We start from the raw sequence: 57,671 nt of genomic DNA, 5'->3' as shown, positions 1-57,671 counted from the left end.
AATCAATAACAAAACCAGTTTCTTCGGGAAGCATGGTTTCTTTGGTACCACCAGAATCACCTGCAATGACTATTTTCCCACAAGATTGCGCTTCGACTAGTACCATGCCAAAGCCTTCAATGTCGTTCTCAATTGTGCGATTGGGTAAGATAAACAAATCACATTGCTGGTAGCAAGCAATCATGTTTTCGTCATTCAGACCACTCAAAAACTGCACTTTGTCTTCGAGCGCTAGTTTTTTGCAAAGTGCTGATAAGCTGCCTTTGCATTCTCCATCACCAATAATGGCATAGTGGACATTAGGAATGGTCGAGCGTAATAAACTTAGTGCTTCGATCATCTTGTCGTGGCCTTTCCGCGCCTGTAAGCGACCAACAGTCAGAATGACAAATTTATCATCCCACCCCATGCTTCTTCTAAATCCATGATCTGCACCTGCGGGTTTAAAAAGCTGGCTGTCTACACCCGGATGCAACACAGTTGTTTTTTCAGTCGAAGCGAAGCCAAGTGCTTGTGTAATCCTTTGACTATTATAACTGTTACATATTAACCGTGTCGCGTGCTTGCACACTTGTTTTACCAATAAACTGTGTTCTCGACTAACCGCAGCCGTTTCAACGTCTTCACCGTGAATATAACAAATATAGTCAATACCACTGAGTTTTTTTAATAGCCAAGCACTTACCCCTTCGTGGATGATGCGACCACAATGAATTTGCGTTATCTGCTGTTGTTTGGTAATTTTTCGCAAGCGCCTAATTGTAGAGTAATAAAACTTGATGCCATGGATACTTTTGAAGCCCCATTCCCAAGAACGCAGTGGCATTCGAATGAGCGTTAAGTTGTCGTGACTCAGTTCTTCACCTTCGTTGTAAGAACTTACTTCATCATCACTGACTACTGTAATCGAAAAGCCATTGTCTACCTCCAAACGGCTATAAAGCTCCCAAAACCAACGACCACTTCCCCCAGATTTTGGCGGAAAATTTTCAGTTAACACAAGAATATTTTCTTTTAATGGCATGAAGCATCTATTCCTGATAGTAGCTCGTTAGTCTCGTAAACAATGTAGAATTTCATAAGCTTATATACCGACGCAAGATAGGTCCGAGAAAATTCGCTACTGGCAGTGGTAAGCAGCGCCAAGCACTCGCGAGTTTATCGCGAGACGGCGAGCTTTTACTGGGTAATTCAATCAAGGCTTCTCCATTTCGAAAAGACTGCCATTGAAGCTTGATAGGTAAGCACCCCCATTGTTTTTTAAAGTTAAATGTACCTTCTCCCACGGTTGAACGACCAAAATCAAAAGTACTAATGCCTTGTTTTGTTGCTTGTGCGAGCACAGCCCAATAGAGCAACATATTTGGTGCTAATCTATTGTACTCATTCAAGGTAGAAGCCCATGGAATACTTGCCTTGTTACCCAAGGTCAAGACAAGACCTGCGCCGACTACCACATTCTCGGAATAGACTATGGCCATGTATGCATGACTGCCGTACTGAGAGATAACTTCTTTGTACCATTGCTTAGAATGGACGGGTGAACCTAGGGCCTTCATGTTTTTGGCAATAATTTCGTAAAAACTTTCGAGTTCTTGTGTTTTTATCGCACTTCCCATGACCACCTCATAGCGCAGCCCATTTTTTTCTGCTTTTCGAATTTGACTGCGCAACTTAGATTTAAATTGTTCCATCAGCGCTTCTTCTGATGAAGGCAAGTCGAGGAACATTCGTACTTTTTCACCCGATGTTACTTTCTTAAGATCCTTAACTTCACTCTCACTATTTCTGATTTCGAGTTCAGCAATTCCAAGATTTTCTGCAAAATTGAGCAGGTGTGTTTGTAATACAGAATAGACATCTTTGTTGTCTGCGATGATTCCGCCAATATCGCAGTACGGGAGGGCGCTAAGCAGTTTTTTGCCGCGCAAGCTACGCATATTAATTATCGCTAATACACCTACAATTTCATCTTCTTTTATGGCAGCAAAACGATAGCAGGTAAACCCATAGGCATTTTCGACAGCCACTCCCCACCCATAAAGATGGTAGGGGCTTGCGTTGGGTGCGGTGAGTATATATGTATCCCAGCGTTCTTGATTAATTAGCTTGCCAGTAATTATTTTTATTGTCATGTGGCGATAAATTTAGGGTTAGTTTTAAAATATATTTTAGCTTCAGAAGGTGTCATAAATACTAAGTTGTTTCGTTTGCTTAAGTGTTCGATGACATTTTTTATCCGTGTTGTGATCAGTTGATATGGATCGTCATGATCGACTACACCCGTTCCGCTTTGAATCAAGTTAGAGCTGTGTAAGTACATATGCACAATAGGTTGTTTACTAGTGTCTATAGCTTTACATAAACGGATCATGTTATCCGAAGAGGTGACTTCTGGGCTCATGTATATCTTTCTAAGGATACGGCTATGCCATAGAATGGCATTCGCTTTCAAATTTTGCATGAATGCAGAATCAAAAGCTTGGTATATGCGATTTGCCAAAGTAAAAGGTCGCCGGTTAAATCCAACCGTAACGGGCAGTTCCAAAATATTTCTCTGAGAGCCTGGTTTGAGTACATTTGCTACATCTGGCCAATAGGGTAAAACAGGACTACCTTGGCAAGAAAAGTACTCGTTTTGATAGAATGGATAAACACTGGAATCTACCGTGAAGCCTCTAGACCACAATAGTTGCATGATTTCTTCAGAGATTCCCCAGCGACCGGTTCTAAATGCTTTCGGTTGATAGCTAAATTTTTCTGCAAATAAAGAAAGCAAGGCATCCAGCTTTTCTGCTACCTGTTGTATTGGTAAGTTGACAACGTGTGAGTTTTCTTCATTCGGTTTTTGAAAATAAGGCGGGTTTGCCCAAGGGTGCAGATGTGCCCCGAGTTCACAAAAATTGTTTTTTATTGCCTGATGAAACTCACCTTCTGCAGGAATACCTTTCGCAGCGGCGTAGTCAACAAAGTAACAAGGTCTTATATTGAGTGTTTCACAAAATTTTTGAAATTTAGGCAGTATCGATAAATTTTCTACCGAAAAATTATCCTCTGGAAACGGACCGTCCCAATCCCATTCTTCTTCGGTATCCACACTAAGCACAAATAGTAAGTCAGTTTTGTTCATCATACTCAATGCTTGATTAATTTATTGAATAGAGCTAAGTATTCGTCTGCCATACGTTTAGCCGCGTAGTGTTCGTTGACATATTCTATTGCTTTGTTGCCATATTGCATTGCTAATCCAGGTTCGTCTAACAGTGCTTCCCAGTAACCACTTAATGTTTCTTTATCCCCAAGTTTAGCAAGAAGTCCAGTGCTTTGGTGCATAACAAGTTGATCAATACCCGGAATATCGTAAGCCGCGACCGGTGTGCCCATTGCACAGGCTTCCATTAAACAACGAGGAATGCCTTCGAGCGTCGAGGTCATGACAAATAAATCGAAACTGCGTAAATAGTCCAAACGGTCATCTCTATAGCCTAAAAAGTGAATGTCTTGCTTAGATGGTAGCGATTGTGCGTATTTTTCCAACTGTATGCGTTCATCGCCATCACCCAATAATACTAGTTCAATATCCTGTCGTGTAACACAGAGGTGGTTGAAAATATCAAGAATATCCTTGATATTTTTTCTACTTATCATTTGACCAATAAAACCGATGCGTTTTTTTGTTTTAGTGAGCTTTTTTGGTGCTTCACGCACCTTCTCTACCTCAGACAGATCTACCCCATTTTGGATGTACACTAAGTTTTGCGGTGAAACGCCGTATTTTTTTACATCTTCAAGAAGTTGCGGTGATAGAGGAACAACGCTATCAGCAAAACGCATTGCTTGACAGCCTAACCAAATAAACATGCGCAATTTAAAATCAGCCGCGTTTTCAAAACCATGTGGCGTCACCACTACGGGGATTTTCGCCTTTTTCGCCGCCATGACACCTAATATGTCAGACTTGTAGCCATGAGTATGGATAATATCAACGTTGTTTTGCTTAATATACGTGACTAACTTGTCTATGACACGTAAATCAAAGCGATTTTTCATCTCTAATTCAACAGTTTCGCCACACTCTGCTTTGAAGTGCTTCACAAGTTCTAAGTCTTGAGAGTTTTCTTCTAAGGTTACCGCTAGGGAATGTTTTGCGGAAGAGGGCGAGGTATTCTTACACAGCGCCAAGATCCATCTTTCTGCTCCGTAAAAACCTGTCGAGCAAATAAACTGTAAAATATGTGGCACTTGATTCATCTTCGATTTAGCCCTTATTCCCTGCTGAATTCATTTTTGCATGAGTCCTTTAATTGTTCCCCACGTCCGCGCGGGAAAATATACGCTATAAAACTTAAATACCGTTGCAATACTTGGATCTCCTTTCGTTAACGATGCCAAGCGGAAACTATACAAACATAGCAAGGTGACTGCACCTAGTACTGACAATATTGCAAGTGTGTAATGAGAAAACACAGTAAACAACAGCGCACATACCACACCAAGCGTAAATAATGGTGGTACGATAAAGCTAGGCCATTCTGACAAGGGGATTTTTCTACCTCGTATTGACGCTATATTGGATAGGCCTCGCCACACTTCTTTTTCGGCCATAGGTCTAAAAGCTTTATCCTCGCCAATATGAACATAGTGACTGTCAGCGCTATAGAACAAAATCCCTTGTTTGGATATAGTGTGGGTAAAAACGTAGTCCTCGCATGTTTCTAAATGCTCTGGAAATCCTCCAGATTTATGGAACGTAGATTTTTCTAACAACAAGTTACGACCCGGCAGAAAGGTTACTTCGCAATCGACATGTGCATTGCTGAGAGCCGTTCTAAGTTTTTCGAGCGGTGGTGCATTTGCGCTGTTTTTTTGTATCGCGCTAACGAGTTTAATTTTTCTATTCTCGCGCAGTTTCTTCAACATCGCCTGTAGCCAATTGTTGGCGAGCGAGACGTCTGCGTCTAAAAATGCGATATATTGCCCCTCGATGTTTTCAGCACCAATGTTGCGCTGCATCGAAATATTTTTATCTTGACTTACGTATACACAATTCAAACGATAGACCTTAGCAAATGAATGCACGGATTCCTGTAAGTGACTATTTTTTGTTACTACGTAGACTTCAATTTTATTCAAGTCAAAGTCTTGGTTTTGAATCGATTGTAAGGTTTCAATTAGCATTTCCTCACGTCCCATATGCGGGATCACAAAGCTAACGATTGTTTCATTTACGTTTTGCTCATTGACAATCTGTTTCATGGCTTACCCAGAAGTTTTTGTAACTTGGGAATACGAGTAAGCAGCAAGCGACGTTCTCGCACGATTGAGTAATTAGAGATAAAGCGCCTTATCCTCTGATAAAAAGTGGGGTATACGTGATGGATAACACCTTCTTCACTGGCTTTTTGCAAGTCAAGTCTATATTTTCCTGCTTGTATTAAGGCGATACCGCCGTAATTCTGCATGGTCAGCGCAAGTATGCGAGTATAACTTTGCTCATGGCTTTTCTCTAGTTTATTGCAAATCCATTGGTTTAAAGCTTGTGCTTTGAGAATGTACTTTTCCTTTTTTTCTCCCTCAGTCAGTAGGCTACCAATACAGAGTAGTTGCACTTTTCTGATGTCTTGTGCTGTCCAAGTGTCGTTAGGGTATTCGAGTATTTCTGCGCTATCCAAAGCCGGTTTCTCGTACAAATATATATAATCGATGTAGTGCATTAAGGCTGCAAAAGCTGACTGGCAGGCCATTCGCTCAAGTTTAAATGTCGCGATAATATGTATATATTTAGCCACTGATTGCAGAAAAACAGTGTAAAACCATGTGTTTTCGATATCGCTAAAGTTTCTTTTGGCTATATCGTCATTTTTATCAATAGTATTTAGTATTACTTTTTCGGCGTCGGCTAAATAACCGGTGTCTTGAGTTAACTCATAGGCGTCGAGCAATGTGTTTACGTAATTGCCTGTACCCCTGTCGAGTGGATATTTGTTGGTGACTGGATTGCGTACAATACCTGTTCCAAAACCTAATAGTAGTTTGCTAGTGAACGGGATAGTTAGCTGATTGGCATTTTTTAACTGTAAAAATTTTCCAAGTATCGTGCCATCGCCTTCGTAGATATAACGCATCCACTGTGCCATTTTGATAACCGTTTCGTAGGCGTACTCATCCCCTGTCAAAAAATAATACAAGCATAATCCAGAAGAGTAGCAGTGGTGTGAGCCTGGCCCACCGCCTCCGGCATGATCCATGTATACATTGGATGCTTGATGTTGTGAATAGGTACGATGGCTTGCCGTTTCTGCTTGTACGTAGTGATCAGTATGCCAAAACAAACCGTTGTTATACTCAGGCTTGTCGTTATCTGTACGGTATATATCAATGTTTATTGTATGATCGTAAAGATCGTCGGCTAGTTCTCGCCATTTCGGGTTGCCGCTAATCAACCATTGTTTGAGAAAACCAAGTAAGGGGTCGTATTGATTGTTGTAGTGCGAGACAAAAACGTCATCGCCTTGGTAGTTATCCGCCTCGTGATCTGCATAAAGATCACCAAAGTTTCGCCAACCGTACTCGTCGACGATTTCTCTTTTGGAAAAAAAACTACTATCGCCGTGTAAACCTAAATCCACCGTTTTTTGCAATACATCATTCGTTAAGCATGAACTAAACCAAGGAATCGATAAGGCTTTGTCTAAGCGCGCTGGGGGAATGCTAAACTCTGAAGCAGATGAAACTGCTTGAGAATTTTGCGCTAAGTCAATTTTGCTGTCAGCAAAACAAAAACGATAGTCGTGTGATTTGCTTTCACCTGGCTGAAGTTCAAGTGGAGACTTTGTTTCTGTGTTGCAGTGCTCCACTGTAAGTCGCCCATTTTTAAGACTTATGGTGTTGGGGAATTTCTGCCAAAAGTACTTTGGTTTGAGGCTTATGCCATGTTTCTCATTGACTAACTGTATTGTCGGTTGCGCGCGTTCAAGGAAGCTTTCTGATTCGTTTAATCTGAGTTTAGCGCCCTTGTAGTGTAGCTCTACTTCGTTTTCGCAAGTTTTATGTACGGCGCTTTGCCAATTTTTCCCGCCACTGCTGTGTTGCGTGAGAGTAAACTCGCTATCGTCAATAGGGATTATTTGGTCAGAATAGCAATTGCCATCTCGTAAATAACAGGAAGCTTTGTAGTCTGCAGGGAAATCTATTTCTAATGCCATTGAAGCAAGGAATAAACTGTTTTCATTTCCTAAATCCCATTTTCCTCCTTGCGCTACTTGAGCCTGAGTATTTTGCAGTTTTAGACGCAAATTCAGAATTTGTTGTTCCCAAAGTATGTCGTAACTTAGTGATATTTTGCCAATTATCTTCGACTCGTCTGATACGTTTGCGCTCTGTATGATTTGACAGGAATAGGGTGTCTCATTGCTTGAGAACTCAAGTTCATAAGTGGTGCTTACTTTGCCTATTTGAAGGGCTGCGTGAAAAGTACTTACAAGCTCTGCAGTTAAGTTTGCCGGTTGATATTCAAGCTTAAACAATTGAGATGTCTCGATATTGAGCTCGCCAGAAGGTAAACATACGCATAGCGAGTCTTCGTTTTCGATAACCCAATTATTCTTAATCTGTTTTTGTGCAGTGGTTTTTTTTCGTAAAAAAATATCAGTCGCATCTGCATTGTCTATATTGAAGTTGGCTTTTACCAACAACCAACGAATACTTTTGTCTTTCCAAAAGGACAAGGGGGTAGTGTAAGCAGATATTATTCGACCGAAATTGTCGATGAGCTCAAAGCGGTCAAGCGAATAAATCTCTCCGCAGGAAAAAGGCACACTGATACAGAGAGGTTCATTAATTAAAGGTGTGCTGTTGGGGCGCGTTAAAATATGAAGTGCACCATTAGAGTCTGACGTGGCTCGATTCACTTGTTATCCTTTGGTACGTCTCAATTTTTTAAGTATTGATTTAAGCCCAAACAGTATCTTGTTTACAGGGTGTGTGCTTGTCAGCTCGAGAGTATACATATAATAATGGTCGTTGCTCAATGATTCTTTGTAGCGCGCGTCGCCTGCCAGAAAGTCGTAATATTGGTATTTTTTGCCAACAAAATATTCAATCGCTAAAGCATGCATAACAAGCCCAGGTTTGAATTTATTGCTACCATCTGAATAATCTATGGCAGAAAGATAAAAATTTGCTGTTGGGTGTTTATTAATAAAATACAAATATCCCAAAATTTTTCTGCCAGCGGTGAAAGCAATGATTTCAGTTTCTAATTCTCGTTCTTTTTGCTCACACATGCGAGTGTGAAACTCCGTAAACTGAGGGTTGACAAAGCCGCTACCATATTGTGATTCCCCCCATTTTTGTATGTGTAACTTGGCGATATCATTTTTCAACGTTTTTGCTTTTTGCTCGTTGACAACCTTGAACTCAATTTGCCCATAATGCGTTTCTATGTATTTTTTTGCTCGGCGCAGTGTCGAGCGAGAATTTTTTGAGAGTGTTGACAAATAGTCCACTTCTTTTGACAACAAGGCCTCTAGCTTAACTCTAGCGCTCTTATGAATGATTTTGTCCCAAAGGAGTGCTTTATGATGGGACCAGTTAATATCTATTGTATGTGAGAGTACTACTTTATGAAAATTGGGGATGGTGATTAGTCGCTCCAAAAAAGCATGCCGGCATGCTATTTTATGCTGTTCGGCGCAGATAATATCGTTTTGTTCAATCCATACTTGATCACCAGCATGTTTGCCTGTTTGATTGAGGTAGTACACGTCACCCCACGCACTTTTCTGCTTCCCGATAAATGCTAGGCCAATAATATTTTTTTCCAAATAAAATAAGAGCATGAATGGCTTATAAGCAAGACTTTCTATCCAAGTAAGCTGCCACAGACTAGTAAGAAAAACACTGTTGTTTAGCGCATGACTGTTGATCTCATCCATATAGCTCCTTGCTTCTTCGAGCGAGTAAGCACACTTCAGCTCGGTACCTATTTTTCCTTTAGTATTCAGGAGATTACCTCTTTTGCACTTCAATTAAACTTACGGATATGTTTTCGGCGAAATAACCATGGGCATTTTATCTACATGGCTAAGTTCAAGGTGCCTTGCGTTGCATGGTTATCAACACGTTTCGGTTAAGCAATACTAGTGAGGCCATGTACTGCAAGCATATTCTTGTCCCCCTTAGAAAAACTTAAATATATCGAACACTCACTTAAAAACAATTATTTTTTGGGTTATGCTCATACAGTATCTGCCCTAACTTGGAATTCTTAAGTGCTGCGTTGCTACTGTAGACAACTAATATTTTATTCACTTTTATGTGTGTCCTTTATCACTGTTGGACATGATAATAAGTCCTCATTAGTTGATAAAATCAATATTGTTGAACGTTCTGTTGTCGGGGTAGGCATTCATACACCTTTGGAGGCTAGAAAACCTCAACTAATAGGGACAGGGTTTGTCGTAGGGGATGGGAGTTACGTGGTTACAAACTATCATGTGGTGTCTAAAGAACTATCCACCGACATTGTACAAAAGTATGTTGCTTTGGATGGCGAAGGAAGAGTCGTTAGAAGTCATTACCTAGAAATAATAGGAATTGATCCAGTCCATGATCTTGCGATTTTGCAATCCAAGTCAAAAATGACGCCGATTGAGTTAGCGCAACCAAACTTAAAAGAAGCCGGCACAGAAGTTTTCTTTACGGGGTTTCCACTGGGTGCAGTACTAGGTTTGTATCCAGCAACGCATGTTGGTTTAATAGCTGCAGTTGCACCAGATGTAAATCCATCAAAAAATGCAGATCAACTCACTTTGAACCTACTGTCGCGCTTAAAAAATCCGTTTTTGATCTATCAGTTAGATGCCACAGCCTATCCCGGAAATAGTGGTAGTCCAGTGTTTGATATGCATTCGTCTGAGGTCATTGCAGTGATCAATAAGGTGTTTGTTAGTGCGGGAAAAGAAGCGGCTATTACCAATCCGAGTGGCATTTCTTACGCTATACCGATTAAGCACGTATACGCACTCGCAAAAAAGCATGGTATTAAGTTATAATCTTAGAAAGTTAAATACTTCAGTACCTGCTTGTTGCGCTGAGAAAATTAATCGACTTGACTATTGGTGTCAGAAAATTTTCCAACTAGCAAATTCCTCTGGCATAAGTCATTGATTTTTAAGATGCATGCAGATGGTATAAATATTGCTTTGATAGCTGTGTAGATGGTTGAAGGACTACAGTGAGCGTTGCACCAGTTTCAGTGGTGCGCCAGTGGTTCACTTCAATGCATGAATTTGGATGCTAAAATGAATCAAGAAAAAGATGTAACTGACAAGATTGGCTCTACGAGGCGTACATTTTTGAAGCGCTCGGCTGCAGGGGCAACGCTTGCAACTATCCCAGCAAAATCTGTATGGGCAACGGGAATAACTAACTCTATCGTTGCTTCTGGTCATGGCTCAGATTTTGCCGGTGGTGTACCACTTAAATTACAAAGACCTTGGTACTGGCAAAACAGACAAGGCAGCATACAAGCTTCACTACTGGATAGTTCCTTTTCTACAGTATTTGGTGGTCAGCCCTTTGCTGATAACATGGGTACGGCGCTTAAAAAGCGTGGCACCGGTGAAGATTTAACGGTTAGGGACGTCATTGTAGGTATCGGGTCTGGGAATAACAATTGGGTGTATCGTGGCCCTGCTAACGTTAATGGGCTGTTGATCTCAGCGTATCTATCTGCAGTTTACACTGGTGTGCCGATGTTTGATGTCAATTTTCCAGTTGTGGGGCCAAATAAACCTTTTCAAATGAATGAGGTGTTGGCTATGAAGCTTTATCAAATGGCTCAACCCAATCCCCAGTTAATGGGTCAAGAGTTAGCCCAGTTACATGACAACCCAACAACGTTCAGACCATAAAATTAGGGTGACAGAGAGTTACACAATAAAACAAAGGGTGCTTATGCACCCTTTTTCAGATGATTCGGGTTTGACCTTTTTCGATCCGGTGAGCAATACCATTACTTCTGTCGCGTTAACACTAGCGCGTTTCCACCAAATATTAGACAAACAAACGCCCGTAAGTGAGCAAGAAAGTAAGTTATTATCAGAATTGCTCACTCAACAAATAATACAAGATTAAGAAACATTGAAATACGACTTTGTTTTAACGCTTCCGCCTTTTACCTTTGCCATTAAAAACAGCATAAAATTTGTCTATGACAATGCAAAACGTATTTATGCTGATGCTTTTGTGGATGCTAGTATTCATGATGATTTCATCGATTTTTCCGTTAGCATTACGGATGGTGGTGGGCTTAGAGGACTCGTTAAACCACAGGCACGTTTTTTTTGTGATGACAGAGAGCCATTTAAACCTTTGGACTTTAGTCAAGCTTATGCCTTGTTAGAGTGGGGAATGAATTGGGCTGTCGCGGCTCATGAGTTCAGTTATGTGATCATTCATAGCGCGGTGTTAGCGAAAGATGGCAAGGCGGTGCTTTTTCCTGCGCCGCCAGGTTCAGGTAAAAGCACACTTACGGCTTATTTGTCGCAGAATGGTTGGCGTTTGCTTTCTGACGAAATGGCCTTGATTACTCCACACACAAAAACCGTCACCCCTTTTGTACGACCTATCTGTTTAAAAAATAACAGTATCGACTTAGTAAAAAGCTGGTATCCAGAACAGCGTTTCTCCAGTATTGCACGCGACACACACAAAGGTGACGTTGTGCATATGGCACCAAGCAAACAAGCTTTAGCAGCCAATACCGAAACAGCTGAAATCGTGGGTGTTGTATTTCCAAATTATAAGCCCGAGACGCAACTGGATATTTATCAGTTAAATATGGTTGAGGCCTACATGCAGCTTGTTGATAATGCCTTTAATTTTATCGCCCTTGGCGAGCCTGCTTTCGATACCGTGACACAGCTAATAGAAAATACAAAGACTTTTGAAATTTTTTACAATGACTTGCAAGAGGTCAATGCGTTTTTGTTGGAGGATGTATTGACATGAACTCACTGACTTCAGAACACGTTATCCGTGCTTATCTTGATGTATCGTCCTTACTTGAGCTAAGTAAAAGCCAGTTAAGTCAACTTATCATAGTGATGCGTCAGCAAAAAATCTTAGCCCGAGTAGCGCATAGTTTAGTTGAGCAAGATCTCATTGACACTATCGAGCCTAGGGCGCAAAGGCATTTTCGTAATGCCTTGTTGATGTCAAACAAGCAGCAGTTGCAAGTATGGGAAGAAGCTGAGTTACTTGTGAGCCAGCTAGATGGCGTGAGCCCATTTTTAATATTTTTGAAAGGCGCGGCTTACTCCTTAAGTGCTAAATTAACCACCAACAAAGTGGCGGCCGGCAGAATTTACAGTGATATTGATGTCCTTGTAGATAGAGAGTCTTTAAAGTTGTGTGAGCAAACCTTAGCCATTAAAGGTTGGCTGGCGCAAGAAGTCACAGATTATGACGACAAGTACTACCGAAAATGGGCGCATGAAATCCCACCCATGAGTCATGGCAAGCGCGGTACAATTATCGATATTCATCACAATATTGTACCCTTGATTTCTAAAGTCGCTCCAAATGTTAATAAACTGCTTAATCACGCGGTCAACTTGGGTGATGGTATATGGGTTTTATCGCCGGCTGCGCAGTTTGTGCATTCAGCGATTCATTTGTTCAGGAACGAAGAGTTTGATTCGGCTTTCAGAGATTTAACTGATCTGCATATTATGCTTAAGGCTGGTGGTGCTGAATTTGAACAGGCGATCATAGAGGTTGCCGAAGAAATTGGATTCAGTAAAGAGGCCGCATTGGCATTTCACTTTGTTGCTGAACTCGATAGCAGTGCCGTCAATGCGAATGGCGCAGCATCGGCATTCATAAAAGCGAACCCGATTAGCTCTGTAGACAAATATATATTCTCGAGGGTACTCTTTCCTCAACACCCATTTTTAGAGGCATCACAAACACCGTTTCGTGGCTTTTTAGCGCTGTTACGTGGGCATTTGCAGAAAATGCCTTTGCATATATTAACGTATCATTTGTTTGTTAAATTATGCCGTTGGCTAGCGGAAAGCGTAGCAGGAAAACACATTTTCACTCCTCTAGACGAGAATCAAAAACGCTTTTAACATGCGGTAAAAAAGGGGCGCGTGCCCCTTTTTTATACATATCCAGTAAAGTAATTATTACGATTAGGTTCAGCTATTGCTTTTATGAAATGCGCGATTAATCAAATCGCGGATAAATGCTTTGTGAATCTTACTCGCGTTATCACCACGACGACTATTTACCATGTCTTTAATGCGTCTGAGCTCACTCACCGCTGTACCTTGTGTAATAAAGTCGTGTTGACTAGGCTTTTCTAAGCCGGACATGGCTAGAAGGCGGTTGAGGTACTCAATTTGCAAGTTTCTACGATAAGAATTAACTATGGACTTCGCGTCTTCTTTAAATATCCCGTCTGTTAAGTCGGATAACATGGCATCAACGCTGTATTCATTGCCGTACAAAGCGGTATCCGTCAATCGCATCGTCACGTTCGGGTGGAGCAGGTGATCCAATACGCGCTTTTGCGTGCCGAGTAGCATTTGATGGATTTTAGGTGATTCGTCGCGACCAAAACCGTCAAACCCTCTGCGCTGGCGTTGTAAATAGGCAAACATATTTTCCATTTCGGCCAAGGCATCTGGTGCAAAAAGCTCGTCATTGAGTAAAGTCATTGCACGTTTTTGATCTTCGGCAGGGACAGGTGTAAGAGGTTGGGTATACCCGTCTTGCCCCACGAAGGCTCTATTCAAATATACGCCACCAACGTAACGGCTAACAACCGACGACTGGCGAGATAGTTCGCTAAAGAGAATGTTCGCGCCCACGACTAAGTCATTGTGTGAACGACCATCGACTAACAACTTATCTTTGAGCTTTGTCGCAACATCTTCAATTAGTGTTACTCGTTCACCTGCATAGCTTATAGCGTCACTAGACATATCAAAAATATTGATTCTAGGGTCAACGTGACGTCCGGGCGCGCGCATATCGTCTGCATCGTTACCGAAGGCTAATTCTGGCTCAGTAGAACGCGCCAAAATTTTATTTAGTCGCTGCTCTTCTTTCTCAGGATCGTCCAATGCCACTGAATAGCCATACTCGATAACCCAATCATCGTAAGGACCTGGTTTTTCTGTGTAGAAGTCACCTTGTGGCTTGCCTACTGGCGCGTAGTTAACAGAAGGATAGTCCATTACCGAGCCCGCTAAAATACCTTGGGTGATTTCAATGTCATGCGCTTCTTCTGGGCTGTGAAGTTGCGTGGCCATCATATTGTGATTGAGACCGAGGGTATGTCCGATTTCGTGCAAAATAAGGTAGTGCATAGATTGTCTGAGTAGCCTATCTTTTTCGATATCACCCATTCCTTGCGTTAGTCCTGCAAAATTTGCGAAAGTCTTGCCCAGCTGTAAATTGTGCCCAAGTGAACAAAGGTGGACATCTTGGTGATCTTGCGAAAGTTGTGGTAAGTGCGTCGCAAAGTTACTGGCGCCATCGGTAAACATTTCACTGGCTAACCATCGTCCAGTCATAAAGCTATATTCAAGCATAATGTCGGCGGCCAAGATTTGTCCCGTCTCCGGATGCGCGACACTTGGACCATAGCCACCAAACGGTGGGCGAGGGGATGACGTCCAACGCAATACGTTGTAGCGAACGTCATCGGCAGACCACTCTGCATCGTCAGGCTGAATTTTTACCGCAATGGCATTGCTAAAGCCGGCTTTTTCAAAGGACTGATTCCAAGCAAGAGCCGCATTTTTAATCGTGTCTCGCCACTCCACTGGAGTAGTGTTTTCAATCCACCATGTGATGGGTTCAACAGGATCTGAAATGGCAGCATTTGGATCTTTTTTTACTAAATGCCAACGATTGATGACGTCTCTAAAATTAGCTGTTTCTGCTGTCGTTAAATCATCGAATTGTTGCGTAAAATAGCCAACTCTTGGATCATCTCGGCGGGGTGTAAAGTCATTTTCAGGTGCTTTTACAAAGGCATGCTGAATGCTTAAAGTCGTATAGCGTTGATCGGCGATTTCGTCGCCGCCATAAACTTTTGGCGTCGCGTTTTCATATACATAGTCTACGACAATGTGCGTGTTTTCGGGAAAGTTATCAATTTCGATTATTTTAGATTTGTCTTTCGAAAACTTACCTACTTTGAATCGATTTTTATCGACTTTAGGGTCACTAGCTGGCATAGGCGCAACGCGGTGAAGGTTCTCGTTTTTAACCAAGGATTGAAGAGAAAAAGCAATTTTTCCGTCTTCCTCATGCTTAATTTCGGTCGAGATGAGGACTGACTCACTGGTATTCGCATCAGCCGCTTTACTGATTGCGTTATCTTCATCAAAAAAGTATCTTGGTGTTTTTGATATGACCTCTATCCTATTGAAATAACGTCGAAATTCAATAAGTTGAGTATCGCGATAGTGCCCTCGAAAAGTACCAGCAGAAACCACACCATCGGCAGTGGATACGATGTGTAAGAAAGGTTTGTTCAAGTCTGCTTCGTCAATAACAACAAGACCCGCGCCGTCTTTTTTGTCGCGATAAATGTCGATGAAACCTTCATATGAGGTTTGTTTTTCTAGCGTTTCGCTGAGACTGGGTTTGTCTTTTTCCTTGCTTTCGTCTTTTTTATCTTCTTCTGACCATGCGCTTGTTTGAAAAGCTAAAAAAGAAACGGCAAGCATAATTTTGCTTCGTTTAAAGTTCATCATTTTCTCTCGTTAGTTTTTGTAATAATTAGAGGCTGTTTATCTTTGTTTATTATTTGTGCTGACGATCATTAACAATAAAAAACAAAGATAAACAGCCTCTATTCTGGTACAACTAGCTGGATCCAAAATAGAGTTGGTCCATCTCTAAGTCTCAGCTTCATGAAGATAAGCTTGTGGTGACTTAGTTTTCAGCTCTTAGGGTCTTGCATTCCCTCCAAGGGTACCAAGATTTATAGTTATGTTACTGCAAATCTGCTGGTATAGTTTACTATGTCGGCATGGCTTTCAGGGATGTGAAGAACATAAATTGTGTTTCAGAATATTACAATGCGGTGTGGAGCCCACAACTTATTTATTCAAAGCGCTTTTTCATCAACTAAGCAGCTGCAAATCAACAAATTCTTTGTAGTTGGCATTCGACGAATACAAATCAGCGTGCGTGCCTTTTGCCAAAATACGTCCCTTATCCAATACAACGATTAAATCTGCATTCACCACAGTAGACAGGCGGTGAGCAATCACAATCGTCGTTTTGTTTTGCATCAGCGAATCTAGACTTGTTTTTATTTCGCGTTCGCTCTTTGCATCCAAAGCACTGGTAGCTTCGTCTAGCAACAATACCGGACGATTAGCGGCTATCGCTCTTGCTATAGCAATACGTTGTTTTTGGCCACCGGACAGTTTTACGCCGCGTTCTCCCAGTTCGCTATTGTAGCCCTCGGGAAGAGATTCAATAAAATCATGCGCATTGGCGAGTTTAGCCGCGTGTTTGATGTGCTCCATGTCGATTGCTTCATTATTGCCTACAAATGCAATGTTTTCGGCTACACTGCCTGCAAAGATAACAGGGTCTTGAGCGACCAATGCAAAGTGCTGGCGCAATGTTGATAAAGGCATATTGTCGTGACGGGTGTTGTTGATGATAATCGAACCGGCTTGTAGCTTGTAAAATCGCAGTAGCACATCGAATAATGTACTTTTCCCCGCGCCACTTTCGCCTACCAGCGCCACTTTTTGTCCTCGGTACACCTCAAACGAAACCCCTTTGAGTACTGGCGTATCGGTATACGCAAATTCAATCTCTCTAAATGAAATTATTGGATGCGTATGATTCTCTAAAGGCATTGATAGCTTGTCCTTGGCATTGTATACAGGCGGATCCTCAACAATTTCGCTTTGCCTGTTTAATAAGTCAAGAATGCGCTCGCTCGCGCCAGCGGCTTTTTGAATTTCGCCAATAACTTCACTTACGGTGGCGATAGCGCCACCTGCAAGCACGGCATAAAACATAAACGCGATTAGTTGACCAACTGTAAGTGTGCTTTCGATTACGGCTAGCATGCCTAACCAAGCTACGATGATGATTGCCGACATGCTGATGAGCATGACGCCAGAAATGAGTAGTGCTCTATACTTTATCCGTTTGGAAGCATTCAACATCACGGCATCGGTTATAGTTTGAAAGCTAACAGATTGTCTTTTTTGCGCCCCAAAAGCTTGTATGGTTTTAAGCTCATGTAAGCTTTCATCAACAATACTGCCAATATTCGCCACTTTATTTTGACTTTCTTTACTGTAGTGTCTGACCTTTTTTCCTAACAATTTTACGGGGACAAGGATAAAAGGAATGGCTAAAAAAACATAAAGCGTGAGTTTCAGGCTAGTGATACTCATCAACACAATTGCGCCAACAAAGCTTACACTGGAGCGCAAAGCCATTGAAATGCTCGTACCAATGACGGTTTGTAGTAGGGTCGTATCGCTGGTAAACCGCGAAATAATTTCGCCGGTTCGTTCATTTTCATAGAAACGGGGGCTGAGGGTGAGTAGATGATCAAAGAGTGTTTTCCGAATATCAGCGGATACGCGCTCACCCAACCACACCATGTAGTAAAACCGAATGAATGTTGCCACGCTGCCAATAAATACAATACTTAATATGGCAAGTAATGCGGTGTTTAAGAAATCAGTATCATTTTGATAAAAGCCTGAGTCGACAATATGCCGTAAGCCTTGCCCTAATAGCAGCCAAGTTGAAGCGCTAACAGCGAGTGCCATCACGGCAAAAGCAACCTGTTTTTTATAGGGGGATAGAAAGCTAAATAGCCAAGTCGTCGCGGATTGTTTGATAAGGGATCTCGTCAGAAAATAGGAAAAATCAGCCGATAGTGTAGAACACTGCCAGTCTTATTTATAGGTTTTCCAATCTATTTCAGTCGATAGTAAGAGCTCTCGCAGTGACAAAGCGCGGGGGACAGTTTTTCCTTTTGGTGTCCATCGGTGACCGCCACACGCAGCAACTAATACAGGTTTTGTTGGTTTGAGTAATAGATAGCGCGTTTGCTTGGGGATAATATCAAAATATTCCCCTGTTTTAGAAAACCAACCAAATTGATTGAGATGAATGCGATCAGAGGCAATCCTATCGATACTATCAAGTTCGATGTGCTCCTCTCCCAAATGCTCGATGTACACGGCCACGACCGCGCCGTATCGAGCGTACTGTGAAAACCACTGCAGCGTCTTGCTTGTTTCTTGAGTGTTAATTGGGCATTTTCCGGCTTGTTTTGCTTGCCACGTACCATTGTGAACATCAACGTTCATCGGTGCATAATCTTCTAGTAAGTGCGTGGCGGCATTCTTTATGTGGTAGGTCAGTCCATTTAACTTGCGTTTGATTAACTGCGGGTCAGATATATTGCTGTTGGCAAGCCGCTGAATTTCTCGTTCATACAAGGCGTTACTCAATTCGGCAAAATTAGGGTATTTAGCCGTTAAATGAAATATATCCGTTTGTGTTTGAGAGTTGCTTACCACAGTGCTGTTAGTCTTAATTTGCTTAAACGCATGAATGATAGCATTCGCACGCCTTGAAAACACGTCCCAAGTTATGATTGAAAATGTATGGCGGAGTCGAGCCAGAGCTACCGGCCAATGCCTAAGTGTGTGCTAACTTTACGGGCATAAAAAAAAGCGAAGGCAAAACCTCCGCTTTTTGTAATATCGCTACTTAGTTAAGTAAACCTTACAAAGCTTATTGCCCTTTTATTTCAGAACGCCCTTTGTACGGTGCATCAGCACCTAATTCACCTTCGATACGAAGTAACTGGTTGTATTTTGCTACACGGTCAGAGCGACACAGAGAGCCTGTTTTAATTTGACCCGCTGCCGTGCCTACTGCTAAATCTGCAATTGTAGCGTCTTCCGTTTCACCACTACGGTGAGAAATCACTGCTGTGAAGCCAGCGTCTTTCGCCATCTTGATCGCGTTTAATGTTTCGGTAAGTGAACCGATTTGGTTAAACTTAATAAGAATGGAGTTACCTACACCGTTGTCGATACCACGCTTGAGGATCTTGGTGTTAGTAACAAATAAATCGTCACCCACTAATTGGATTTTGTCGCCAAGTTTACTGGTAAGATAAGCCCAACCGTCCCAATCGCTCTCGTCTAGACCATCTTCAATAGACACGATGGGATATTGAGAAGAAAGCTCAGCTAAGTAATCACTGAAACCTTCAGAATCAAATGACTTGTCTTCGCCGCTAAGCACATACTGCCCATCTTTGTAAAATTCTGAAGAAGCACAGTCTAGTGCAAGAGTGATATCTTCATTCATTTTGTAGCCAGCATTTTCTACCGCTTCCGTGATAACCGCGAGGGCTTCTGCATTTGAGCTTAAGTTTGGCGCAAAACCACCTTCATCACCCACAGCCGTATTTAAGCCTTTTGATGACAATACTTTTTTAAGTGCGTGGAAAATTTCAGCACCCATACGCAATGCTTCACTGAAACTGGATGCGCCGACAGGTTGAACCATAAATTCTTGAATATCGACGTTATTGTCAGCGTGCTCACCACCGTTGATGATGTTCATCATTGGCACAGGCATTGAGTACTGACCTGGTGTACCGTTGAGTTCAGCAATGTGTGCATAAAGAGGTTTGCCCGTGCTGATTGCTTGTGCTTTAGCGATAGCTAACGATACTGCCAATATTGCATTTGCGCCTAATACTTCTTTGTTTTCTGTGCCATCCAAATCAATCATGATCTGGTCAAGTTTTGCTTGTTCGCCTGCTTCTTCACCCACGAGAGCGGCAGCAATTTTATCGTTTACTGCACCTACCGCTTTCAATACTCCCTTGCCTAGGTAACGAGACTTGTCGCCATCACGCAGTTCGAGTGCTTCACGTGAACCCGTTGAAGCGCCTGAGGGGGCAGCTGCGCGACCCATTGCACCACACTCTAAGTATACATCTGCCTCTACAGTAGGGTTTCCGCGCGAGTCTAATATTTCTCTTCCAACAATTCGGCTAATTTTGGCCATTATAGATGATTCCTCTATTCCAAATTTTGATTAATTGTGTTTCTTATTGTACTCATTGGCGGCGGCAACGAAGCCTTCGAACAATGGGTGTCCATCTCTGGGAGTAGAGTTGAACTCAGGGTGAAACTGCCCTGCAATAAACCATGGATGATCGTCTAATTCGATCACTTCTACTAGTCGTTTGTCGGTAGATAAACCACTAATTTTTAGTCCTGCCTCTTCCAACTTGGGACGCAGGTTGTTATTCACTTCATAACGATGGCGGTGACGTTCAAATATTTCTATACTGCCATAGGTGTCAGCCACTTTACTACCTTCCACTAAGTGACACAACTGGCTGCCAAGGCGCATGGTACCACCTAAATCACCCGAAACATCTCTGATCTCTGTTGAACCGTCAGAATCTAACCACTCAGTGATTAGACCGACGACCGGGTAGGGCGTTTCGCTATCAAATTCAGTACTATTGGCATTTTCCATACCGGCAACATGGCGCGCAAACTCAATGTATGCGACTTGCATACCCAAGCATATTCCCAAATAAGGAATGTCGTTTTCTCGCGCGTGTTTTGCTGCGGCAATTTTGCCCTCAATGCCGCGTTCGCCAAAGCCACCAGGTACAAGTATCGCATCTAGCTCTTTTAGCACCGTGGCGCCTTTGCTTTCGATGTCCTGAGAGTCGATATATTTAATGTTAACCGTGACTCTATTTTTGAGGCCAGCGTGTTTGAGGGCTTCATTCACCGATTTATACGCGTCAGGTAATTCGACGTATTTTCCGACCATACCAATGGTCACTTCGTTATTTGGGTTTGATTCAGCATATAAGACTTGTTCCCACTCAGATAAATCGGCTTCTGGGCAATCAAAACCAAAGCGCTCGACAACTAACTCATCCATGCCCTGAGCTTTTAAGGCAGCGGGTATACGATAAATACTGTCTGCGTCGCGTAAAGAGATAACGGCTTTTTCGTTAACATTGGTAAACAATGCGATTTTTGAACGCTCGTTGTTAGGTAAAGCGCATTCTGAGCGACAAACTAAAATATCAGGTTGAATACCAATCGAGCGAAGTTCTTTAACTGAGTGTTGTGTGGGTTTAGTTTTCACTTCGCCAGAAGCCGCCAAATAGGGCACGAGTGTAAGGTGCATAAACATTGTGCGTTCGCGACCGAGTTCTGCGCCCATTTGTCGAATGGCTTCGATAAAAGGTTGCGATTCAATATCACCCACCGTGCCACCGATTTCAACAATGGCGATTTCGTTTCCTTCACCGCCAGCAACGACGCGCTTTTTAATTTCGTTGGTAATATGAGGGATCACTTGAATTGTTGCACCAAGATAGTCTCCCCTGCGTTCTTTGCGCAGTACCTCTTCATAAACTCGGCCAGTAGTAAAGTTGTTTCGTTGAGTCATACGAGTGCGAATAAATCGCTCATAATGTCCCAAATCTAAATCAGTTTCTGCGCCATCATCGGTAACGAAAACCTCGCCATGTTGGATGGGGCTCATCGTGCCAGGATCGACATTGATATATGGGTCGAGTTTAAGCATGGTGACTTTTAGTCCACGGGCTTCCAAAATTGCTGCTAATGAGGCCGCAGCGATGCCCTTACCTAATGATGAAACAACACCACCAGTGACGAAAATATACTTTGTCATATAAGGCCTGATGTAAAGAAAAAGTTATAGAAGCATTAGCTTTTGTCAAAGCGTAATGCGACACAGAGAAAAAGAAAGCTCTCTATTGCTGGGCGCATAGTATAGCGGTTTTTACCCTGTTGAGTAAACGAATTTATTCGCTTAAATCTTCAGCATAGCGCGCCATTCATACAAGAGATTTTGTGCCTCGCGAGGGCTCAAGGCATCAATGTCCGTCTGTCTTAATTTTTCTTCTAGCCAATTGCAAGCACCTATATCAGCTTGGGGGTGACTCGAGGTGTTTGTCTCAACAGAGGCTGTACTGACTGCATTGTTATTAGCGCCAAGGGACTCTAGTTCATGTAGCTTGTTTGAGGCTATTTGTAACACGGCTTTTGGCACGCCGGCTAGTTTTGCGACTTGTAAGCCATAACTTTTGTTGGCGGCACCTCGTAGTACTTGGTGCATAAAACGAATGTCATCTTGGTGTTCAATGGCGCTCAGGTGTATGTTGCTGATTGTCGGTTCATCTTCTGCCAATGCCGTTAATTCAAAGTAGTGCGTGGCAAACAGGGTAAAACAGTTAATTTTCCTTGCCAGATAGCTCGCACAAGCCCATGCTAATGAGAGTCCGTCATACGTACTTGTACCTCTTCCAATTTCGTCCATGAGTACCAAGCTGTTTTCGGTCGCGTTGTTTAATATGTTGGCAGTTTCGGTCATTTCCACCATAAAGGTCGAACGGCCAGACGCTAAGTCATCAGAGGCGCCAATGCGAGTGAATATGCGGTCGATTTGACCAATTCGACAAGCTGAGGCAGGCACAAACGATCCTACATACGCCAACAGCACGATTAATGCAGTTTGCCGCATATATGTTGACTTACCCCCCATATTCGGACCTGTGATCATCAACATTTTGATCTCATTATTGGTCGACAGAGGGTTAGCAATAAACGGCGCGTTCATCACTTGTTCTACAACGGGGTGTCGACCGTCGGAGTACTCGATACAATTTTCGTTGACGAAATCGGGTTTCGTCCAGTCTAGACTTTCTGCTCGTTCGGCTAGCGTGTTCATTACATCTAATTTGGCTAAATAATGAGCGCTATCGAGTAGGGCAGCCAAGTGCGGTATGATTTGATCAAAGAGTTCTTCGTAAAGACGCTTTTCCAATGCTAACGCTTTGCTTTGGCTAGTGAGTACTTTGTCCTCATGCTCTTTAAGTTCTGGAATAATAAAGCGCTCGTTGTTTTTGAGTGTTTGTCTACGTATATAGTCTGGTGGTACTAAGTGATTGTTTGCCCGACTTATTTCGATATAAAAACCGTGTACCTTATTGTAGTTGACTTTTAAAGTAGCGATACCCGTTCGTTCACGCTCGCGCGTTTCTAGTTCATACAAGTAGTCTGTTGCGCCCGATGCTAAAGCGCGCAGCTCATCTAATTCTTGGTTGAATCCCTCTCTAATGACACCGCCATCTCTGAGCACAACGGGAGGGTTATCGATAATGGCGTCTTCGAGTAGTGAGGCGAGTGCTGGGTAGGTGCTAATCTTCTCGATGTATTGAGTGAAAATATGATCTTCGTCGTTTTGCGCTGTACTTGATAGATCTGTTTGGATAATTTCAGATAGCAGCGACAGTACTTCAGGAAGTGTTTTTAAGGCTGTAGACAAACGTGAAAAATCTCTTGGTCTCGCATTTCTTAAGCCAATTCGAGATAACACTCGTTCAATGTCACCAATGTTTTTTAGGTGTTGCGCTAAAACACTATCACCTGTATTGATAAGCGCTTGTATGGCGCGTTGGCGGCTTGTGATTTCTTGTATTGAACGCGTAGGTGCGTGCAGCATTCTTTGCAGTAAACGCGAACCCATAGCGGTACTGGTCGTGTCTAATATACTGAGGAGTGTGTTTTCTGTTCCACCTGATAAATTGCGAGTTAACTCAAGGTTTTTTTGTGTCGTTGCGTCCATTTGCAATATATCTGCGTGGTTGTCACAGACAATTTTGTTTAGATGGATGAGTTGAGTGCGTTGGGTTTCTTGAACGTATTGCAATAAACAACCAGCACAATTAATGGCTAGCATGTTTTCATCTACACCAAACCCACTCAAGCTGGACGTACTAAATTGCTTATTTAGCTTGCTAAGTGCTGTTTGTTTGTCAAATTCCCATGCAGGACGTCGTCTACTGCCCTTAAACGCTTCGACAATATCTGATTGGCTGAAATCATCGGCGTATAGCAACTCAGCAATGTTTATTCGATACATGGCAGAGAGTAGATCTTCCTTTGACTTGCAATCACTGACCACAAACCTACCACTGGCTACATCCAAATATGCAAAACCAAAGGCTTGCTTGTGTTCGTATATAGCAGCTAAAACCGCTTCTCTTTTTTCGTCCTGCAAGGCTTCGTCAGTGATCGTGCCTGGGGTAACAATTCTGACGACTTTTCTTTCTACTGGTCCTTTACTCGTGGCGGGATCACCCACTTGTTCGCATATTGCGACTGACTCCCCCATTTTTACGAGCTTGGCTAAATAGTTTTCGGCAGCGTGGTAGGGAACGCCAGCCATAGGGATGGGTTCTCCACCAGATTTTCCACGTGCAGTCAACGATATGTTTAGCAAATGGGCGGCTTTTTTAGCGTCATCGAAGAATAGTTCGTAAAAATCACCCATGCGATAAAAAACTAAAATATTGGGATGTTCTGCTTTAATATTTAAGTATTGCGCCATCATTGGCGTGTGTTTTTGAGATGATGTAGGCATGTCTCTCATTTTTTATTGTTGTTATAGTTTCTATACGCTGATCTTAAAACATATTTGCAATAATAAGAACTGTATATGACATTGACTTTTAAGCGTCACTTTTTGAGCTATCAAGAATCAAGACAAAAGGCGTGTGGGGAACTACACAGTGCAAATTGCTGCAAGTACATCCTTGTACGTTTAAATTTTTCATCCATGAAAAATAAATTTGCACTGTGTAGTTCCCCACACGCCTTTTGTCTTGATTCTTGTTAGATTGTTTTGTTGCACGGGAATCTTACTAAATGAGTATTAACGGTAAACTAGCAGAAGAACTGGGTGAAATATTACTAAGGAAAAAGCAAACGGTTACAACGGTGGAGTCTTGTACTGGAGGTGGGATTGCTTATGCGATTACTAATGTAGCGGGTTCTTCGCAGTGGTTTCGACAAGCATGGGTAACCTATGCCAATGAAGCAAAAGAAACCCTTGTAGGCGTGTCAAAAGAAACCTTGATGGAGCACGGTGCAGTGTCTGCACAGACTGTTGTTGAAATGTCTTATGGTGGTTTGCGAGCCGCTGATGCCGATTATTGTATTGCAGTAAGCGGTATTGCAGGCCCAGGCGGAGGTACAGATGCTAAACCGGTAGGTACAGTGTGGTTTGCTATCCGACACAAAGATACGTGTTTAACCTATCATCAAGTATTTACTGGTGACAGGGCGGCGATTCGTCAACAGGCAATTCACTTCGCTTTGAAAAAACTGATCCAAATAGCGGTTGTTGATTAATTAATTCAAGTTATCATTGTGGAGTGACATCATAATTTTGCTAATTAATATTGTACTGTATAGTTATACAGTGTAAAGTGTGTAATATAATTTTGCTTATCTCAAAAAAGCGTCTTCAAAAACCAAGGATATCATTGTGAAAGATAATAAAAACCAAGCACTCACTGCCGCATTAGGCCAAATAGAAAAACAATTTGGTAAAGGTGCCATTATGCGTTTGGGTGACAATCAGGCAATGGATATTGAAGCTATTTCTACTGGATCATTGACGATCGACATCGCCTTAGGCATTGGTGGTTTGCCCTGTGGTCGAGTAGTTGAAATTTATGGGCCGGAATCTTCGGGTAAAACAACGCTTACCTTGCAAGTTATTGCAGAAGCACAAAAGGCTGGCAAAACTTGTGCATTTGTTGATGCGGAACACGCCCTTGATCCGGTATATGCAGAAAAGCTAGGCGTCAATATTGATGATTTGTTGGTATCTCAACCAGATACAGGCGAACAAGCACTCGAAATTTGCGATATGTTGGTGCGCTCTGGTGCCGTCGATGTAGTGATCGTTGACTCCGTTGCCGCTTTGACACCAAAAGCAGAAATCGAGGGAGATATGGGAGACTCTCATGTCGGTTTGCAAGCACGCTTAATGTCACAAGCATTACGTAAACTTACTGCTAATATCAAGCGCTCAAATACCTTATGTGTATTTATTAACCAGATCCGGATGAAAATTGGCGTGATGTTTGGTAATCCAGAAACCACCACTGGTGGTAATGCGCTTAAATTCTATTCTTCAGTACGCTTGGATATTCGTCGAATCGGCGCAATAAAAGACGGGGATGAGGTCGTGGGTAATGAAACGCGCGTCAAGGTGGTAAAAAACAAAGTCGCACCGCCCTTTAAGCAGGCTGAGTTCCAGATCATGTATGGGCAAGGTATTAGCAAAGAAGCTGAACTTATTGATCTTGGCGTAAAGCAAAAGCTTGTCGAGAAAGCAGGTGCTTGGTATAGCTATAATGGTGACCGTATTGGTCAAGGTAAAGCCAACGTTGTCAGATATCTAAAAGAAAATCCAGCAATTGCTAAGGATATCGAGACAAAGATCAGAGCAGAATTATTATTGACTAAAAAAGTGGATGAAGCCGAAGAAGAAAGCGCAATCGCAGAGTAACTGATTGCTTTGCCAATATGCTAGCAGACGGCTATGTTGTAAATGATTTATATGTTTAACATAGCCAATGCTGTAGCTTTATAGGCTGTTTTTCTTTGTAAAATTATAGGACAAAGATGAGCGGCCTATAATATTTATTCTAAGAAATCTATTCGCTGATGCGTATTTTCCCATTCTGCAGGAAACTTTCCTTGTAAAACATATGAAAAACTGATCAATTCGGCTATTACTGTGTACAGTGTTTCAGGTACTGCTTGGCCTAAATCTAAATGAGAGAGTATATTACTCAATTGCTCGTCTTCATGAATGAAAATACCATGGCTTTTAGCTAAGGTAATGATTTCTTGAGCCAAATCTCCATTTCCTTTTGCCATGACTGTTGGTGCGCTTTTACTTGTTTTTGCATCGTATTTTAAGGCGGTGGCTTGCTTCTTACTATTGCTTGTTTGGTATGCATTTTTCATCTTGTTCATGCCTCAAATTTGATTAAGCGTAGGTTTTCATCGTACTAAGTTGTGTCTCCATCAATGATGAGGGAATTTTAGCAACGTAAACTTTTTGTTCGACCAAAGATATCCCTAAATCATTGAGTCTTTGGCCGAATTTAGGTAGGGACTGTTCGACGCTTCGTTTTAAAGCATCATTAGAGGCATACAATCCAAGGCTAAGTGACTGTTGCCTGATGATAGTTTTTGCTAAAAGTTGGCCTCTTTTCCCGATATCTAATTTTAAGTCGAGTTTCCATTGTGTCTCCAAGCGATCTTCTTCATCGTCGTTACGCTGATGTTCCCTTTTTAAGCTGACTTGTATTTCCTGCCCTGAGGGATTTATTAAATTAGGGACAACAAAATACAAACTATCGCTGGACTGAATAGTGTTGTCAGCACTTTTAAGGGTGTTCAAACTTCGTTGATTGAATATTTGCCGAATACCGTTGAGTAACTGAGTGTGGCTGCCATGCTCGCTTTCTGTTCGGTTTTTTGAACTGACTTGATTAGCTTGTTTTGTGAATTGCGGAATCTGTGACTTTCCAAGCAGTAAATGCGTCAGCTGTTGTTGTATGGATGCAGGGGCGCTGGTCGATGGCAGTAGGCGCACAATCAATAAATTGACGAGTGCCTCAACGAAGTTGTTGGCGGGTTTGGGAGTGCGAATAGCTTGAGTCAGCATTCCATCTGTCAATAAACTCGAATGTAATTGCTTTAATTCGGTGTTGCTAGGGATATCTGGGAATTCAGTGGCTGCTTTGTCAGTATTTTCTTTTCGGGTTATTTGTTTATCTATGACAGGGATTGAATTTGCATTGGTGCTAGCATCTGTAGTGTTATTGGTTTGTTTGCCTGCCAGTTTAATAGCATTAAGTGGAGGAGTATCTAATTTGGTTTGTGTAACCTTCAGTAATCCCTTGAAAATTTCATTGATCAGTTGCTGCAATTTAGGGTCGACTGGCGCATCCGTTTTGAGTAACAAGTTTTTAATATTAGATTGGAGTTTGCTTGAAACGGCATGTTCGTCGATTTGACTAAGGGTTTTGAATTGTTCCACTAGTGCTCGTGAAGGCAAAAACACTCGGTCGTCTATAGTATTTTTGTATAATTGTTCACCACTTGATTTGTTTTTAATCGTTCTCGTTTGTTGTGTTTGAGAGATATTGTCCTCAACTGAGTTTTGCTGTGGTTTATGTTCATTTGTAGGGTTTTTAGCTGAACTACTATCATGATGTAATACATGAATGGGTACAAATATTGTCCTAGGTTTCGAAACTAACTGAACCTGCACATATTTGCTTTTTCCGTCCCTTTCTTGTGTTACTAAGAGCTGCTCGCTGCCTTGGCTATCATTCTGCGGAATAATTGATTTTTGTATTGATTCAAGCCCTTTTACCGACTTCACAATTTCGCTACTTGCGGGTAATAAAATTTGACTTTGCTTATGGCCTTGCTCGCCGAGGACAAATATATTTTGTTGAAGCAGTTTGTCTAAAGCAATCTTTGAAGAAACACTTAAACTTTCGTTGAGTTTCACTATTTGACTTTTAGTTAGGCTGAGTTTGGACACTTGATAGTTGGCTTTTTCAAGTGCCAGATTGCCAATGATGGTACCCTTATTCGTGTTGACTATTTCGATTTTTAATCGGTCTTTTGGCGATATCTCTAAATCAGCTAATGCGTCGCTTGATAAGGTGATTTCAGATACCGGCGCGCCTCTGGTTCGCAAGCTAACAGTGCCGATTTGTCGACCTTCCGATACTTGGATTGTCTTGCTTTTTATGTCTAGCGATACACCATATTTCAAGTCCTTGTTTACATCAACTCCACCAAATTTCATTATGTTGCTTGCGAGTTGAAGCACTGCGCTGTACGTGTTGATACGTGTAGTCGCAGTGGGGAAAATGGCTGCTTTACTGAGGTCATGCATTGAAATATCTTTCCATTGCTTGGCTAGCTGTCTGGCAAGCGCATTGGCAATAGGCGGTATGTTTTGGTTTTCTGCTGATTGAACAATCAGCTTTGCGCGCTCATTTCTAACGCCAGTGAGTATAAGTTTGTCACCCTCTTTTAGGGGAGGATTGACAGAGAGTGTTTCATTGGCAATCCGAATTTTTTGATTGCTGCTTTGTATCTGCAAGCTGGTGTGTGTTCGATTGACTTTAACGACGGTTAGTGTGAGTGGTAGGCCTTGCTTTATTGCATCTTTGGCGTATTCTGAAACGGTCATTTTTGTGCCGCCTGATACAGTATCCTGCAGCTGGGGTAAGGATTGCGGCGATGTTATAGATGATGTATTCATAACTAGCTTATCGGAAAATTGTGTAATTTCTCTACAGAAATATTCTCATTTATCAGTGACACTTAAAGGAAACATAGCCATTTTTTATGTTATTATTTCACCTACTGAGAGTGGTGCTTACGGCATACAACAAAGGCTATGTAAAACTTAACGGGAGCGTAGCCACAAATAAATAGATGGGAAAAGTATTGGGTCTCCTTCAACTTCAAGATATCAGCTGCGAAAAACAAGACCGTGTACTCTTTGCAAACTTGAGCTTAACCCTTGCAAAAGGGGAGCTATTGTTCCTAAAGGGCGAAAATGGTGCGGGTAAAACAAGTTTACTTAGGATCATGGTTGGTCTAAGCAAGCCGCAAAGAGGTAAGGTGTATTTTGATGGTGTCGACTTAACAGAAGACATGAGTGTTTGCGAAAAGTTAATCTATTGCGGCCACAAGTTAGGTTTGAACGCATCACTCAATCCCGTTGAAAACTTGATGTTTTGGTCAAATACACATGGCCATAACGCGTCATTGACTGAATTAGAGGATATTTTAGAACAACTGGGTTTGTTTGGTATGGAAGACTTACCCCTTAGGCAGCTTTCTGCTGGACAACAAAGGCGAGTGTCTTTGGCTAAATTGTGGATAAATACTCACGCGAAATTATGGGTATTGGATGAGCCTTTTACTGCCCTCGATAAGCAAACTGTCGAGCTACTGGAAAATAAGCTTGACAGTTTTGTTGAAAGCGGCGGTTCAGTCGTGCTGACCTCGCACCAACAAGCTAGTCTAAACTGTAAGCAGAGAGAGTGGATACTGGAGTATCTCCACTAATGCGGGCATTATTAGCTGTATTTAAACGCGAATTGGCTCTGTCGTTTCGTCAGCGTTCCGAACTCATGCAGCCTTTGATGTTTTTTATCATTGTCATCAGCTTGTTTCCCGTGGCTATTGGCCCCAGTCCAGAACTATTACAGCGTGTGTCAGGAGGTGTGGTTTGGGTAGCAGCCATTCTTTCACTTCTATTAGGAATGGAACGTTTGTTTAGGGACGACTTTTTAGATGGTACATTGGAACAGTATCTATTGAGCGCGACACCTGCTTATTTGATCGTATTGGTAAAAGTGCTGGCACACTGGATAATTAGTATTTTGCCTCTTTTGATCTTGTCGCCTTTGTTGGCGCTTTTTTTGAATATGACTGTCCAAATGTATTGGGTTTTAATGTTGACGCTATTAATTGGCACCCCAATTATCAGTTTGATCGGTGCAATAGGGGTTGCGCTTACGGTTAGCTTGCATAAAAGTGGTGTATTGTTACCACTCATTTTACTGCCGTTATTCATCCCCTTGTTAATTTTTTCTACGTCAGCGATTGAATCTGTATCTTTGCAACTACCGTATGGATTTCAGCTGGGTATAATGACAGCAATTTTGCTTTTTTCACTTGCTTTAGCGCCCAGTGCTATTGCCTATTCTTTAAAGGTGAGTCTCAACTAATGTGGAAGTGGTTTAACCAATTTGCCAAGCCGGATCGCACTTACAAGTTGTGTAATCAACTATTGCCTTGGTTTGTAGGAATTTTTGTCGTCGCTATGCCTATTGGCATGATCTGGGGATTGATATATGCACCCACTGATTACCAGCAGTTTGACGTATACCGAATAATTTATATCCATGTTCCCACGGCTACACTCTCATTAAGTGCATATATGGCGATGGCGGTGGCGGGTTTTGTCGGCTTAGTTTGGCAGTGGCGAACAGCCTTAATAACGATGATTGCTATCGCGCCTGTTGGTGCTATTGTGACCTTTGTATCTTTGTTTACGGGAGCAGTGTGGGGTAAGCCCACTTGGGGAACGTATTGGATTTGGGATGCACGCCTCACTTCACAACTAGTATTGTTGTTTTTATATGTGGGAGTGCTGGCTTTGTATGTGTCCTTTGAAGATAAGATTCAGGGTGGCAAAGCAGCAGCAATCCTGTCTTTAGTTGGGGTAATTAACATACCTATAATCAAATATTCGGTTGAGTGGTGGAATACCTTGCACCAACCTGCAACGATCAGCAAAATAGACAAGCCAGATATGCCAATGGCCATGTTGCTTCCTTTGTTGATCTCCATTTTGGGTACCTTGGGTTTTATCGCAACATCAGTCTTAATACGCTTAAAAAACGAATTGATTAAAGCTGACGCACATCGTCCTTGGGTTTTTGAGATGATGCAAAACAAGCAGCATGATTTACACACAATACCTAACAAAATATTGGTCACTGGGCTTGCGGTTATGTTTGCTGTGATCGGTGTGGTTTATATGACAGGACAAGGCTTTAAGTTTGATTCTGCTCAGGCCTTTTTTGATATGGGCGGAAGAGCATTATTTGTGTGGCTATCTTTTGGTGTAGGTTTGTGCGCAATGTTGGCAGTACTCGCGTATTCAATTTTTATGAATGGGATAGTGAAACGCGAAGTCACTAAGCAGCATCGACGGGCACAACGCATAATTGAAGCCCGTAAAAACAGGAAAAAGAGTAAAGAGGTAGCAGATGAACCGTCGACGTAAACAAAGGCTAATGGCTGTTACTGCAGCGTTTGTATTATTGGCAGCAGCCGTGTCTGTCATGCTGGTGAGTTTGAACGACAGTATTGACGTATTTTATACCCCTACTGAAATTCACAATGGTAAAACAGCTACGGGTAAAAAACCGATAGTCGGACAACGTTTACGAATTGGCGGTTTGGTAGTGCCTGGGAGCGTTGAACGAGACGAAGATTCACTTAGTGTTAGTTTTGAACTTGTTGATTCTGGCCCTACTGTAAAAGTCGAGTTTGATGGGATTTTGCCTGACTTGTTTAGAGAAGGACAGGGTATTGTCGCCACTGGTGAGTTAAGAAATCCGACACTGATTGCTGCTACTGAGGTTTTGGCTAAACACGACGAAGAATACATGCCACCTGAGCTTGCAGAACAACTCAAAGGTATCAAACACTTCAAGCCAGATGATACAAAAACTAGTGCGGGGAGTTATCAATGATTGCAGAATTGGGTAATCTCACACTCGTCATCGCCTTGGTCTTGTCAATATTGTTAGCGGTATATCCTTTGTGGGGCGCGCAAACTGATAATCAAGTTTTGATGTCGATGGCGCGTCCTTTAGCTTTTGGTTTATTCATATTTACCTTAATTGCCTATGGCGTGTTAACCCATGCTTTTGTCATTGATGATTTTTCTTTGACATATGTGGCGCAAAACTCAAACAGCAAGTTACCCGTGTACTACAAGGTCACCGCTGTTTGGGGAGGACATGAGGGATCTTTTTTACTGTGGGTGCTGATCTTTGCGATTTGGACGGTTGCAGTGGCTCTATTCTCCAAAGGCATACCTGAAAAAATGCTAGCTCGAGTGCTATCAGTGCTGGGTATGGTGAGTATTTCATTTTATTTGTTTATGCTGATTACCTCTAATCCCTTTGATAGCATGTTGCCGTTTTACCCAGTGGATGGGCGTGATCTCAATCCTTTACTACAGGATTTCGGCATGATCATTCATCCCCCCATGCTGTATATGGGTTATGTTGGTTTTTCTGTTGCTTTTGCCTTTGCTATTGCTGCTTTGATAGGTGGGCAGCTTGATTCTACCTGGGCGCGCTGGTCTCGCCCATGGACAATTGCGGCATGGGCTTTTTTGACATTGGGTTTAGCACTCGGCAGTTGGTGGGCATATTATGAGCTAGGTTGGGGCGGCTGGTGGTTTTGGGATCCGGTTGAAAACGCCGCTTTTATGCCTTGGTTGGCAGGTACAGCTTTAATGCATTCGCTTGCCGTCACTGAAAAGCGCAAAGTATTTAAGTCTTGGACAGTTTTGCTCGCTATCGCTGCTTTCTCTTTAAGTTTACTGGGAACTTTTCTGGTTAGGTCGGGTGTACTGGTGTCAGTACATTCCTTTGCTTCCGATCCTTCAAGGGGGCTATTTATACTAGGTTTACTCGTCATTGTAATTGGTGGTTCCTTGCTCTTGTATGCAGTAAGAGCGTCTCAGTTGAAATCAGTTGGGCGTTATGATTTGTTCTCTCGAGAAATGATGCTAATGGGCAATAATGTACTTCTTTGTGCTGCAACGGTTGTGGTTTTATTAGGGACGCTGTTTCCTCTTATCCATAAAGAAATTGGTCTCGGCAGCATTTCTATTGGCGCGCCATTCTTTAATCAAATGTTTACGTTACTAATTGTGCCTTTTGTTTTCTTTTTGGGCGTGGGGCCATTAACACGATGGAAAAGGCAAAAACCAAAAGCGTTAAGAAACCAGTTGGTTATGGCGTTCTTTATTTCGCTGTCGGCCGGTTTATTGGTGATATTTAGCTACGACCACTTTTCTCAACTCGCTCTACTTGGCATGACGATGAGCTTCTGGATTTTAGTAGCGACAGTATTTGAAGTTCGTCAACGCGTTGTATCGCCGTTAAAAGAAGAACCTATTTTACAATCTTTAAAAAAGCTTACTCCCAGTCATTGGGGAATGGTCTTAGGGCATGTAGGTTTTGCAGTTTGCCTCATTGGTATAACCTTGGTAAGTAATTACGAAAAAGAAATGGATGTGCGGGTAAAAATTGGTCAAACCATACAGATGGCGGATTACGATGTTAAGTTCATCGGTGTCGAAGCGATACAAGGTCCAAACTACACGGCAGATAGAGGAATCTTTGATATCTACAAAAATGGTAAACTCATCAACCATCTTGAGCCAGAAAAACGCTTTTATACTGTTCAGCAAATGCCGATGACCGAGGCGGGTATTCATACTACCTTGACTCGAGATTTGTTTATAGCAATGGGGGAGCCTTTAGAGGGCGGAGATTGGGCGATCCAGTTGTATTACAAACCTTTTGTTGTATGGATTTGGGGCGGAGCTTTTATTATGAGTATTGGTGCGGCATTTTCTATCGCCGATAAGCGTTACCGGATTAAAAAGATAGCACAGTTCAAGCGTGCTGCTAAGAGTGAAGATGCATCGACTTTTGGTACGCCACAAAGTGCTTCGAGAGAGAGCATACTATGAAGCGTTTAACTTGGTTTTTGTTACCTCTTGTCTTATTTTTGTCTCTTAGTGTGTTTTTATACAAAGGGTTGTTCTCAGACCCTTCTGAACGAGAGTCTGTTGTACTGGCGAATACTTTTCCAGCTTTTTCTTTACCTGATCTTATGGACGAAAGTGTCATTCATACAAACGATCTGTTTAAGGGAAAAATGACTTTGGTCAATGTTTGGGGGGTATGGTGTGTGACCTGTGCCATCGAATTACCTTATTTGACTGAATTAAGTCAACAAGGCTATCGGTTTGTCGGTTTGTATTACGACCAGGATCTAGACCCAGATTTTGGCAGTAAAACTATCAATAGAGTGCGTGCAGAAGTCATTGAAACAACCTCACGCTTCGGGAACCCTTTTGAATTCAATATTTTTGATGTGTACCGAGACACCAGTTTAGATTTGGGTGTTACAGGTGCGCCTGAGACTTTTTTAGTTGATCACGATGGAGTAATACGGGTGCATCATCTTGGCGATATTAATGAGCGGGTGTGGCAATCTAAGTTTATGCCGGTGATTAATGCCATACGGGAGGAGACAGCGACAGGTGCCATGCAATGAGTAGAGTAAAGCTATCACCTATTATTTTTGCATGCATATGCCTATTGGTTAGCGGCGTAAAAGCGGAAGATACAAAACAACGAGTTGTTCCAGACGATTATGCGGAGAACTACGCCTTCGATGATCCGAATCAACGACAAGTGTTTTTAAAGCTGACAAAAGAACTGCGATGCCCAATGTGCCAAAACCAAAATATTGCTGATTCGGATGCTATGATTGCCCATGACATGAGGCGTAAGGTATATCAGCTTATGCAAGAAGGTAAAAATGAAGGGCAGGTGATTGATTTTATGAAAGCGCGTTACGGCGACTTTGTACATTATCAACCGCCGGTAAATACTGCGACGATATGGCTTTGGATAATACCATTGTGCTTTGTCTTTATTATGTTTGGGATGTTTATCGTGAGGCGAAAAACGCACGAAGAAGATAACATCGAAGATAAGTTGGCCAAGGCAGACGAGTTACTAAAAGAAGAATAAAAAGTACATGACCGAATTTTATATTTACGCCTTTGCGCTTGTAGTGTTTGCCAGTTTGTTTGTTGTTGTTCCTATTGTTAGCAAAAACAGAAAAAATCGGTATGAAGTGTCCAACGCCAATGTAGTCAAACAACGGATGCAAGAACTGGATGAAGAAGTTGAGCAGGGGCTAATATCCGAAAAAGATAAAAAAACGGCTCTAAAAGAGCTAAAGCTCGCTTTGTACAATGAAAGCTTGGCACCGAAAGAGGAGCAAACCGGCGAGCGAAAGCGCATTAAGATGCATCCACTATTACTCGCCGCTTTGTCGTTCCCCGCCGTTTTAGTAGGTATAGTGGTTTATTATTCATCAAATCAATTGTCAGGGCTGCAAGAGTACATTCACTTACTCAACAATACCGAAGCGCTAACCCGAACTATGGCTGAAAGTGGTAATCAACAAATTAGCGCAGACGACTATGCTAAGTATGCAGTGATCATTAGGCATCGTCTGAAGGACACACCTAAGGATCCAACCGGTTGGAAAATTTTAGGACAAGTGCAACTTGCTATTGGCCGCATAGAGCAATCAATAGCAGCGTATCAACGCGCTTTAGAGTTATCGCCTCAGGACACAGATACTCGATATAAGTATGCAAATGCATTGATGGCCGCTGGTACCGAAAATTCATTGAAAAATGCGGCTAATCAGGTGCAATTTTTGATTGCTAAAGACACTACAAATAAGGACTATCGATTGCTGCTTACTGTGATCGCGACACAACTAGGGAACGCAGAGCTTGCTGGGCAAAACTTTGCTATGATAAAGGGTATGATGGCACCAGAGAGTAATTTTTATCAATCGCTTGTGGTTCAATTGCGGCGCATTGGGGTAGAAGAACATTATCTCTCAAGCGCCGATACAGTAAACGAACAAGTAGACACATTGACCAGTATTCAAATTAGGGTCGAATTGAGCGAAAAGCTCACAAGTAAGCTACCCGACAACGGGTTTTTGATTGTGTTCGCACAAGATGCGCAAAGTGAGGTGAGGATACCTTTGGCAGTCAAACGTTTGGCCTTAAGTTCATTTCCTGTCAATGTGACTCTATCTACCGAAAATGCCATGCTGGCTGGACGAACCTTAGATACCGTTGAAAGTGTAAAGCTAACAGCTAGAGTGTCTAGAGACGCAGATGTGATGGCTGCCAGTGGTGAATTGGAAGGTGGCATTGAGGCTATCCCCTTGCTTAAAGGAAAAGCGGTGTCTACAACTATACTGATTGATAAGGAGATTTAAGTGAAACTACTGCAACTGGCATCGATAGTCGTTTGTTTGGCCTTGGGCGCCTGTACGGCGAACCATGCAGAACAACAAGCGCAATCCAGTAACCAAGCAGGGACAGAGCAAAACCGCTCTGAAGCTAGCAAACAAGCAAAAGCTTACGATCCATTAGAGCCTGTCAACCGCGTTATTTGGGATTTCAACTACGATGTACTTGACCGCTACCTGATCAAACCTGTCACACTGGGCTATGTTGCCGTTATGCCGCAACCTGTACGAAATGGACTGATGAATGCGGTATATAATTTGGAAGAACCTGCAAATACGATTAATAATATCTTGCAAGGGAAACCAGGCGATTCTGCTACCAGCCTAGGGCGTTTTCTGGTTAATTCAACGGTTGGTGTTTTAGGTCTTTTTGACGTAGCGCAAAGCATGGGGCTGGAGCGTCAAGAGGAAGACTTTGGACAAGTACTTGGTGTGTGGGGGGTAGGCACTGGACCGTACTTGATGTTGCCAGGTTTGGGGCCAAGTGATGTTCGCAGTTTTACCGGCGATATCGTAGACAACTATTATTGGCCATCGACCGTACTTGATGATCCTATCGTCATTGCGGCAAATTTAATCAGCGTTATCGAAACGAGAGCGTCATTAATAGAAGTAGAAGAAAACCTAAACCGTTCACTAGACCAGTATTTATTTGTCCGTGATGTGTATTTTCAGCGTCTGGCTTTTGATGTCAGTGACGGAAAAATAGGGCAAAAAAGCGAAGAAGAAATCGAGCAAGAAGCTGATGATTTTTCTGACTTTGAAAGTTTGTTGGAAGGGCAGTAAAGCACATCAACGACTGGTTTGATGCTAGGTAAATATCTACAAAAATAGCTTTGGCCGAATGTTTTGTTTTGCAGCAAGTAAATAGATTGCTTTCTTTCAAATATATGCTCGGACTTCCTGCATTTAACGAGGTCAGTATTAAACCTCGCTAAAGTAGGTGATAGTGTTTAAAAAGTTATTTGGGATACCCATCTGGGTTATTGGACTGCCAACGCCACGAATCTTCGCACATTTCTTTTAGTCCTTTTTCTGCCTTCCAGTTCAGTTCTGCAGTTGCTAGCTTAGGGTCAGCGTAACAAGAGGCAACGTCGCCTTCACGGCGAGGTGCTATTTTGTAAGGAAGCGGCTTACCACTGGCTTGTTCGAAGGCTTTTACCATTTCAAGTACACTATATCCCTGACCTGTACCAAGGTTACAAGTAAATAAGCCTGCGTTGTCATCAATTTTGGCTAGCGCTTTTAAATGGCCGTTTGCAAGGTCTTCAACATGGATGTAATCGCGTACACCTGTGCCATCTGGCGTGTCATAATCGTTCCCAAATACACTTAAGTATTCACGCTTGCCTGTTGCCACTTGAGTAATAAATGGCATTAAATTATTTGGGATACCATTTGGATCCTCGCCTATTCGACCAGAAGCATGTGCACCCGCTGGGTTGAAATATCTGAGTAAAACGATATTCCACTCTTTGTCTGATTTATAAATATCGGAGAGGATTAGTTCAACCATCAACTTTGATTGACCGTATGGATTGGTGGGTTTTCCGGTTGGCAGGTTTTCATGTAAGGGTAATTCTATCGGATCACCATAAACAGTGGCAGACGAGCTAAACACTATATTTTTGCAACCGTGTGCTTTCATTGCCTTGCACAGATTTAATGTGCCATATACGTTGTTTTCGTAATAGTGCATGGGCTTTACAACCGACTCACCGACGGCTTTTAAACCGGCAAAGTGAATAACAGAGTCGATAGTGTAGTCTGAAAATAATGAATTTAAGCAAGCATCATCTAAGATATCACCTTTTATGAATGTTGCTTGTTTACCGGTGATCTCTTCTACTCGTTTTAAGCTTTCTGGAGAAGAATTGGATAAGTTATCAAGAACGACGACCTTGTAGTCGTTTTCTAACAACTGTAAAACAGTATGGCTGCCGATGTAACCACTACCACCAGTGACTAAAATTGTTTTCATTCATTGTCCTTGTTAATTTGCTTAGGGAGATATTGTACGCTCATTGAGTATTGTAATGGTTTAACCACTAGTGGATAAAGCAACAAAATCAGTACAGCCCATGCCAGTGCCCACCAATTTTCTGATACCTTTAGGAGCAGTACAAAAACGGGCACAATCACGAGCAATTTTAAAATATTGAGGATGGTTTTTTGAGGAATAGGCATGTTTTTGGATGCCGCTTCAAGTATGGCCATTCTCTCTGTGAGCGTTAGGTTTTGTAGCCCAGGAATTTTTCGTGTTGAAATATAAATTTTCAAAATAATAATAGTTGGCTTTTTTTCTATTATACTTAAAAAAATAAATGCTGTTTGTTTTTTAATACTTTGAAAAAGTAAGTACTCGTCTTTTCAAACCAAAAGCATGAAACCCATGACATGGACACCAAATTGCATTTTTCAACTTGTTTGAAAATACAACTAAATTGCTAACTTTTATGTCGCATAAAAAAGACACAAGTAGTGAAAAATACTGAAAATGTAAAAAAATGTTATCAATCAAGGCTTAAGAGAATATTTACATGCTTTTTTATTGCACTTTACTGGATATCAACGTACCCTTAGACCATATTTTTTAAGGTGCTATTTGTATCGCTTGTATGGTCAAACTATATGTTTCAATCAATATTTTGCAAATACAAGTAAGAATCTACAAGCTTAACTAAAACAACTATAGATGCATCTTGAAGCTACTGTTGCCGAAGGTCTTTTTACTTTAATGACGTATATACATTACGCGCCAATAATAATAACTGCGTTGATAACCTCTGTATTACTCGTTGTGATGACACCTGTTGCTCACTTTCTTGGATTAGTTGATATCCCTAATTACAGAAAGAATCACTCAGGCAATATTCCATTGACTGGTGGTTTGGCCATGTTCATGGGGATTCTTTTTGCCAGCCTTATTACTGATGTCGTTTTCCAAAATAACCCGATGTTTTTAACATCTGCTGCGTTTATTGTACTTTTGGGGATGCTGGATGACCGGTTTGATTTGAGCGCAAAAGGCAGATTGTTTTGTCAATTCGTTGTCTCTGCATTAATGGTTTGGGTAGCTGACAATTATGTCGTTAATTTAGGCGATATTTTTGGCTTTGGCGCTTTACATATACCTACTTTGGGTTACGTATTCACCATGGTTTGTGTGGTTGGAGTCATCAATGCGTTCAACATGATAGACGGAATAGATGGATTAGCCGGTGGTATGAGTCTAGTCGTGTTATTTTCTGTTATTGTGCTCATGTACGTGCAGGGCGATTTATCAGGAATCACTGCACCTTTGGTTATTGCTGCTGCGATAGTCCCTTTTCTTGCTTTCAATTTGAGTATTAAAGGATTTAAAGGAAATAAAATTTTCATGGGCGACGCTGGCAGTATGTTTATCGGGCTAGCTATTGTTTGGTTGCTCGTAGAAAATGCAGGTTCGACCGATTCTACATTTAGACCAATCACGGCAGTGTGGTTAATTGGCCTTCCATTGATGGATATGGCTGCGATTATGATTCGTCGCGCCAGAAAAGGGCGTTCGGTGTTGCAGCCTGATAAACATCACTTGCACAATATATTCATTAGAGCGGGGTTTAGCCCCTTTGCAGCTTTGTTATCTATATTGCTAATGGGAGTCGCTTTTTGTACTGTTGCGGTGATATCTGAAGTATATTTGATACCAGAATACATAATGTTCTATGCTTTTATAGCTACACTCGCTGTGTTTACTGGAGTATTACTAAACATTTGGAAAATTCTTCGCCTTATTAGACGGATAGGAATAGTCTAGTCAAAATGAAAGGGATTTTTCTTATTCTGAGTTTTAGCTTGAGTGCATGTGTTAGCGTTAAAACTAGAACTCTAGATATTCCTACAATACAACATGGATTTGTTCCGTCGAGTACCCTTCTTGATCAAGATACAGTTTCAATCAATTCATCTGTCTATCGTATTCTAAGGCTCTATATTTCAGCAAATGGCAATAAATGCTCATTCGCTAGGGCTAGTCAATCTTCGGTTGATGTGAGAATTTGTGATGTCAACGGTGAGTTAATACTGCTACCCCACGCTTTACTAAGTAAAAATCAATGATAAAAAATTTATTCGTGCTTATTATTGTATTGATTCCGAGCTTGGCATTCGGGCAATCGAATGTATCGCAGGAAAAAGAGAATGTAGCGACTGTTCAAGACCTAGAAAATTTTATTAATACTTCAGAACAACAGACAGATATTGGGCAAAATATTGAAGAAGGTTATGAACAAATTGACGAGTTTAAGCCTTTTGGTCACGCTCTTTTTGACGATGTAAATGTAACACAACGCAGAGTGTTGACTAATCCTGAATATTTGCTTGCAGCGGGTGATAAAATTTCCGTTCAATTGTGGGGCGCGGTCAATCAATCTGATATCCACATTGTTGACAATCAGTTAAATCTATTCATTCCTAATGTTGGTCCTATAAATTTACAAGACGTGACAGCCCAGAATTTGAACCAAGTGGTGTCACAAAAAATTAAAAGCGTGTATACCGATAACGTTAATATTTACGTAAATTTGTTGGCTACCACACCTGTGGGTGTCATGGTGTCAGGCGGGGTGTCTATTCCGGGTGTCTATGCAGGGACATCCAGTGACTCTGTCCTATTTTACTTAAAGCGAGCCGGAGGTATTGATCCCAAAAAAGGCTCGTACAGGAGCATCAAAATTATTCGTAATGGTGAGTTACTGCAGACGATAGACTTGTATGATTTCCTGACTAAAGGAAAGTTAGTCGAGCATGCATTTAAAGATGGTGACGTAATATTTGCTTCCTTTCGAGGTCCCAGTGTAAGTGTGACAGAGGGTGAGACAAGGCTGTCTTTCGAATTTTCAGAAGATTCAATAAGGGGTAGTGATTTAGTAGAGCTAGCAAAGCCTGATGTTAGCATCAGCCACATAGCGATAAATGGTGTTCGGGATAAAAAACCGATTGCCTTATATCTATCAAGAGACGAATTTTTAAACTTTACTCTTCGTAACGGTGACGAATTACTATTTAATGAAGATTTGCGTCCGCAAGTCATCAGTGTTGAGTTATCTGGAAGTTACTTAGGTCCTTCTTTTTATGCCGTGCCAACTTCAACACGTTTGTCGAATTTGTTGGATTACGTTGAGGTTGATCCGGAACAAGCAAATTTGCAGTCAATATATGTTGTCCGTGAAAGTGTAAAACAGCAACAAAAGGAACTTTTAGATGCTTCATTGTCTCGTTTAGAGAGGAATGTTTATACTGCGCCCGCATCCTCTGATGGTGAGGCTCGTCTTAGAGCACAAGAAGCACAATTGGTCTCTCAATTTATTGAGCGAGCAAGGCAAATAGAACCAACTGGGAAAGTGGTTGTGTCTATTGACGGTAAGGCAGCAAATATACTTTTGGAACAGGGCGATACGATAGTCATCCCTCCAAAGTCGGATTTGATCAATATTTCGGGAGAAGTGGTGTTCCCGCAAGCGATTGTGTTCAATGAGGGAGCTTCAATTAAAGACTATATAAATTGGGCGGGAGGATACTCTGATAGAGCTAATCAAGACACTATAGTTATACTCCATACCAATGGCGCATCGAGTATAGTTAGTTTGAGCAATACAAACTGGTTTTCTGGACAATCAGATTACAAGTTAGCGCCCGGTGACCAAATATTGGTGTTGCCCAAAGTGGACGAAAAGCTCATGCAGTCTGTAAAAGATATTACTCAGATAATCTTTCAAATTGCAGTGGCAGCAAATGTCGCATTTGACTAAAAATGGCAATTGCTAGAAAGAGAAGCAAATGGCGCGTTTGGCGGGATGTTATATACTCGCTTATGGTCAGAGAAATAAAAACCGGCTTCAGTGATAAATTGGGTCTCAGTTGGGCGATACTCAACCCCATTGTTTTCATTTTTGTTTTGTCATTTGTTAGAGGCCGCCTTGATGGTGGTGAAACATATTCTATGCCGACCTTTACCTTTATGGCATATGGCTTACTAATTTTTCAATTGTTTCTACAGACTTTTAATGCTTCAAGCATGGCTATTAAAAAGTCAAAGCCGTTGTTTGCGTTTAGGCAAGTGCAGCCAATAAGCCCAGTTATTGCTTGTGCTGTTTTTGAAGGAATTGTAAAAATATTCGTTATTATCGGCATTACTGTCGTGATGTACTTATTGATGATGGAAATCAGAATTGATAATCCACTGGGCGTCATATCTATCTTCTTTACTGTGTGGTTTATAGGTGGAATTGCAGGTCTAATTTTTGGCATTGCTCAGCTATACATTCCCGAAATTAATAAATTTAAAAATATGATGACTCGTCCTTTGTTTTTTATTTCGGGTATCTTTTTTTCCTTAAGAGATATACCTAAAGAGTATTGGTGGTTACTGGACTGGAACCCTTTACTGCATGCAACCGAGTTAGCTCGTTATTACTCGTACACCTCTTATGGAAAAGTTGGCGTTTCTCAATCCTTCATACTCGAAGTTTTATTAGTCATGACTGCTTTTTCTCTCTTGTTTTATCGCGCATCATGGAAAGGGGCAATTTCTAGGTGATTGAGCTCATAGACGTAACTAAGTATTACCCTTCAGAATTGGGTAAGCAGTATGTTTTTGAATCACTTAATTTTTCGATTCCAACTGACAGGAATATTGCTTTACTTGGTAAAAATGGCGCGGGTAAATCAACATTATTTAGGTTACTAGCGGCTAGTGAATTTCCGAATTCTGGTAAAATTATCTCAGAAAAAACGATTTCTTGGCCTGTTGCCCTCTCGACAGGTATCCATCAAGCTATGACAGGAAGAGAAAACACCCGCTTTATAGGGCGAATTAACGGTGTCAGTGACCTAGACGAATATGAACGTCGAGTGAAAGCATTTTCTGAACTAGGTGCAAAGTATGACTTACCTGTTCGCACCTATTCTTCTGGTATGAAACCTAGGCTTGCATTTGCTTGTTCGGTTGCTTTGGATTTCGATGTATACTTGATTGATGAGGTCACTTCTGTTGGCGATGCAGGTTTCAAAAAAAAGGCGCGAAGGGCATTGTATGACCGAAGTGAAATGTCCAGTGTCATTATGGTAAGTCACCAAACAAGTGAACTAAAACTATTTTGTGATAGCGCAATTGTTTTGGATAAGGGACAGCTTGTTTACTATGATGATCTGAGTGAGGCGATTGAAAGGTATGAGATGTTGTGAAAGATAAAGCAGGGAGTAATCCAGACGATACGCTAAAAAATTTGAGTCCAGATGATTACATGAGCGGGTTAACGCCATCGCAAAGAGATGATACGGAATTTTTGCTGACTGAAGTTAAACGACTCACAAATGTTAATGATAGTGTAGTTAAACGTATTTTTGTTAGGCTGAAGAGCATTAACAAAAATAATCATGAAGCCTTGGGTAAAATAGAAGAGGCTCAAATGCGTTGGGAGCTTTTTAGTACCCCAAAAAACAAGGACTTTTTTGGTGAGAATAGAAGCCATGACGATCGCACTCCGTCGTCAAAAGTGACAAATGGGGTAGCGCATTATTTTGCTCAGTTTTTTGACATATTAAGTGCTCATGGATACAAGCTGATCGTACTCCTGCCTTGTGTTTTGACTTTGATTTTTTTGGCATTTATCGCGAGTCCACGGTATGAAAGTACAACTTTATTAATGGTTGAGCAACCTGATGCTGGTGCTACACTTACGCCAGAGTTAGCATTACTTTCTTCTATGTCAGGTGCAAAGGCGACGACCGACAATGAGCTGGTAAAGGCCTATATTTTTTCAAACGATATGCTTCAATATTTAGAAGCTACTTACTCCTTTTCGGAGCATTATTCTGATAAACGTTTGGATTTTTTTAGTCGATTAGAAGAGGATGCGTCCCTTGAGACTCGTCATGCTTATTTTACAAAGAGAATATCTGCAGATATTGATGTCACAAGCGGAATTATTTCGGTCAATGTTCAGGCTTTTACCCCTGAATATGCGCAGTTATTAGCAAAAGCAATTGCTACAAGAGCAGAATGGTATATCAATAAAATAGGCCATGATCTCGCCAAAGCGCAACTGTCTTTTGTGCAAACAGAGCATGACAGGGTCGAAGAAAAGCTTCAGCAGGCTCAAAACAAGCTGTTGCAGTTTCAGCGTCAGTACAACCTTATTGACCCCGAAGCCGAGTTGGCGGCTCTTCAGCAAATTACATTTGGCTTAGAAAGTCAGATTGCCGCAAAAAAAGCCGAACTAAATGCTTTAAAGAGCAGCATGAGTAGCTCAGCGCCTCCCGTAGTCCAAGCCAGTGAACAACTTATCAGTTTGGAGCAGCAGCTGGCTGAAGAGAGGCAGCGATTAACCAGTTCCAATCTGGAAAATAGCGACTCTACAGATACGCCTGTCAATCAAATTCTGAATCAGTTTACAGACTTCAAGATAGATTTAGAGTTTGCGCTTGAATCATACTCTGCTTCTAAAATTTCGCTCGAAAAATCCAGAATAGAAGCTTATCGACAACTTAAATACTTGGTAGTGATAGATAGCGCATTTCTGCCAGAAGATAATACTTATCCAAAGGTGTTTTATTCTACCTTACTCGTGTTTGTCTTTCTTAACTTAATTTTTGGTATTGGTAAGCTCATCATCGCGACAGTAGATGAGCTAAAATAGGAGATAGAATGGCGCGTAAAGGAATTATTCTGGCTGGCGGCACAGGCTCACGTTTGCACCCACTTACTTCAGTGGTGAGTAAACAGCTTATGCCGGTATATGATAAACCCATGATTTACTATCCGCTGGCAACGCTTATGTTAGCTGGCATAAGAGATATATTGATAATCAGTACACCCAACGAGTTGCCAAGGTTTAAGGATTTGTTAGGTAGTGGTGAATCCTTGGGTATCTCCATTGAGTATTTGCCTCAGCCTTCTCCCGATGGTTTGGCACAAGCTTTCCTCATAGGTGAAGATTTTATTGCAAATGACCCATGTACCCTGATTTTGGGTGATAACCTTTTTTACGGTCATGATCTACAAAAATCTCTAGAAGTTGCTAGTCAACAAGCCAACGGGGCAACTGTTTTTGGTTATCATGTGAATGATCCGGAGCGCTACGGTGTTGTCGACTTTGATGATGATTGGAAAGCTCTTTCTATTGAAGAAAAGCCTAGTAAACCAAAATCCAGCTACGCGGTTACAGGTTTGTATTTTTACGACAATCAGGTTGTCGAGTTAGCCAAGCAAGTTAAGCCATCACCCCGTGGCGAACTAGAAATAACTGATCTCAACAATATGTACTTAGCAAGAGATAATTTAAACGTTCAACTTATGGGGCGAGGTTCAGCTTGGTTAGATACTGGCACTGTTGATAGTTTGCTAGATGCTTCAAATTTCATTGCGAACATTGAAAAAAGGCAAGGGCTAAAAATATGTTGCCCAGAAGAAATTGCATTCAGGAAAGGTTATATAAGTAAAGAAGACTTACAAGCCTTAGCCCAGCCTTTAGTAAAAAGTGGCTACGGACAGTATTTGATGAAAATCTTAGATGAGAAAATAAAATAATAATGAAAGTAATTGCAACCGATATCCCTGACGTTAAAGTAATTGAGCCGCAAGTATTTGGGGATGAGCGAGGTTTTTTTTTAGAAACGTTTCGCGATGACTGGTTTCGTGAGCACTGCGCCGATGTCACATTTGTGCAAGACAATCACAGTAAATCAGCAAAGGGAATTCTGCGCGGCTTGCATTATCAGCTTGAACACACGCAAGGTAAGCTAGTCAGAGTCATTAGCGGTAGTGTATTTGATGTCGCGGTGGACTTACGTAAATCGAGCGCCACTTTTGGACAATGGGTCGGTTATGAGTTAAGTGCGGAAAACAAACGTCAGCTGTGGGTGCCTGCGGGTTTTGCTCACGGCTTTTATGTTACCAGTGATAGTGCTGAGTTCGTGTATAAATGCACAGACTATTATCACCCCAAATCAGAAGTTTCTATTAAGTTTGATGACCCTCAACTCGCTATTGACTGGCCTATACACCAAGGGGGAAGAGCTAAATTGTCAGCTAAAGATGAAGCTGGCCTTTCCTTTACCGATGCACCGGTATTTTAGAGCTTAATATGATCTTAGTTATTGGAAAAAACGGTCAACTAGCGAGAGCCATAAAATCGCTTGATTCGAATGTGCATTGCTTGGGCAGAGAAGACATTGACTTAGTTAATAGTGAGGGCTGCCTGACTACCATTGCTAAACTTAAACCATCAGGCATTATTAATGCCTCTGCCTACACAGCGGTTGATTTGGCCGAGTCAAATAAACACGAAGCCTTTGAGCTGAATGCTGATGCGGTAAAAAATATTGCGCATGCGGCTAAAAAATTAGGCGTACATTTTGTACATGTTTCTACAGATTATGTTTTCTCTGGAGACAAAGGCTCACCTTATTTACCTAATGATGAACACAAACCTCTCAACCGATATGGTGAAAGCAAAGCGGCTGGCGAAACTCTACTGTTGTCTTCATTCACTGAGAGAACATGTATTTTACGTACAAGTTGGGTGTATTCTGTGTTTGGCAATAATTTTGTGAAAACAATGATAGAATTAATGGCTAGCAAACCTCAGCTTCAAGTCATAGATGATCAAATCGGCAGCCCAACTTCAGCGCATACGCTAGCAAAAGCATGTTTAGCTGCTTTGAACAACTGCTTAACTGGTGTGCATCATGTCACGGATGAAGGTGTTGCGAGTTGGTATGATTTTGCCGTTGCGATTCAAGATATTGCGGTGGCTAAAGGACTGATTGAAACAAGAGTGCCGATTTATCCCGTGTCGTCTTCGGCATTTCAAACGCCGGCAAAACGGCCAACATACAGTGTGTTGTCAAAAACATCGTTAAAGCAAGCATTACCTGATTTAACATTGAATCATTGGCGAGATGAGCTAGAAATTGTTATTAATCAGTTGTCAATCAACAAAATATAGTTAGGAATTAAAAAAACATGTCAAATCGACTCCTAGTTACGGGTGGCGCAGGGTTTATTGGTGCCAATTTCGTACATTATTGGCTAAAGAATAATCCAGACGATAGGCTTGTCGTGATTGATTTATTGACCTACGCAGGCAACCTTGCGAGCTTGGAACTAGTCAAAGACAATCCTGCTTTTAGCTTTGTAAAAGGAGATATTTGCGATACACAGTTAGTAACAGACTTAATTGAGAAGCACAGTATTGATACTATCGTACATTTTGCGGCTGAGTCTCACGTTGACCGTTCAATAACGGGTCCTGATGCATTCGTTGAAACAAATATTATTGGCACCTATTCTTTGTTAAAGGCTGCCAAAAAAGTATGGCTGGATGAATCAGATAAACCCGTTTCGCACCGGTTTCATCACGTGAGCACAGATGAAGTCTACGGTACCTTATCGCCCGCTGACCCTGCTTTCACAGAAGATACGCCTTATGCGCCAAATTCCCCGTATTCAGCTAGCAAAGCGGCTAGTGACCACCTGGTACGTGCCTACCATCACACATATGGATTAAACGTCAGTACTAGCAACTGTTCCAATAACTATGGTCCCTATCATTTCCCAGAAAAGCTGATACCGTTGGTGTTAACAAATATCCTCTTTGACAAGCCATTGCCTATTTACGGTGACGGGCAGCAAATTCGGGATTGGCTTTATGTAGAGGATCATGCGAGAGGCATTGAGCTTGTAATTAAGCATGGAACGGTGGGAGAAAACTACAATATTGGCGGGCACAATGAGTGGGCGAATATCGATATTGTAAAACTAATTTGTGAGAAGATGGACAAGGCATTTGCCAGTAAGCCAGCATTACTAAAAAAATATCCCTTAGCCACAAGAGCCGCGGCAGGCGACTCGGCCTCATTAATTACCTACGTTACAGATAGAGCAGGGCACGACAGACGTTATGCGATTGATGCTACTAAAACGACGAGAGAGCTTGGTTATGCGCCGGTGGAGTCATTTGAGTCGGGTATAGACAAAACAATTGAGTGGTATTTAGAAAATGATGAATGGTGGAAAGCACTGCTTTAAGTTTGCTAGAGCGAGCTTTTATCTCTGTACACCAGAAATCACTATCGTTCAGCGGGATATGAGCTAAACTGTTTAAAAACAGCCTAATTGGGTGTCCAAAACCATTAGGTCGGCACAGTAGACCGTTACACAACTTTATAATCATTTGATTTGAGGCATTTTTGTAATTAATAAATCACTGTTGCAATATAAGTGGTAGTTCTTTTAATTTAACTCTGTTCATATCGTATGAGCCATTCACAATAAAATGTTTAGTTAACTTTGGTGTTTGCTTAGATACTAGCCCGTTGACTTCATATTTAATCGCAGCATCGAGAATCCAGTTTTCCTCTCCATTAAAAACCACGAGTTCCATGGGAAATTTAGCTTCTAAATAATCAATGGCCGTAGCGTTTTCACCATTGTTTTTTATCTTTATTGACTTAATACCCAACTCTACCTCAGACGTACATGTGGCAGAGATCAATTGAGACGCTTCATCTTGTTTTATTAGTTCTTCTAGTATGTCAGAAGCGATAAACGAGGGGTAATTACTACCCCTTCCAAGTATTTCGATTTGAGATTCAAATTCTTTAGCACAATCGAAATTTTTCAATTCAACATGATTGGAAAATTCGGCATTATTTGCAGCAGCTCCATAGCTCAAACTCATGTACGCAATAAGCATGCTACTTTTGATTGTTTTCTTCACTTATTACCTCCTTAGGATCAATGTATATTTAAATCTCTTAGACGTTGCAATTGTAACTCATCCGTTAGTGCTTCAGATTCTATTGGGGAGTTAGATACGTAGGGGATTATCATAATCATTAACTCCGTTCGGTCTTGCCTTTCAAAGTCAGCACTAAATAACTTTCCGATAAAAGGTAATTTTCCGAGCAGCGGGACACCTTGGTTAACGTCCGAAGTTGCAGACGAAATTAAGCCCCCAAGCAAAACGGAACCTCCGTCCCGTAACGTGACTTTTGTATTTATTCTACGCTCTGTTATTTCAGGGTTACCTGCAGCACCGGGTTCAGTGGTCGATTGGCTGAATGATTGCGTTACTTCTATATCTACAAAACCAGAGGCATGTACCGTTGGTTTTATCTCCAGTGTAACCCCTGTATCCAAATAGTTAACATTTTGAACCGTCGGTGCAGTCCCTGTTTCAGTACTTTGAATAGTTGAAGATATGATTGGTATGCGTGTTAACGCATCAAACGTTGCTTCTTCTCCGCTTTTCACCATCAAGCGAGGCCTAGACCTTATGGTTGCTTGATCATTTTGATAAAACGCGTTGATTGTTGCTCGAGTGATCCCTGCACTGTCAAGAGGGTTAACTAAGCTAAATGCAAATCCACTCCCAGCATTGTCGATTTCAAAATTAGTAGAACTTGAACTAGTGAACCTATCAAGACCTGCTCTTGCTAACCATTGGACACCTGTTTCTGTTTCGTCATTTAATGTTACTTCAACCACAATAGCTTCAATCATAACTGACGGAGCAGGCTTATCCAGGCGTTTAATAACGGGAAGTACCTTTAACCATTCCTTTCCACTTCCCTTGAAAAGTATAGTGTTTAGCTTTTCGTCCACGGTATACAAACCAGATGATTTTTCTGAGTTACCACTCCTCGTTCTTCTATTGCTAGCGGTTGAACGCACGTTACCTGCACTTAAATTGCCAATGTCAGAATCTTCAGTTGCCTCACTTGAACTCTCAGATGCAGAATAATTTGTTACGCCTAGTTCTCCGAGCACCGTGACTACGTGTGTTGCGAGTGTGCTTTGTACTGCATAACTAAAAAAGCCCTCCTCAATTTCGCTTTGAGTACGGATTTCTATTGCCGATATCCATGATTCAATGTGCTCTAAAACTTCCTTGGATTTGGCAAATACAATAAGTTGCCCCACACTTTCTAGTGGAAGTAGTTTTATTGCTGTTCCTAATGAGTCACCAGTACTGACTGCAAAACCTTCAGTTTTTAATATTTGCTCTAAATTGAAAGACAATTCGCTTACTGTGCCTGATTGTGGATTAAAAATTCGGCTATGCATGCCTGTCATTTCTGGTTGGTCAAACAGCTTAGCTGCAGCTATCCCTTGTTCGACTCGAGCCTTGGTTCCTTGAAAAATTACTGCGTTGTTGTCTAATTCAGGTTTAATATTCAATTCATTGGGTTTAAACAATTGCTTGAGATATATTACGACGTTGCTGGCACCAACTGATTTCAAAGGATAGATGTAAAATAGTGGGCGGTTACTTGATGGCACTTCTGGTAAAGCTTTTCCACTTACTAGTAACGGAGTGTCTTGCGCACTAGCATCTTCTGAAAAACTAAACACAAGTATATCATCGTTGATTGCAGTGGTAACACCGTAAGGGGCGAGCGTTTGGGTAGCAACCCTATATAGTGCGCGCGCATCTAAAGGTGAGGCCAAGCGCATGGTGATAAGATCTGATGCTTTTGCTACTTGCGGCTCAATAACAAAACCTAAGCCAAGTTGATTCCCAAAAATTTCGTTAATAAATGCGCTTACGGGCATATTGTTGAAGCTTAATCTGCTAATTTTATTGGTGTTATCTAGCTTTGGGAGAACAACATCACTGGCAACTTCACTCTTTTGCTTTACAGACAGTGAGGGGGCTTTTCTTACTTCAGTGCGAACAATACTTCCATCCTCACTATCGATAGTAAGTGTTATGGGCTCCTCTTGCTTTGCAGAAGGTTTAGGTTCTCTCAGCTTTGAAGAAAAAGTTTGTTTATCAATTTTTGAAAGTTTTTTTGCGGGTCCGTCAAAATGGGCGCAGCTTACAATAGTCAGTACCGCACTCGATACCAATAAAGACTTAAGAATAGTTTTTTTCAAATTGCTTAGGTTCATTTCGTTATGACTTCTTGTTTTATGAATGAGGTTCAAAAAGACGATGGGTATGCGAGGTGTTGCTTGCATGGTGCTGCCAAGTTGCAGTTGTTGCACCAACATCACTTAATACCCACCCGTCTAAAATTGACGACCCAAGTGTTACGTTTAGGGTTTCATAGTCGATACTTGACTTCTCGGCATCGACAACTGGAACCAAAACAATAGCCAAGGTTTTGTTATCGGGAATTAGACCTATGAGCTTGATTGCTGAGATATCGTTAGGATCAATTTGGATATTTTCTGCTTTTTCAATAGTTGTGACCGTTTCGTTTTTTTCTTGGGGAGCAAACTGAGATACGTTAGTGATGACGGCTTTCCAATCAAACTGATTTTTTGAAGGAGTAAACGTTTCCGAAAATTCTTCGGGACTATTAGAAAAGTTCTGAGGCGCATACATCATCATTATACCCGCGGCAACACTTAAGAAGACAGACACTGCATAAAAAATATTAAGCTTTCTCATTTAGCTAGCTGTTCCTTAAAAAGCAAATCGATGACAATTATAACTGAATTTGAGGCTTTGGGAGAATATTGCATAGAAGCAACACGTATATTTTGCGCTGTTGGCTCTACGTTCTCTAGAAAACGCAAAACATTACTCTCACTTAATCGCCCATTTATTTCTACACGCACACTCCATAAGTTAGAGGAGGGCGTTTCAATCTTTTCAGAGCCCAACAAGTTAAAACGATTTCTTTCTAATATTGTGTTAAACGACGCTTCTAACTTAGATAAAGCGGAGGCTTCCGCTGCACTTTGAGAGCTAGCAGTCGGTATATTTGACAGCACTTGGGTTTGATAGTTTTCATAAAGCTCTAGTAGTTCAGCTGATAGTTCTGAGTTTTTTACTGCATTTAACCTTACATGCATCGCAACTGCTGAATCAATATCGTTTTTTAACGCTCTAATGTGCTCAAAAATACTACTTCCAACCAATACTATACTCAAAATTAACACAGTAAGTAGCATCCATTGAAGTCTCGGTTGTTCCTTAATATTTGTAATTGTTTTTCCTAGATTTTCGGACTTTCTATTTATTAGTTCCATTGTATCTCAAGCAACCACGTGTCTTCATCATTATGGGGTTTAATATTTGCTCCATCAACATTTTCTATTTGTTGAGTCCGTTCCACGAGTCGCGTAATATCCGTGTCCTCAGAGCTGAACTCGATGATTAACATTTTATTTTGCCATTGCCATCTATTAATTTTGATGTTTGATGATGAATTTAGTTCATTTATCGCCATCCCAAGTGCCACAGGTAATTCAAAGAATTCATTCTGCCAATCACCTACGGTTTCCAAGGTTTGAATGGCATTTACCAACTTTTCTCTTTTTAATAATTTGGGTGAAACAGCATCTGCAAGTACTTCATTTTCCGCGGTAATACTAGTTAATTGATAATAGTGAGTTAACCAAGCTGAGGTCATTGTTATTGTAAATAATATTAGCAATAACAGTACTGCCTTAAACCAAGTTAGTGGAGCAGTGAGTACTTTTTTTGCTCGTTTTTGAATTGCCCAACCAGATACTGAAGTGTTTATTTTACATGCGTTTTCAGGTGACTCATGGAGTGCAATACATGAGGCAAGGATGCCGTCTTGCCAATGTTGTCGGTAAGCAAAGTGAATGGATTTGACTACATGCTCACCGTTGTTTAGTGGTTTCTGTAAGGCGGTTTCTGGTATACCGTTATAATCAGACTTTGTATACCAAAGGTGAATACCCAGTTTGCTGTCAAAACGATATATCTTGCTCTCTTTAAAGGGAGAGAGCACCTCTTGTTGTAAAGTCCGCCACTTGTTTAACTCACTTCGTGATAAGTTATTGGGGTATTTCTTAAAAACGTAAAAAAAGTGAGACGTGTCGTCTATTTCTATTTTGTTTTCGCTTAAAAGCGGCTCGATTTTGTCAAGCAACGACCCGACAACGTTCTTAAGCAGTATTGTTGATGACACTTTCAATCCGTTTATAAATTGTTGAAACTATAGTGTAATATACTCCTACAATCAGACACAACTAAATCGTAGTTTCGAATAAACTCTTTAAGGTTCTCTATCAAAGTGACAAATCCATTGACAATCGATATCAAACAATTTGAGTCGGCGCTAATTTCAGAGTTAAGAGAAGAATTAGCATTGAGCGATAAGCAGCTTATGCTAATTGACAATACAGCTGAAGATCTAGCATGCTCAAAGTTAACGGCATTAAATCGTTTGGCTCTGGCTAGCGAGGAGACTATCGCATCTCGCATTGCAGAGTATTTAGACTGGGACTATGTGAATAAAATTGTTGATTGCCCTTCGGTTGTCGAGATTTTAGAACAAATCGAAAAAACAGGGCTTTCAATCGACTGGTGCGTAGAACAAAGTATTTTTGTAACTAAAACTGATTCCGCCTATTGCATATTCATTCACGATCCATTTAACTTATTTGCACTGTCTGTTGTAATTGCTGAGCTTCAGCCAAAAATTGAAAAACAGTTTTTGGTGCTTTCTAGCGCAATGTTAGCTAATGTCGTCGAGGACTTGTCACGAGAAAGAGCAGTGTCGGAGTTGTTTGGTGCCACAAGTTCAAATGTTGCAGCGCTGGCGGAAGAAGCCCCCGTTATTAATCTCGTTAATAGTTTTTTAGAGAAAGCTATACAAGCCGAAGCATCTGATATTCATATTGAGGCTGGTAGCTCAAATATGGTTGTAAGATTTCGAGTTGACGGAACGTTAATTGAATATATGCAACAACCTATTTCACGTTTTCCCGCAATTGCTTCAAGGATCAAACTTATCTCTGATTTAGATATTGCCGAGCGACGCCTCCCTCAAGACGGACGGTTTTCTGCGAGAAGTGCGGGTTTGGAGTTTGACGTTCGCGTTTCCACAGCACCAGATGTGCATGGCGAATCAATCGTAATGCGATTGTTACCAAAAAAACGAGAAGAGCTTTCGTTGGCGAAGCTTGGCTTTGAGTCTGATCACTTGGCTCAAATTAAAAAATGGGGGACACTCTCCAATGGCATTGTATTGGTTACTGGCCCAACAGGCTCAGGTAAATCTACGACGCTATATGGCTTATTAAAAGATATCAAAACGGGTAACGAAAAAATTGTAACAGTAGAAGACCCTGTCGAGTTTCAGTTAGACGGCATCACTCAAGTTCAAGCAAAGCCGGAAATCGGATATACATTTGCTAAGGCCTTGAGGACATTTTTACGTCAAGATCCTGATGTTATCATGGTGGGTGAAATTCGCGATCGCGAAACCGCAGAAATTGCCATTCAATCCTCGCTCACAGGACACTTAGTTCTTTCTACATTGCACACAAATGATGCTTGTTCAGTGTTCCCAAGGTTATCTGATATGGGAGTTGAGCCATTTTTAATAGCTGCAACAATTCAAGGTGTTCAAGCACAGAGACTTGTCAGAAAATTATGTAACGCGTGTGCAATAAAGACCTCTCCGCCACCCTTTGTCGACAGCGCAGAATATTCAAACAATTGGAAAAAGGCTGTAGGCTGCCCTAAGTGTCAGGGTCGCGGATACAAAGGGCGTGTTGGGATATACGAACTAGTAGCGGTGACGCAAGAGCTGAGAACATTGATTACAAATTCTGCACCTGTAGCAGATATTAGAAAACAAGCTAAACTAGATGGTTCGCGTAATTTATTTGCCGATGGACTTCTCAAAGCGTCAATGGGTATTACAAGCGTGGAAGAAGTTTTACGAGTGTGCAATAGCGAAGAAGGTTAGAATGAAATTTGAGTATCGAGGTGTGGAGCATAGCACAGCATCGCGAATAAGTGGTGTGATCGAGGCTATATCCAAACAGCAGGCCCTACACGAGCTACAAGAGCAACAAATTCAAGTATTTGATATAATTGAGTTTGAACGAAAAGAGTCGCGTGGGCGAAAAATTAGAGAAAAAGATCTCGTTTTACCAATACAAGAACTGGCTACTTTAGCAGGTTCGGGGGTATCTCTCATTGATGCAATCTACGCAATCGCAGAAAATGATGAAAAACCCAGACTGTCATACGGATTTAAACGAATCGCAGCAGATATTGAAGCAGGGGAAAAGTTTTCAGATGCTCTAGCTAAGTCTTTCCTCCCATTTCCCCGTTTTATTTCGCCACTGATCAAGGCCGGCGAGCTTGGCGGTACACTCAATGTTGCTCTAAAAAATGCTGCAGAACAAATGCAGTATGAAGAGAGTATACGTGGTGATATACGGAGTGCATTAACTTATCCTGCAGTACTTATATGCTCTGGTATTGCTGCCATGTTGATTATATTTTTTTCGGTAGTGCCTAAGTTTAGTCATATGTTAGATGGTGACACAGAACTTCCGTGGCTAGCTTTTGCTGTCTTATCGGCAGGTAAGACAGTGAATGAGTCACCATTTATTGTGGCTGGCAGTTTGATTATAGTGGTTGCTGCGTTTGTTCTGTTTTTTACTCAACAGAAGGTACGTCGATTCATTATGGATTTGATGCTGGATATGCCAGTTATTGGTTCATGGTTAGCCGAACAGGACACTGCTAGATGGGCAGCATTAGCGTCTGCGATGTTACAAGCTAAAGTCAGCTTGGTTGAAGCTCTTGCGCTGGCTGCTCAGGCGTCCAATTATACTAAAAGACAAAAGCGTGCGATTAATATGGTAAGCTCGATAGAGGCTGGTGTTGCTTTTAGTGAGGCGTTGAAGCAAGCTAGATTGATACCGGCAACTTCTCTTAATCTAATCGCAGTCGGTGATAAAACCGGTCAATTAGGAGAAATGCTTGAAGCAGTAGCAAGTTTACATGACAAATCGTGCAAACGAAAAATGAAACAAGTGCTAACTTTGATGGAACCAATCGCGATACTTATAGTCGGTGTGTTAATTGGGGTGATGATTGTCGGTATTGTGTTGGCCATAACTGCGACTACAAATATTGATATTTAAAAATAAAGTGTGTTTCAAATAAATTAAAAGGTAGTAAAAAAGTAATGAAAAAAATAAACGCTCGCCAATATGGCTTTAGTATGATTGAGTTGCTAGTAGTATTGGTCATCCTTGGTTTACTGGCTGGGATTGTTGGGCAACAGTTTTTGGGAAAAGCTGAGACATCAAAGGTGAGAGCAGCTGAAGCACAAATTAAAATTCTGAAGATGGCCTTGCAAACTTATCGTTTAGATGTAGGAAGATACCCTGAGAAGCTCCAAGATTTAAACACGGCTCCATCTCAGCAAAATCGCTATTGGTCTGGGCCTTACCTTGATGATGAGCTTCCGTTAGACCCGTGGAACTCAGGATATGTATACAGAGTAGATAGCAATGCACCTCAAGGATTTTATTTATACAGTAATGGTGCTGATGGTGTTGCGGGTGGAGAAGGACTAAATGCAGATGTAGGTTATGTGCCGAAAGTTTGACAAACTCCCTGTTACAAAGGGTTTCACCATTGTGGAAGTACTCGTTGTTCTTGTAATTGTTGGTTTACTGTCGGCTGTAATCGCGCCTAATATATTTCAGTGGATAAAGTCATCCCAAAATGCAGCGATTGATAGAGAAGTACAGAGCTTTTTTTCTGCATTACCAATACAGGCCAAAATGACGAATACGCCAGTCAGGTTTAAGTCTGAGCAAGCAATACAAAACTTGCCCAAAGAATTGAGTAAATTTACTTTTTTTTTCGACCCTGACCTGATTGTATTGAGTAGTGGTCTTTGCAAAGGCTCGACTCTTACTATTGCAGAAGCTAACAGCGTTACGCGCGTTTATTCAATAGACCCGCCATATTGTTATGTTCAGCTTCAAAATTGACTAGTTCATGCTCACGAGAAATAACAAATTTAAATGAAAGTGTTGAACCCAAAGAAAATTTACATGCGCAAGTCGATGGGTTTTTCATTGATAGAATCACTTGTTGCTCTGGTTGTTTTGTCCATTGTTATTAGTTTGTTGTCAGAATGGGTAAGCAATGCTCAGCGAGCAAGTGTGAGAGTAAACCAGCAGCTAAAGTTAGAAGATACACTTGA

At 41.5% G+C, this 57,671-nt stretch carries 52 protein-coding genes and 1 pseudogene (2 of these 53 running past the window's edge); 31 read left to right on the top strand and 22 right to left on the bottom strand.

Going from position 1 to position 57,671, the window contains the following annotated elements; all coding sequences use genetic code 11:
• The 7 genes in view from ACFOHL_RS10215 to ACFOHL_RS10185 are tightly spaced (at most 52 nt apart) and all read right to left on the bottom strand, a layout consistent with a single transcriptional unit that may run on beyond the window.
• Positions 1-1,024: the 5' portion of a glycosyltransferase family 4 protein gene (locus ACFOHL_RS10215; protein WP_376920121.1), read on the bottom strand. The gene continues 179 nt to the left of window position 1, outside the view; the window shows 1,024 of its 1,203 coding nt (coding positions 1-1,024); it begins with the start codon at positions 1,022-1,024; its stop codon lies off the left edge, out of view.
• 52 nt (positions 1,025-1,076) lie between these two features.
• Positions 1,077-2,135: a FemAB family XrtA/PEP-CTERM system-associated protein gene (locus tag ACFOHL_RS10210; protein WP_376920120.1), complete on the bottom strand. Its 1,059-nt coding sequence runs from the start codon at positions 2,133-2,135 to the stop codon at positions 1,077-1,079.
• Positions 2,132-3,133 carry a WalW protein gene (locus ACFOHL_RS10205; protein ID WP_376920119.1) on the bottom strand — a complete coding sequence of 334 codons (1,002 nt, stop codon included), beginning with the start codon at positions 3,131-3,133 and terminating at the stop codon, positions 2,132-2,134. Before ACFOHL_RS10205 ends, ACFOHL_RS10210 begins: the two co-directional genes overlap by 4 nt.
• A gap of 2 nt (positions 3,134-3,135) precedes the next feature.
• Positions 3,136-4,251, bottom strand: a complete 1,116-nt coding sequence (locus tag ACFOHL_RS10200) for a glycosyltransferase (RefSeq protein ID WP_376920118.1) — start codon at positions 4,249-4,251, stop codon at positions 3,136-3,138.
• A 30-nt stretch (positions 4,252-4,281) separates the two neighbouring features.
• Positions 4,282-5,256, bottom strand: a complete 975-nt coding sequence (locus tag ACFOHL_RS10195; RefSeq protein WP_376920117.1) for a glycosyltransferase — start codon at positions 5,254-5,256, stop codon at positions 4,282-4,284.
• Positions 5,253-7,910 carry a hypothetical protein gene (locus ACFOHL_RS10190; RefSeq protein WP_376920116.1) on the bottom strand — a complete coding sequence of 886 codons (2,658 nt, stop codon included), beginning with the start codon at positions 7,908-7,910 and terminating at the stop codon, positions 5,253-5,255. The genes ACFOHL_RS10195 and ACFOHL_RS10190 overlap by 4 nt, the downstream gene beginning before the upstream one ends.
• 3 nt (positions 7,911-7,913) lie before the next feature.
• Entirely contained in the window at positions 7,914-8,936 is a 1,023-nt protein-coding gene (locus ACFOHL_RS10185; RefSeq protein WP_376920115.1) for a GNAT family N-acetyltransferase, read from the bottom strand.
• Between the two features lie 384 nt (positions 8,937-9,320).
• Between ACFOHL_RS10185 and ACFOHL_RS10180 the strand changes: the two genes are divergently transcribed.
• The 5 genes from ACFOHL_RS10180 to ACFOHL_RS10160 all read left to right on the top strand — a co-directional run bounded on the left by ACFOHL_RS10180 (position 9,321) and on the right by ACFOHL_RS10160 (position 13,139).
• Entirely contained in the window at positions 9,321-10,055 is a 735-nt protein-coding gene (locus ACFOHL_RS10180; RefSeq protein ID WP_376920114.1) for a S1 family peptidase, read from the top strand.
• Positions 10,056-10,304: 249 nt separating this feature from the next.
• Entirely contained in the window at positions 10,305-10,916 is a 612-nt protein-coding gene (locus ACFOHL_RS10175; RefSeq protein WP_376920113.1) for a twin-arginine translocation signal domain-containing protein, read from the top strand.
• Complete coding sequence (locus ACFOHL_RS10170) at positions 10,888-11,139, top strand: hypothetical protein (RefSeq protein WP_376920112.1); 252 nt, start codon at positions 10,888-10,890, stop codon at positions 11,137-11,139. Before ACFOHL_RS10175 ends, ACFOHL_RS10170 begins: the two co-directional genes overlap by 29 nt.
• Positions 11,140-11,145: 6 nt before the next feature.
• Positions 11,146-12,015, top strand: coding sequence for an HprK-related kinase A (locus ACFOHL_RS10165; protein WP_376920111.1), 870 nt, complete (start codon positions 11,146-11,148; stop codon positions 12,013-12,015).
• The gene (locus tag ACFOHL_RS10160; RefSeq protein ID WP_376920110.1) at positions 12,012-13,139 is read left to right on the top strand and encodes a nucleotidyltransferase domain-containing protein; all 1,128 of its coding nucleotides are present in this window, start codon (positions 12,012-12,014) and stop codon (positions 13,137-13,139) included. Before ACFOHL_RS10165 ends, ACFOHL_RS10160 begins: the two co-directional genes overlap by 4 nt.
• Positions 13,140-13,208: 69 nt before the next feature.
• Here ACFOHL_RS10160 and ACFOHL_RS10155 read toward each other — a convergent pair whose 3' ends face one another.
• The 6 genes from ACFOHL_RS10155 to mutS all read right to left on the bottom strand — a co-directional run bounded on the left by ACFOHL_RS10155 (position 13,209) and on the right by mutS (position 24,525).
• Positions 13,209-15,779, bottom strand: a complete 2,571-nt coding sequence (locus ACFOHL_RS10155) for a zinc-dependent metalloprotease (RefSeq protein ID WP_376920134.1) — start codon at positions 15,777-15,779, stop codon at positions 13,209-13,211.
• Between the two features lie 375 nt (positions 15,780-16,154).
• Positions 16,155-17,840 (bottom strand): ABC transporter transmembrane domain-containing protein, encoded by a 1,686-nt coding sequence (locus ACFOHL_RS10150; RefSeq protein ID WP_376920133.1) that lies wholly within the window; start codon positions 17,838-17,840, stop codon positions 16,155-16,157.
• 129 nt (positions 17,841-17,969) lie between these two features.
• On the bottom strand, positions 17,970-18,662 hold the full coding sequence (locus ACFOHL_RS10145; RefSeq protein ID WP_376920109.1) for a hypothetical protein: 693 nt from the start codon (positions 18,660-18,662) through the stop codon (positions 17,970-17,972).
• Between the two features lie 154 nt (positions 18,663-18,816).
• Positions 18,817-20,109: a phosphopyruvate hydratase gene (gene eno / locus ACFOHL_RS10140; RefSeq protein WP_376920108.1), complete on the bottom strand. Its 1,293-nt coding sequence runs from the start codon at positions 20,107-20,109 to the stop codon at positions 18,817-18,819.
• Between the two features lie 30 nt (positions 20,110-20,139).
• Entirely contained in the window at positions 20,140-21,771 is a 1,632-nt protein-coding gene (locus ACFOHL_RS10135) for a CTP synthase (RefSeq protein ID WP_376920107.1), read from the bottom strand.
• Between the two features lie 141 nt (positions 21,772-21,912).
• Positions 21,913-24,525: a DNA mismatch repair protein MutS gene (gene mutS, locus ACFOHL_RS10130; protein ID WP_376920106.1), complete on the bottom strand. Its 2,613-nt coding sequence runs from the start codon at positions 24,523-24,525 to the stop codon at positions 21,913-21,915.
• A gap of 284 nt (positions 24,526-24,809) precedes the next feature.
• Here mutS and ACFOHL_RS10125 point away from each other — a divergent pair, with 284 nt between their 5' ends.
• Positions 24,810-25,295 (top strand): CinA family protein, encoded by a 486-nt coding sequence (locus tag ACFOHL_RS10125; RefSeq protein WP_376920105.1) that lies wholly within the window; start codon positions 24,810-24,812, stop codon positions 25,293-25,295.
• A 136-nt stretch (positions 25,296-25,431) separates the two neighbouring features.
• A complete protein-coding gene (recA, locus tag ACFOHL_RS10120; RefSeq protein ID WP_376920104.1) occupies positions 25,432-26,463 on the top strand; it encodes a recombinase RecA in 1,032 nt (343 codons plus the stop codon).
• A 134-nt stretch (positions 26,464-26,597) separates the two neighbouring features.
• Here recA and ACFOHL_RS10115 read toward each other — a convergent pair whose 3' ends face one another.
• Both ACFOHL_RS10115 and ACFOHL_RS10110 read right to left on the bottom strand, forming a co-directional pair.
• A complete protein-coding gene (locus ACFOHL_RS10115) occupies positions 26,598-26,927 on the bottom strand; it encodes an EscU/YscU/HrcU family type III secretion system export apparatus switch protein (RefSeq protein ID WP_376920103.1) in 330 nt (109 codons plus the stop codon).
• Between the two features lie 22 nt (positions 26,928-26,949).
• Positions 26,950-29,253, bottom strand: a complete 2,304-nt coding sequence (locus tag ACFOHL_RS10110) for a hypothetical protein (RefSeq protein ID WP_376920102.1) — start codon at positions 29,251-29,253, stop codon at positions 26,950-26,952.
• A 188-nt stretch (positions 29,254-29,441) separates the two neighbouring features.
• Between ACFOHL_RS10110 and ccmA the strand changes: the two genes are divergently transcribed.
• The 10 genes and pseudogenes from ccmA to ACFOHL_RS10060 all read left to right on the top strand — a co-directional run bounded on the left by ccmA (position 29,442) and on the right by ACFOHL_RS10060 (position 37,460).
• A complete protein-coding gene (ccmA, locus tag ACFOHL_RS10105; protein WP_376920101.1) occupies positions 29,442-30,068 on the top strand; it encodes a cytochrome c biogenesis heme-transporting ATPase CcmA in 627 nt (208 codons plus the stop codon).
• A complete protein-coding gene (ccmB, locus tag ACFOHL_RS10100; RefSeq protein WP_376920132.1) occupies positions 30,068-30,733 on the top strand; it encodes a heme exporter protein CcmB in 666 nt (221 codons plus the stop codon). Before ccmA ends, ccmB begins: the two co-directional genes overlap by 1 nt.
• A pseudogene (locus ACFOHL_RS10095) lies at positions 30,733-31,446 on the top strand (heme ABC transporter permease); the annotation flags it as partial. The gene ccmB and the pseudogene ACFOHL_RS10095, both read left to right, overlap by 1 nt.
• A gap of 6 nt (positions 31,447-31,452) precedes the next feature.
• A complete protein-coding gene (gene ccmD / locus ACFOHL_RS10090) occupies positions 31,453-31,797 on the top strand; it encodes a heme exporter protein CcmD (protein WP_376920131.1) in 345 nt (114 codons plus the stop codon).
• Positions 31,781-32,269: a cytochrome c maturation protein CcmE gene (gene ccmE, locus ACFOHL_RS10085; protein ID WP_376920100.1), complete on the top strand. Its 489-nt coding sequence runs from the start codon at positions 31,781-31,783 to the stop codon at positions 32,267-32,269. Before ccmD ends, ccmE begins: the two co-directional genes overlap by 17 nt.
• The gene (locus ACFOHL_RS10080) at positions 32,266-34,290 is read left to right on the top strand and encodes a heme lyase CcmF/NrfE family subunit (protein WP_376920099.1); all 2,025 of its coding nucleotides are present in this window, start codon (positions 32,266-32,268) and stop codon (positions 34,288-34,290) included. Before ccmE ends, ACFOHL_RS10080 begins: the two co-directional genes overlap by 4 nt.
• Positions 34,287-34,880 (top strand): redoxin family protein, encoded by a 594-nt coding sequence (locus tag ACFOHL_RS10075; RefSeq protein WP_376920098.1) that lies wholly within the window; start codon positions 34,287-34,289, stop codon positions 34,878-34,880. Before ACFOHL_RS10080 ends, ACFOHL_RS10075 begins: the two co-directional genes overlap by 4 nt.
• On the top strand, positions 34,877-35,362 hold the full coding sequence (locus ACFOHL_RS10070; RefSeq protein ID WP_376920097.1) for a cytochrome c-type biogenesis protein: 486 nt from the start codon (positions 34,877-34,879) through the stop codon (positions 35,360-35,362). The genes ACFOHL_RS10075 and ACFOHL_RS10070 overlap by 4 nt, the downstream gene beginning before the upstream one ends.
• Positions 35,363-35,369: 7 nt before the next feature.
• Positions 35,370-36,641 carry a c-type cytochrome biogenesis protein CcmI gene (gene ccmI / locus ACFOHL_RS10065; RefSeq protein WP_376920096.1) on the top strand — a complete coding sequence of 424 codons (1,272 nt, stop codon included), beginning with the start codon at positions 35,370-35,372 and terminating at the stop codon, positions 36,639-36,641.
• Positions 36,642-37,460, top strand: a complete 819-nt coding sequence (locus ACFOHL_RS10060; RefSeq protein ID WP_376920095.1) for an MlaA family lipoprotein — start codon at positions 36,642-36,644, stop codon at positions 37,458-37,460.
• A 175-nt stretch (positions 37,461-37,635) separates the two neighbouring features.
• On the opposite strand, the gene galE is transcribed toward ACFOHL_RS10060, so the two are convergent.
• Entirely contained in the window at positions 37,636-38,655 is a 1,020-nt protein-coding gene (gene galE / locus ACFOHL_RS10055) for a UDP-glucose 4-epimerase GalE (protein ID WP_376920094.1), read from the bottom strand.
• Complete coding sequence (locus ACFOHL_RS10050) at positions 38,652-38,954, bottom strand: DUF6170 family protein (RefSeq protein WP_376920093.1); 303 nt, start codon at positions 38,952-38,954, stop codon at positions 38,652-38,654. The genes galE and ACFOHL_RS10050 overlap by 4 nt, the downstream gene beginning before the upstream one ends.
• 457 nt (positions 38,955-39,411) lie before the next feature.
• Here ACFOHL_RS10050 and wecA point away from each other — a divergent pair, with 457 nt between their 5' ends.
• From wecA to rfbB, 9 genes are all read left to right on the top strand, one after another.
• Positions 39,412-40,473: a UDP-N-acetylglucosamine--undecaprenyl-phosphate N-acetylglucosaminephosphotransferase gene (wecA, locus tag ACFOHL_RS10045; RefSeq protein WP_376920092.1), complete on the top strand. Its 1,062-nt coding sequence runs from the start codon at positions 39,412-39,414 to the stop codon at positions 40,471-40,473.
• Positions 40,474-40,771: 298 nt separating this feature from the next.
• Complete coding sequence (locus ACFOHL_RS10040) at positions 40,772-42,466, top strand: polysaccharide biosynthesis/export family protein (RefSeq protein ID WP_376920091.1); 1,695 nt, start codon at positions 40,772-40,774, stop codon at positions 42,464-42,466.
• 2 nt (positions 42,467-42,468) lie between these two features.
• Positions 42,469-43,254, top strand: coding sequence for an ABC transporter permease (locus ACFOHL_RS10035; protein ID WP_376920090.1), 786 nt, complete (start codon positions 42,469-42,471; stop codon positions 43,252-43,254).
• Positions 43,251-43,901: an ABC transporter ATP-binding protein gene (locus ACFOHL_RS10030; protein ID WP_376920089.1), complete on the top strand. Its 651-nt coding sequence runs from the start codon at positions 43,251-43,253 to the stop codon at positions 43,899-43,901. The genes ACFOHL_RS10035 and ACFOHL_RS10030 overlap by 4 nt, the downstream gene beginning before the upstream one ends.
• Positions 43,898-45,355, top strand: coding sequence for a lipopolysaccharide biosynthesis protein (locus tag ACFOHL_RS10025; RefSeq protein WP_376920088.1), 1,458 nt, complete (start codon positions 43,898-43,900; stop codon positions 45,353-45,355). The genes ACFOHL_RS10030 and ACFOHL_RS10025 overlap by 4 nt, the downstream gene beginning before the upstream one ends.
• Positions 45,356-45,363: 8 nt before the next feature.
• Entirely contained in the window at positions 45,364-46,245 is an 882-nt protein-coding gene (gene rfbA, locus ACFOHL_RS10020; protein WP_376920087.1) for a glucose-1-phosphate thymidylyltransferase RfbA, read from the top strand.
• 2 nt (positions 46,246-46,247) lie between these two features.
• Entirely contained in the window at positions 46,248-46,793 is a 546-nt protein-coding gene (gene rfbC / locus ACFOHL_RS10015) for a dTDP-4-dehydrorhamnose 3,5-epimerase (protein ID WP_376920086.1), read from the top strand.
• 8 nt (positions 46,794-46,801) lie between these two features.
• Entirely contained in the window at positions 46,802-47,665 is an 864-nt protein-coding gene (gene rfbD, locus ACFOHL_RS10010; RefSeq protein ID WP_376920085.1) for a dTDP-4-dehydrorhamnose reductase, read from the top strand.
• Positions 47,666-47,682: 17 nt separating this feature from the next.
• Positions 47,683-48,747 carry a dTDP-glucose 4,6-dehydratase gene (gene rfbB / locus ACFOHL_RS10005; RefSeq protein WP_376920084.1) on the top strand — a complete coding sequence of 355 codons (1,065 nt, stop codon included), beginning with the start codon at positions 47,683-47,685 and terminating at the stop codon, positions 48,745-48,747.
• Between the two features lie 175 nt (positions 48,748-48,922).
• On the opposite strand, the gene ACFOHL_RS10000 is transcribed toward rfbB, so the two are convergent.
• The 5 genes from ACFOHL_RS10000 to ACFOHL_RS09980 all read right to left on the bottom strand — a co-directional run bounded on the left by ACFOHL_RS10000 (position 48,923) and on the right by ACFOHL_RS09980 (position 53,615).
• On the bottom strand, positions 48,923-49,438 hold the full coding sequence (locus ACFOHL_RS10000) for a hypothetical protein (RefSeq protein ID WP_376920083.1): 516 nt from the start codon (positions 49,436-49,438) through the stop codon (positions 48,923-48,925).
• 17 nt (positions 49,439-49,455) lie between these two features.
• Positions 49,456-51,615, bottom strand: a complete 2,160-nt coding sequence (locus ACFOHL_RS09995) for a type II and III secretion system protein (protein ID WP_376920082.1) — start codon at positions 51,613-51,615, stop codon at positions 49,456-49,458.
• Positions 51,616-51,634: 19 nt separating this feature from the next.
• The gene (locus ACFOHL_RS09990; protein ID WP_376920081.1) at positions 51,635-52,120 is read right to left on the bottom strand and encodes a hypothetical protein; all 486 of its coding nucleotides are present in this window, start codon (positions 52,118-52,120) and stop codon (positions 51,635-51,637) included.
• The gene (locus ACFOHL_RS09985) at positions 52,117-52,614 is read right to left on the bottom strand and encodes a hypothetical protein (RefSeq protein ID WP_376920080.1); all 498 of its coding nucleotides are present in this window, start codon (positions 52,612-52,614) and stop codon (positions 52,117-52,119) included. Before ACFOHL_RS09985 ends, ACFOHL_RS09990 begins: the two co-directional genes overlap by 4 nt.
• 80 nt (positions 52,615-52,694) lie before the next feature.
• Positions 52,695-53,615 (bottom strand): hypothetical protein, encoded by a 921-nt coding sequence (locus tag ACFOHL_RS09980; RefSeq protein WP_376920079.1) that lies wholly within the window; start codon positions 53,613-53,615, stop codon positions 52,695-52,697.
• A 105-nt stretch (positions 53,616-53,720) separates the two neighbouring features.
• Here ACFOHL_RS09980 and ACFOHL_RS09975 point away from each other — a divergent pair, with 105 nt between their 5' ends.
• From ACFOHL_RS09975 to ACFOHL_RS09955, 5 genes are all read left to right on the top strand, one after another.
• On the top strand, positions 53,721-55,403 hold the full coding sequence (locus tag ACFOHL_RS09975; RefSeq protein WP_376920078.1) for a GspE/PulE family protein: 1,683 nt from the start codon (positions 53,721-53,723) through the stop codon (positions 55,401-55,403).
• Between the two features lies 1 nt (position 55,404).
• Positions 55,405-56,595, top strand: coding sequence for a type II secretion system F family protein (locus ACFOHL_RS09970; RefSeq protein ID WP_376920077.1), 1,191 nt, complete (start codon positions 55,405-55,407; stop codon positions 56,593-56,595).
• A 44-nt stretch (positions 56,596-56,639) separates the two neighbouring features.
• On the top strand, positions 56,640-57,065 hold the full coding sequence (gene gspG / locus ACFOHL_RS09965; RefSeq protein ID WP_376920076.1) for a type II secretion system major pseudopilin GspG: 426 nt from the start codon (positions 56,640-56,642) through the stop codon (positions 57,063-57,065).
• Entirely contained in the window at positions 57,049-57,456 is a 408-nt protein-coding gene (locus ACFOHL_RS09960) for a prepilin-type N-terminal cleavage/methylation domain-containing protein (protein ID WP_376920075.1), read from the top strand. The genes gspG and ACFOHL_RS09960 overlap by 17 nt, the downstream gene beginning before the upstream one ends.
• A gap of 63 nt (positions 57,457-57,519) precedes the next feature.
• On the top strand, positions 57,520-57,671 hold the start of the coding sequence (locus ACFOHL_RS09955) for a type II secretion system protein J (RefSeq protein WP_376920074.1). The gene runs 241 nt beyond the window's last position; 152 of the gene's 393 nt are visible here — the first part of the coding sequence; it begins with the start codon at positions 57,520-57,522; its stop codon lies beyond the right edge, outside the window.

Origin of the sequence: Agaribacter flavus, from assembly GCF_042646125.1 — a bacterium.
GTDB lineage: Bacteria > Pseudomonadota > Gammaproteobacteria > Enterobacterales > Alteromonadaceae > Glaciecola > Glaciecola flavus.
Note: the sequence above shows the minus strand (reverse complement) of the source record. Positions and strands in the feature narration are given on the sequence as shown.

What these genes read in the sequence shown, in the direction of transcription:
- ACFOHL_RS10210 (WP_376920120.1), bottom strand. Translation starts at nt 2,135, where the DNA reads ATGACAATAAAAATAATTACTGGCAAGCTAATTAATCAAGAACGCTGG.
- ACFOHL_RS10205 (WP_376920119.1), bottom strand. Translation starts at nt 3,133, where the DNA reads ATGATGAACAAAACTGACTTACTATTTGTGCTTAGTGTGGATACCGAA.
- ACFOHL_RS10200 (WP_376920118.1), bottom strand. Translation starts at nt 4,251, where the DNA reads ATGAATCAAGTGCCACATATTTTACAGTTTATTTGCTCGACAGGTTTT.
- ACFOHL_RS10195 (WP_376920117.1), bottom strand. Translation starts at nt 5,256, where the DNA reads ATGAAACAGATTGTCAATGAGCAAAACGTAAATGAAACAATCGTTAGC.
- ACFOHL_RS10185 (WP_376920115.1), bottom strand. Translation starts at nt 8,936, where the DNA reads ATGGATGAGATCAACAGTCATGCGCTAAACAACAGTGTTTTTCTTACT.
- ACFOHL_RS10175 (WP_376920113.1), top strand. Translation starts at nt 10,305, where the DNA reads ATGAATCAAGAAAAAGATGTAACTGACAAGATTGGCTCTACGAGGCGT.
- ACFOHL_RS10170 (WP_376920112.1), top strand. Translation starts at nt 10,888, where the DNA reads ATGACAACCCAACAACGTTCAGACCATAAAATTAGGGTGACAGAGAGT.
- ACFOHL_RS10160 (WP_376920110.1), top strand. Translation starts at nt 12,012, where the DNA reads ATGAACTCACTGACTTCAGAACACGTTATCCGTGCTTATCTTGATGTA.
- ACFOHL_RS10155 (WP_376920134.1), bottom strand. Translation starts at nt 15,779, where the DNA reads ATGAACTTTAAACGAAGCAAAATTATGCTTGCCGTTTCTTTTTTAGCT.
- ACFOHL_RS10150 (WP_376920133.1), bottom strand. Translation starts at nt 17,840, where the DNA reads ATGGCACTCGCTGTTAGCGCTTCAACTTGGCTGCTATTAGGGCAAGGC.
- eno (WP_376920108.1), bottom strand. Translation starts at nt 20,109, where the DNA reads ATGGCCAAAATTAGCCGAATTGTTGGAAGAGAAATATTAGACTCGCGC.
- ACFOHL_RS10135 (WP_376920107.1), bottom strand. Translation starts at nt 21,771, where the DNA reads ATGACAAAGTATATTTTCGTCACTGGTGGTGTTGTTTCATCATTAGGT.
- mutS (WP_376920106.1), bottom strand. Translation starts at nt 24,525, where the DNA reads ATGCCTACATCATCTCAAAAACACACGCCAATGATGGCGCAATACTTA.
- ACFOHL_RS10125 (WP_376920105.1), top strand. Translation starts at nt 24,810, where the DNA reads ATGAGTATTAACGGTAAACTAGCAGAAGAACTGGGTGAAATATTACTA.
- ACFOHL_RS10115 (WP_376920103.1), bottom strand. Translation starts at nt 26,927, where the DNA reads ATGAAAAATGCATACCAAACAAGCAATAGTAAGAAGCAAGCCACCGCC.
- ACFOHL_RS10110 (WP_376920102.1), bottom strand. Translation starts at nt 29,253, where the DNA reads ATGAATACATCATCTATAACATCGCCGCAATCCTTACCCCAGCTGCAG.
- ccmB (WP_376920132.1), top strand. Translation starts at nt 30,068, where the DNA reads ATGCGGGCATTATTAGCTGTATTTAAACGCGAATTGGCTCTGTCGTTT.
- ccmD (WP_376920131.1), top strand. Translation starts at nt 31,453, where the DNA reads ATGATGCAAAACAAGCAGCATGATTTACACACAATACCTAACAAAATA.
- ccmE (WP_376920100.1), top strand. Translation starts at nt 31,781, where the DNA reads ATGAACCGTCGACGTAAACAAAGGCTAATGGCTGTTACTGCAGCGTTT.
- ACFOHL_RS10080 (WP_376920099.1), top strand. Translation starts at nt 32,266, where the DNA reads ATGATTGCAGAATTGGGTAATCTCACACTCGTCATCGCCTTGGTCTTG.
- ACFOHL_RS10075 (WP_376920098.1), top strand. Translation starts at nt 34,287, where the DNA reads ATGAAGCGTTTAACTTGGTTTTTGTTACCTCTTGTCTTATTTTTGTCT.
- ACFOHL_RS10070 (WP_376920097.1), top strand. Translation starts at nt 34,877, where the DNA reads ATGAGTAGAGTAAAGCTATCACCTATTATTTTTGCATGCATATGCCTA.
- ccmI (WP_376920096.1), top strand. Translation starts at nt 35,370, where the DNA reads ATGACCGAATTTTATATTTACGCCTTTGCGCTTGTAGTGTTTGCCAGT.
- galE (WP_376920094.1), bottom strand. Translation starts at nt 38,655, where the DNA reads ATGAAAACAATTTTAGTCACTGGTGGTAGTGGTTACATCGGCAGCCAT.
- wecA (WP_376920092.1), top strand. Translation starts at nt 39,412, where the DNA reads ATGACGTATATACATTACGCGCCAATAATAATAACTGCGTTGATAACC.
- ACFOHL_RS10040 (WP_376920091.1), top strand. Translation starts at nt 40,772, where the DNA reads ATGATAAAAAATTTATTCGTGCTTATTATTGTATTGATTCCGAGCTTG.
- ACFOHL_RS10035 (WP_376920090.1), top strand. Translation starts at nt 42,469, where the DNA reads ATGGCAATTGCTAGAAAGAGAAGCAAATGGCGCGTTTGGCGGGATGTT.
- rfbA (WP_376920087.1), top strand. Translation starts at nt 45,364, where the DNA reads ATGGCGCGTAAAGGAATTATTCTGGCTGGCGGCACAGGCTCACGTTTG.
- rfbC (WP_376920086.1), top strand. Translation starts at nt 46,248, where the DNA reads ATGAAAGTAATTGCAACCGATATCCCTGACGTTAAAGTAATTGAGCCG.
- rfbD (WP_376920085.1), top strand. Translation starts at nt 46,802, where the DNA reads ATGATCTTAGTTATTGGAAAAAACGGTCAACTAGCGAGAGCCATAAAA.
- rfbB (WP_376920084.1), top strand. Translation starts at nt 47,683, where the DNA reads ATGTCAAATCGACTCCTAGTTACGGGTGGCGCAGGGTTTATTGGTGCC.
- ACFOHL_RS09995 (WP_376920082.1), bottom strand. Translation starts at nt 51,615, where the DNA reads ATGAACCTAAGCAATTTGAAAAAAACTATTCTTAAGTCTTTATTGGTA.
- ACFOHL_RS09990 (WP_376920081.1), bottom strand. Translation starts at nt 52,120, where the DNA reads ATGAGAAAGCTTAATATTTTTTATGCAGTGTCTGTCTTCTTAAGTGTT.
- ACFOHL_RS09970 (WP_376920077.1), top strand. Translation starts at nt 55,405, where the DNA reads ATGAAATTTGAGTATCGAGGTGTGGAGCATAGCACAGCATCGCGAATA.
- gspG (WP_376920076.1), top strand. Translation starts at nt 56,640, where the DNA reads ATGAAAAAAATAAACGCTCGCCAATATGGCTTTAGTATGATTGAGTTG.
- ACFOHL_RS09960 (WP_376920075.1), top strand. Translation starts at nt 57,049, where the DNA reads ATGTGCCGAAAGTTTGACAAACTCCCTGTTACAAAGGGTTTCACCATT.